63 protein-coding genes (2 of these 63 running past the window's edge) are annotated in these 53,104 nt (G+C 66.1%); 33 read left to right on the plus strand and 30 right to left on the minus strand.

Annotated elements, in window-relative coordinates; all coding sequences use genetic code 11:
• Both HS053_RS12585 and HS053_RS12590 read left to right on the plus strand, forming a co-directional pair.
• Positions 1 to 637, plus strand: partial view of a chromosome segregation SMC family protein gene (locus tag HS053_RS12585; RefSeq protein WP_174211602.1) — the end only. 2,819 nt of this gene lie to the left of the window's left edge; only the last 637 of its 3,456 coding nucleotides appear in the window; its start codon lies beyond the left edge, outside the window; it ends in the stop codon at positions 635 to 637.
• Entirely contained in the window at positions 634 to 993 is a 360-nt protein-coding gene (locus HS053_RS12590) for a hypothetical protein (protein WP_174211603.1), read from the plus strand. Before HS053_RS12585 ends, HS053_RS12590 begins: the two co-directional genes overlap by 4 nt.
• 66 nt (positions 994 to 1,059) lie before the next feature.
• Here HS053_RS12590 and HS053_RS12595 read toward each other — a convergent pair whose 3' ends face one another.
• The 8 genes from HS053_RS12595 to HS053_RS12630 form a co-directional block, all read right to left on the minus strand.
• Positions 1,060 to 2,085: a hypothetical protein gene (locus HS053_RS12595; protein ID WP_174211604.1), complete on the minus strand. Its 1,026-nt coding sequence runs from the start codon at positions 2,083 to 2,085 to the stop codon at positions 1,060 to 1,062.
• 70 nt (positions 2,086 to 2,155) lie between these two features.
• The gene (locus tag HS053_RS12600) at positions 2,156 to 2,722 is read right to left on the minus strand and encodes an MOSC domain-containing protein (protein WP_174211605.1); all 567 of its coding nucleotides are present in this window, start codon (positions 2,720 to 2,722) and stop codon (positions 2,156 to 2,158) included.
• Positions 2,712 to 3,869 (minus strand): lytic murein transglycosylase, encoded by a 1,158-nt coding sequence (locus tag HS053_RS12605; protein WP_174211606.1) that lies wholly within the window; start codon positions 3,867 to 3,869, stop codon positions 2,712 to 2,714. The genes HS053_RS12600 and HS053_RS12605 overlap by 11 nt, the downstream gene beginning before the upstream one ends.
• A gap of 81 nt (positions 3,870 to 3,950) precedes the next feature.
• The gene (locus HS053_RS12610) at positions 3,951 to 6,107 is read right to left on the minus strand and encodes a caspase family protein (protein ID WP_174211607.1); all 2,157 of its coding nucleotides are present in this window, start codon (positions 6,105 to 6,107) and stop codon (positions 3,951 to 3,953) included.
• 86 nt (positions 6,108 to 6,193) lie between these two features.
• Positions 6,194 to 7,147, minus strand: a complete 954-nt coding sequence (gene ispH / locus HS053_RS12615) for a 4-hydroxy-3-methylbut-2-enyl diphosphate reductase (RefSeq protein ID WP_174211608.1) — start codon at positions 7,145 to 7,147, stop codon at positions 6,194 to 6,196.
• Positions 7,148 to 7,240: 93 nt separating this feature from the next.
• Positions 7,241 to 7,684, minus strand: a complete 444-nt coding sequence (locus tag HS053_RS12620) for a YqaA family protein (protein WP_174211609.1) — start codon at positions 7,682 to 7,684, stop codon at positions 7,241 to 7,243.
• Positions 7,684 to 8,244 (minus strand): hypothetical protein, encoded by a 561-nt coding sequence (locus tag HS053_RS12625; RefSeq protein ID WP_174211610.1) that lies wholly within the window; start codon positions 8,242 to 8,244, stop codon positions 7,684 to 7,686. The genes HS053_RS12620 and HS053_RS12625 overlap by 1 nt, the downstream gene beginning before the upstream one ends.
• The gene (locus HS053_RS12630; protein WP_174211611.1) at positions 8,241 to 8,825 is read right to left on the minus strand and encodes a LabA-like NYN domain-containing protein; all 585 of its coding nucleotides are present in this window, start codon (positions 8,823 to 8,825) and stop codon (positions 8,241 to 8,243) included. Before HS053_RS12630 ends, HS053_RS12625 begins: the two co-directional genes overlap by 4 nt.
• Before the next feature lie 163 nt (positions 8,826 to 8,988).
• Between HS053_RS12630 and folK the strand changes: the two genes are divergently transcribed.
• The 10 genes from folK to era all read left to right on the plus strand — a co-directional run bounded on the left by folK (position 8,989) and on the right by era (position 17,503).
• Positions 8,989 to 9,594 (plus strand): 2-amino-4-hydroxy-6-hydroxymethyldihydropteridine diphosphokinase, encoded by a 606-nt coding sequence (folK, locus tag HS053_RS12635; protein WP_174211612.1) that lies wholly within the window; start codon positions 8,989 to 8,991, stop codon positions 9,592 to 9,594.
• A gap of 73 nt (positions 9,595 to 9,667) precedes the next feature.
• Entirely contained in the window at positions 9,668 to 10,021 is a 354-nt protein-coding gene (rpoZ, locus tag HS053_RS12640) for a DNA-directed RNA polymerase subunit omega (RefSeq protein WP_174211613.1), read from the plus strand.
• A gap of 27 nt (positions 10,022 to 10,048) precedes the next feature.
• The gene (locus HS053_RS12645; RefSeq protein WP_174211614.1) at positions 10,049 to 12,166 is read left to right on the plus strand and encodes a RelA/SpoT family protein; all 2,118 of its coding nucleotides are present in this window, start codon (positions 10,049 to 10,051) and stop codon (positions 12,164 to 12,166) included.
• 34 nt (positions 12,167 to 12,200) lie between these two features.
• Positions 12,201 to 12,848: a DUF2062 domain-containing protein gene (locus HS053_RS12650; protein ID WP_174211615.1), complete on the plus strand. Its 648-nt coding sequence runs from the start codon at positions 12,201 to 12,203 to the stop codon at positions 12,846 to 12,848.
• A 67-nt stretch (positions 12,849 to 12,915) separates the two neighbouring features.
• The gene (locus HS053_RS12655) at positions 12,916 to 13,617 is read left to right on the plus strand and encodes a DUF2062 domain-containing protein (protein ID WP_174211616.1); all 702 of its coding nucleotides are present in this window, start codon (positions 12,916 to 12,918) and stop codon (positions 13,615 to 13,617) included.
• 34 nt (positions 13,618 to 13,651) lie between these two features.
• The gene (locus tag HS053_RS12660; RefSeq protein WP_174211791.1) at positions 13,652 to 14,407 is read left to right on the plus strand and encodes a pyridoxine 5'-phosphate synthase; all 756 of its coding nucleotides are present in this window, start codon (positions 13,652 to 13,654) and stop codon (positions 14,405 to 14,407) included.
• A 76-nt stretch (positions 14,408 to 14,483) separates the two neighbouring features.
• Positions 14,484 to 14,906, plus strand: coding sequence for a holo-ACP synthase (acpS, locus tag HS053_RS12665; RefSeq protein ID WP_174211617.1), 423 nt, complete (start codon positions 14,484 to 14,486; stop codon positions 14,904 to 14,906).
• Positions 14,907 to 14,962: 56 nt separating this feature from the next.
• Complete coding sequence (gene lepB, locus HS053_RS12670) at positions 14,963 to 15,742, plus strand: signal peptidase I (protein ID WP_174211618.1); 780 nt, start codon at positions 14,963 to 14,965, stop codon at positions 15,740 to 15,742.
• Positions 15,743 to 15,828: 86 nt separating this feature from the next.
• Positions 15,829 to 16,515: a ribonuclease III gene (gene rnc / locus HS053_RS12675; protein ID WP_174211619.1), complete on the plus strand. Its 687-nt coding sequence runs from the start codon at positions 15,829 to 15,831 to the stop codon at positions 16,513 to 16,515.
• 70 nt (positions 16,516 to 16,585) lie between these two features.
• Positions 16,586 to 17,503, plus strand: coding sequence for a GTPase Era (gene era / locus HS053_RS12680; protein ID WP_174211620.1), 918 nt, complete (start codon positions 16,586 to 16,588; stop codon positions 17,501 to 17,503).
• 12 nt (positions 17,504 to 17,515) lie between these two features.
• Here the strand turns inward: era and HS053_RS12685 are convergent, their stop codons facing one another.
• Entirely contained in the window at positions 17,516 to 17,701 is a 186-nt protein-coding gene (locus HS053_RS12685) for a hypothetical protein (protein WP_174211621.1), read from the minus strand.
• A 90-nt stretch (positions 17,702 to 17,791) separates the two neighbouring features.
• Here HS053_RS12685 and HS053_RS12690 point away from each other — a divergent pair, with 90 nt between their 5' ends.
• Positions 17,792 to 18,121 (plus strand): DUF1491 family protein, encoded by a 330-nt coding sequence (locus HS053_RS12690; RefSeq protein ID WP_174211622.1) that lies wholly within the window; start codon positions 17,792 to 17,794, stop codon positions 18,119 to 18,121.
• Between the two features lie 3 nt (positions 18,122 to 18,124).
• On the opposite strand, the gene HS053_RS12695 is transcribed toward HS053_RS12690, so the two are convergent.
• From HS053_RS12695 to HS053_RS12725, 7 genes are read right to left on the minus strand one after another with little or no spacing between them, the layout of a single operon-like run.
• The gene (locus HS053_RS12695) at positions 18,125 to 19,000 is read right to left on the minus strand and encodes a lysophospholipid acyltransferase family protein (RefSeq protein WP_174211623.1); all 876 of its coding nucleotides are present in this window, start codon (positions 18,998 to 19,000) and stop codon (positions 18,125 to 18,127) included.
• A 41-nt stretch (positions 19,001 to 19,041) separates the two neighbouring features.
• On the minus strand, positions 19,042 to 19,311 hold the full coding sequence (locus HS053_RS12700; protein ID WP_174211624.1) for an HPr family phosphocarrier protein: 270 nt from the start codon (positions 19,309 to 19,311) through the stop codon (positions 19,042 to 19,044).
• A 1-nt stretch (position 19,312) separates the two neighbouring features.
• Positions 19,313 to 19,708, minus strand: a complete 396-nt coding sequence (locus tag HS053_RS12705; RefSeq protein WP_174211625.1) for a PTS sugar transporter subunit IIA domain-containing protein — start codon at positions 19,706 to 19,708, stop codon at positions 19,313 to 19,315.
• 7 nt (positions 19,709 to 19,715) lie between these two features.
• On the minus strand, positions 19,716 to 20,639 hold the full coding sequence (rapZ, locus tag HS053_RS12710) for an RNase adapter RapZ (protein WP_174211626.1): 924 nt from the start codon (positions 20,637 to 20,639) through the stop codon (positions 19,716 to 19,718).
• The gene (locus HS053_RS12715) at positions 20,636 to 21,028 is read right to left on the minus strand and encodes an HPr kinase/phosphorylase (RefSeq protein WP_347233325.1); all 393 of its coding nucleotides are present in this window, start codon (positions 21,026 to 21,028) and stop codon (positions 20,636 to 20,638) included. The genes rapZ and HS053_RS12715 overlap by 4 nt, the downstream gene beginning before the upstream one ends.
• Positions 21,029 to 21,057: 29 nt before the next feature.
• On the minus strand, positions 21,058 to 22,737 hold the full coding sequence (locus HS053_RS12720; protein ID WP_174211627.1) for a sensor histidine kinase: 1,680 nt from the start codon (positions 22,735 to 22,737) through the stop codon (positions 21,058 to 21,060).
• Complete coding sequence (locus HS053_RS12725) at positions 22,734 to 23,435, minus strand: response regulator transcription factor (RefSeq protein ID WP_174211628.1); 702 nt, start codon at positions 23,433 to 23,435, stop codon at positions 22,734 to 22,736. The genes HS053_RS12720 and HS053_RS12725 overlap by 4 nt, the downstream gene beginning before the upstream one ends.
• 357 nt (positions 23,436 to 23,792) lie before the next feature.
• Here HS053_RS12725 and HS053_RS12730 point away from each other — a divergent pair, with 357 nt between their 5' ends.
• On the plus strand, positions 23,793 to 25,388 hold the full coding sequence (locus tag HS053_RS12730) for a phosphoenolpyruvate carboxykinase (protein WP_174211629.1): 1,596 nt from the start codon (positions 23,793 to 23,795) through the stop codon (positions 25,386 to 25,388).
• A gap of 132 nt (positions 25,389 to 25,520) precedes the next feature.
• Here the strand turns inward: HS053_RS12730 and HS053_RS12735 are convergent, their stop codons facing one another.
• Positions 25,521 to 26,291 carry a sulfite exporter TauE/SafE family protein gene (locus HS053_RS12735; protein ID WP_174211630.1) on the minus strand — a complete coding sequence of 257 codons (771 nt, stop codon included), beginning with the start codon at positions 26,289 to 26,291 and terminating at the stop codon, positions 25,521 to 25,523.
• Between the two features lie 203 nt (positions 26,292 to 26,494).
• Here HS053_RS12735 and HS053_RS12740 point away from each other — a divergent pair, with 203 nt between their 5' ends.
• The 3 genes from HS053_RS12740 to HS053_RS12750 are packed head-to-tail and all read left to right on the plus strand — an operon-like array spanning position 26,495 to position 29,562.
• Entirely contained in the window at positions 26,495 to 28,123 is a 1,629-nt protein-coding gene (locus HS053_RS12740) for an acyl-CoA dehydrogenase family protein (protein WP_458358896.1), read from the plus strand.
• Between the two features lie 57 nt (positions 28,124 to 28,180).
• Positions 28,181 to 28,561: an META domain-containing protein gene (locus HS053_RS12745; RefSeq protein ID WP_174211632.1), complete on the plus strand. Its 381-nt coding sequence runs from the start codon at positions 28,181 to 28,183 to the stop codon at positions 28,559 to 28,561.
• Entirely contained in the window at positions 28,558 to 29,562 is a 1,005-nt protein-coding gene (locus HS053_RS12750) for an SDR family oxidoreductase (RefSeq protein ID WP_174211633.1), read from the plus strand. The genes HS053_RS12745 and HS053_RS12750 overlap by 4 nt, the downstream gene beginning before the upstream one ends.
• On the opposite strand, the gene HS053_RS12755 is transcribed toward HS053_RS12750, so the two are convergent.
• Positions 29,547 to 30,779 (minus strand): MFS transporter, encoded by a 1,233-nt coding sequence (locus HS053_RS12755; RefSeq protein WP_174211634.1) that lies wholly within the window; start codon positions 30,777 to 30,779, stop codon positions 29,547 to 29,549. The two genes, HS053_RS12750 and HS053_RS12755, sit on opposite strands and share 16 nt — an antisense overlap.
• A gap of 76 nt (positions 30,780 to 30,855) precedes the next feature.
• Positions 30,856 to 31,569: a DNA repair protein RecO gene (recO, locus tag HS053_RS12760; RefSeq protein WP_174211635.1), complete on the minus strand. Its 714-nt coding sequence runs from the start codon at positions 31,567 to 31,569 to the stop codon at positions 30,856 to 30,858.
• A gap of 75 nt (positions 31,570 to 31,644) precedes the next feature.
• Here recO and HS053_RS12765 point away from each other — a divergent pair, with 75 nt between their 5' ends.
• Positions 31,645 to 32,286 (plus strand): Pr6Pr family membrane protein, encoded by a 642-nt coding sequence (locus tag HS053_RS12765; protein ID WP_174211636.1) that lies wholly within the window; start codon positions 31,645 to 31,647, stop codon positions 32,284 to 32,286.
• Here HS053_RS12765 and HS053_RS12770 read toward each other — a convergent pair.
• Positions 32,253 to 33,128, minus strand: a complete 876-nt coding sequence (locus HS053_RS12770) for a 3-hydroxybutyryl-CoA dehydrogenase (protein WP_174211637.1) — start codon at positions 33,126 to 33,128, stop codon at positions 32,253 to 32,255. The genes HS053_RS12765 and HS053_RS12770 overlap by 34 nt on opposite strands.
• Before the next feature lie 159 nt (positions 33,129 to 33,287).
• Here HS053_RS12770 and HS053_RS12775 point away from each other — a divergent pair, with 159 nt between their 5' ends.
• The 6 genes from HS053_RS12775 (at position 33,288) to HS053_RS12800 (ending at position 38,931) form a co-directional block, all read left to right on the plus strand.
• Positions 33,288 to 34,142 (plus strand): DUF6473 family protein, encoded by an 855-nt coding sequence (locus HS053_RS12775; RefSeq protein WP_174211638.1) that lies wholly within the window; start codon positions 33,288 to 33,290, stop codon positions 34,140 to 34,142.
• 66 nt (positions 34,143 to 34,208) lie between these two features.
• Positions 34,209 to 35,030 (plus strand): phosphonate ABC transporter ATP-binding protein, encoded by an 822-nt coding sequence (phnC, locus tag HS053_RS12780; protein ID WP_174211793.1) that lies wholly within the window; start codon positions 34,209 to 34,211, stop codon positions 35,028 to 35,030.
• A gap of 52 nt (positions 35,031 to 35,082) precedes the next feature.
• Positions 35,083 to 35,979, plus strand: coding sequence for a phosphonate ABC transporter substrate-binding protein (phnD, locus tag HS053_RS12785; protein ID WP_174211639.1), 897 nt, complete (start codon positions 35,083 to 35,085; stop codon positions 35,977 to 35,979).
• A 157-nt stretch (positions 35,980 to 36,136) separates the two neighbouring features.
• Positions 36,137 to 36,937: a phosphonate ABC transporter, permease protein PhnE gene (gene phnE, locus HS053_RS12790; RefSeq protein ID WP_174211794.1), complete on the plus strand. Its 801-nt coding sequence runs from the start codon at positions 36,137 to 36,139 to the stop codon at positions 36,935 to 36,937.
• Position 36,938: 1 nt separating this feature from the next.
• Positions 36,939 to 38,264: a phosphonate ABC transporter, permease protein PhnE gene (gene phnE / locus HS053_RS12795; protein WP_206677603.1), complete on the plus strand. Its 1,326-nt coding sequence runs from the start codon at positions 36,939 to 36,941 to the stop codon at positions 38,262 to 38,264.
• A 49-nt stretch (positions 38,265 to 38,313) separates the two neighbouring features.
• Positions 38,314 to 38,931: an LbetaH domain-containing protein gene (locus HS053_RS12800; RefSeq protein WP_174211640.1), complete on the plus strand. Its 618-nt coding sequence runs from the start codon at positions 38,314 to 38,316 to the stop codon at positions 38,929 to 38,931.
• A gap of 3 nt (positions 38,932 to 38,934) precedes the next feature.
• Here HS053_RS12800 and HS053_RS12805 read toward each other — a convergent pair whose 3' ends face one another.
• Complete coding sequence (locus tag HS053_RS12805; RefSeq protein ID WP_174211641.1) at positions 38,935 to 40,104, minus strand: alpha-D-ribose 1-methylphosphonate 5-triphosphate diphosphatase; 1,170 nt, start codon at positions 40,102 to 40,104, stop codon at positions 38,935 to 38,937.
• 65 nt (positions 40,105 to 40,169) lie between these two features.
• Positions 40,170 to 40,892 carry a phosphonate metabolism transcriptional regulator PhnF gene (gene phnF / locus HS053_RS12810; RefSeq protein ID WP_194245562.1) on the minus strand — a complete coding sequence of 241 codons (723 nt, stop codon included), beginning with the start codon at positions 40,890 to 40,892 and terminating at the stop codon, positions 40,170 to 40,172.
• A 94-nt stretch (positions 40,893 to 40,986) separates the two neighbouring features.
• Between phnF and phnG the strand changes: the two genes are divergently transcribed.
• From phnG to phnN, 8 genes are all read left to right on the plus strand, one after another.
• The gene (gene phnG, locus HS053_RS12815; RefSeq protein WP_174211642.1) at positions 40,987 to 41,442 is read left to right on the plus strand and encodes a phosphonate C-P lyase system protein PhnG; all 456 of its coding nucleotides are present in this window, start codon (positions 40,987 to 40,989) and stop codon (positions 41,440 to 41,442) included.
• Positions 41,439 to 42,008 (plus strand): phosphonate C-P lyase system protein PhnH, encoded by a 570-nt coding sequence (gene phnH, locus HS053_RS12820; protein ID WP_174211643.1) that lies wholly within the window; start codon positions 41,439 to 41,441, stop codon positions 42,006 to 42,008. The genes phnG and phnH overlap by 4 nt, the downstream gene beginning before the upstream one ends.
• Positions 42,008 to 43,072 carry a carbon-phosphorus lyase complex subunit PhnI gene (locus HS053_RS12825; protein WP_174211644.1) on the plus strand — a complete coding sequence of 355 codons (1,065 nt, stop codon included), beginning with the start codon at positions 42,008 to 42,010 and terminating at the stop codon, positions 43,070 to 43,072. The genes phnH and HS053_RS12825 overlap by 1 nt, the downstream gene beginning before the upstream one ends.
• A gap of 181 nt (positions 43,073 to 43,253) precedes the next feature.
• On the plus strand, positions 43,254 to 44,132 hold the full coding sequence (locus HS053_RS12830) for an alpha-D-ribose 1-methylphosphonate 5-phosphate C-P-lyase PhnJ (protein ID WP_174211645.1): 879 nt from the start codon (positions 43,254 to 43,256) through the stop codon (positions 44,130 to 44,132).
• Complete coding sequence (gene phnK, locus HS053_RS12835) at positions 44,129 to 44,899, plus strand: phosphonate C-P lyase system protein PhnK (RefSeq protein ID WP_174211646.1); 771 nt, start codon at positions 44,129 to 44,131, stop codon at positions 44,897 to 44,899. Before HS053_RS12830 ends, phnK begins: the two co-directional genes overlap by 4 nt.
• Before the next feature lie 2 nt (positions 44,900 to 44,901).
• Entirely contained in the window at positions 44,902 to 45,840 is a 939-nt protein-coding gene (locus HS053_RS12840) for a magnesium transporter CorA family protein (RefSeq protein WP_174211647.1), read from the plus strand.
• A complete protein-coding gene (gene phnL, locus HS053_RS12845) occupies positions 45,837 to 46,520 on the plus strand; it encodes a phosphonate C-P lyase system protein PhnL (RefSeq protein WP_174211797.1) in 684 nt (227 codons plus the stop codon). Before HS053_RS12840 ends, phnL begins: the two co-directional genes overlap by 4 nt.
• Entirely contained in the window at positions 46,517 to 47,059 is a 543-nt protein-coding gene (gene phnN / locus HS053_RS12850) for a phosphonate metabolism protein/1,5-bisphosphokinase (PRPP-forming) PhnN (RefSeq protein ID WP_174211648.1), read from the plus strand. The genes phnL and phnN overlap by 4 nt, the downstream gene beginning before the upstream one ends.
• On the opposite strand, the gene HS053_RS12855 is transcribed toward phnN, so the two are convergent.
• On the minus strand, positions 47,041 to 47,730 hold the full coding sequence (locus HS053_RS12855; protein ID WP_174211649.1) for a DUF1045 domain-containing protein: 690 nt from the start codon (positions 47,728 to 47,730) through the stop codon (positions 47,041 to 47,043). The genes phnN and HS053_RS12855 overlap by 19 nt on opposite strands.
• Before the next feature lie 86 nt (positions 47,731 to 47,816).
• On the opposite strand from HS053_RS12855, the gene HS053_RS12860 reads away from it, so the two are divergent.
• Positions 47,817 to 48,959 (plus strand): alpha-D-ribose 1-methylphosphonate 5-triphosphate diphosphatase, encoded by a 1,143-nt coding sequence (locus tag HS053_RS12860; RefSeq protein ID WP_174211650.1) that lies wholly within the window; start codon positions 47,817 to 47,819, stop codon positions 48,957 to 48,959.
• A gap of 89 nt (positions 48,960 to 49,048) precedes the next feature.
• Here HS053_RS12860 and HS053_RS12865 read toward each other — a convergent pair whose 3' ends face one another.
• The 7 genes from HS053_RS12865 to rsfS all read right to left on the minus strand — a co-directional run.
• A complete protein-coding gene (locus tag HS053_RS12865; RefSeq protein ID WP_174211651.1) occupies positions 49,049 to 49,975 on the minus strand; it encodes an electron transfer flavoprotein subunit alpha/FixB family protein in 927 nt (308 codons plus the stop codon).
• Positions 49,975 to 50,736: an electron transfer flavoprotein subunit beta/FixA family protein gene (locus tag HS053_RS12870; RefSeq protein ID WP_174211652.1), complete on the minus strand. Its 762-nt coding sequence runs from the start codon at positions 50,734 to 50,736 to the stop codon at positions 49,975 to 49,977. The genes HS053_RS12865 and HS053_RS12870 overlap by 1 nt, the downstream gene beginning before the upstream one ends.
• A 141-nt stretch (positions 50,737 to 50,877) precedes the next feature.
• Positions 50,878 to 51,597: a hypothetical protein gene (locus HS053_RS12875; RefSeq protein WP_174211653.1), complete on the minus strand. Its 720-nt coding sequence runs from the start codon at positions 51,595 to 51,597 to the stop codon at positions 50,878 to 50,880.
• Positions 51,573 to 52,145 carry a cob(I)yrinic acid a,c-diamide adenosyltransferase gene (locus tag HS053_RS12880; protein ID WP_174211654.1) on the minus strand — a complete coding sequence of 191 codons (573 nt, stop codon included), beginning with the start codon at positions 52,143 to 52,145 and terminating at the stop codon, positions 51,573 to 51,575. The genes HS053_RS12875 and HS053_RS12880 overlap by 25 nt, the downstream gene beginning before the upstream one ends.
• Positions 52,145 to 52,354, minus strand: a complete 210-nt coding sequence (locus HS053_RS12885) for a twin transmembrane helix small protein (protein WP_174211655.1) — start codon at positions 52,352 to 52,354, stop codon at positions 52,145 to 52,147. The genes HS053_RS12880 and HS053_RS12885 overlap by 1 nt, the downstream gene beginning before the upstream one ends.
• 63 nt (positions 52,355 to 52,417) lie before the next feature.
• A complete protein-coding gene (gene rlmH, locus HS053_RS12890; RefSeq protein ID WP_174211656.1) occupies positions 52,418 to 52,888 on the minus strand; it encodes a 23S rRNA (pseudouridine(1915)-N(3))-methyltransferase RlmH in 471 nt (156 codons plus the stop codon).
• A protein-coding gene (rsfS, locus tag HS053_RS12895) for a ribosome silencing factor (protein ID WP_174211657.1) crosses the window boundary here: on the minus strand, positions 52,888 to 53,104 show its final stretch. It continues 221 nt past the right edge of the window; the window shows 217 of its 438 coding nt (coding positions 222–438); the start codon falls outside the window, past its right edge; the stop codon is at positions 52,888 to 52,890. Before rsfS ends, rlmH begins: the two co-directional genes overlap by 1 nt.

Genomic DNA, 53,104 nt, shown 5'->3' on the forward strand with positions numbered 1-53,104 from the left:
ACGCCAGCGCGAGGCACTGGGTGCGGTGAACCTGCGGGCCGAAGAGGATGCCAAGGCCGTCAGCGAAGAATATGACACGCTGGTCAAGGAAAAGGTCGATCTGGAAGAGGCGATCAAGAAACTCCGCTCGGGCATTGCGGGCCTGAACCGCGAGGGGCGCGAGCGGCTGTTGACCGCCTTTGAACAGGTGAATGCCAATTTCGGCCAGTTGTTCACCCATCTGTTCGGCGGTGGCGAGGCGCGGCTGGTGCTGGTGGAATCGGATGATCCGCTGGAGGCGGGGCTGGAGATCATGGCGCAGCCGCCGGGCAAGCGGCTGTCCACGTTGTCCCTGCTCTCGGGCGGGGAACAGACGCTGACGGCGCTGGCGCTGATCTTTGGGGTGTTTCTGGCCAATCCGGCACCGATCTGCGTGCTGGACGAGGTGGATGCGCCCCTGGACGATGCCAATGTGACCCGCTTCTGCGACCTGCTGGACGAGATGACACGGCGCACCGAAACCCGGTTCCTGATCATCACCCACCACGCGGTGACGATGAGCCGGATGGACCGGCTGTTCGGGGTGACCATGGCGGAACAGGGGGTCAGCCAGTTGGTCTCGGTGGACCTCAAACGCGCGGCGGCGCTCGTGGCATGAGCGGTCTGGCAAAGGCGCTGCGAAGCGCGGGTTTTCCCGGTGTGGAGGAGGAAGGCGGGCGGGTCTTTGCCCGGCTGATTTCGGCAGATGTGGAGTTTTCCGGGGCCGAGGGGCCGGAAGGCTGGGATCTGGCCATCAGCCGCCCGGTGCGGGCAACGGCGGCGCAGCGGGCCGATTGGGCCGCGCGGCATCCGGGGGCCGAACTGGACATCTGGCAGGGCGAGACGCGACTGGCGCATCGGATCGCGGCGGGGGATGTGGCGGCGCTGCTGCACTGGGCCGCGCTGGCCGAGGCGCTGGTGGTGGCCTGTCTGGACTGGCGCCGCGCCCAACGGGCGCGTGGCGAGGGGATGTAGCCGGGCCAGTTTGCGCCGGGGAGGCCCGGAGGGGTGGGGCACCCCTCCGGCGCGGGTCAGGCAAGCCTAGCGCGGGCGCATGGCGAACTGGCGGACATAGGCTTCGGAGGCCCCGGCGGGCAGGCCGAGAAAGTCGATATTGCCACGCGCGGCAGGTGGCGTGGCTGGGGCGCCGATCGCATCCACCACCCGGTTGCTGATCTGATTGCCGGTCACGTCGATCAGGGTGCCGGTGCCGACCTGCGTCCAGAAGCCAAGATTGCCCATCCGGTTGCCGACCACCCCGCCCAGCGCCTGACTTCCGGCACCGATCAGGGCCGCCGCCGCAGCCTGTTCCATGCTTTTGCCCTCGACCAGCGCCTGACCGCCCGAGGTCACCCCCTGCGCCGAAGCGCCGATCACCAGAACCGTCGCCGCTTCGGCGCTGGTCAGGGTGGCCGAGGCGCCGCCCAGACCGATCATGCCCACGGTAAAACTGCCCGCGGCATTGATCATGGCCGAGCCGACATTGCCGGTGTCCTGATAGGTGAAGGCGCCGCGCATCACCGAGCCGGTAGCGAGCATCGTCGTCGCGCCGCCCATGCCGATGCCGGAACTGGCCGCCGCTGCCGCCCCGGCGCCGACCGGCGCCACCAAGACCCCCGCCGTGACGATCAGGATGGTGGCCGAAGCATCGCGCACCACCCGGGTTGCCGTCAGCGCGGTTTCCCAATTGTCCACCACCCGCCCGATATTCGCCGAAGAGCGGCGCATACAATCCTGCGAGGTGTTGCGATGCCAGTTGTTGTCATTGATTGCATCATTCACCAGCCCGATCAGCGAGCCGAAAAAGGTGTCGGGCGCCCGGCGCAACTGCAATTGCGCATTCTGCCAATAACGCGCCGCCTCTGCCTCCATCTCGGGGCGGTAGCCCTGCCAGTTGGTGTCGAGGTAATAGGTGGTGGGCAAATACCAGGCCGGATTTTCGGTCACCACGCGCGAGCGGTTGCGCATGATGCGGGCGCGCACGGCGGCGCGGACAATGGCATAGACCACATCGGGATCGTAGATCCAACTGCGGCCATGGACATCGTTGGAACTCTGAACGGTCATGGGAAAACTCCGCGGACAGGCAATGGGGCAGGCTCAATGGCCCCAGTCCAGCCTTCCTCTGACCGTTGTGTCAAGCGCCGCGGCGCAGGATTTGCAATCTGTCGGAAAGCCTTACCTCGCCATCACGTTCAACCGCGCAATAGATGCCGCGCAGACGCAGTTCAGGGTGGCCCGGCAGGGTGATCCAGTCCTTGGCATCGCGGCCATAGCGCGCCTTCCACTTGACGCAGCCGTCGTTGAACTCGTCTGACACCCGCAGCACGGCGGTTCCGGCGGCGATCAGGCTGCCGGCCGGCAGGTTGGCAAGGCTGCAATCGAGGTCGGCCACGATGTTGTCGCCCGGATGCACCGTGCCCGCGCGGTCGCGCCAGATCAGGTCCAGCACGCGGGAGGGCAGGATGGAAACCTGGATCGACGGATCGGGGCTGCCATCGGGCAGTTTCAGCCAGGGCAGCGTCAGCCAGCGTTCACCCGGCACGCCTTCGGCGCGGGTCATAGCAAGGGTTTCAGGAAATTCGCGCAGGCCAAAGCCGGGGCGGCGGCAGAGGCCGGTGATGGGTGCCGCGTCGCGCGGGGCGGCCAGAACCTGCGGCAGGGCGGCGGCGAGTTCGGCGGCGGTGACGAAATCAGAGGGCATTCAGCAACTCCACCGTAGGCCAGCCATCGGCGGGCAGGCCAAGGCGGGATTGTTCAGCCTGCACCGCGGCCCGGGTGGCGGCGCCAAGGATACCGTCGATCTTGCCCACATCATGGCCGCGCGCCGCCAGCGCCTGTTGCAGGGCAGTCATTTCTTCGGGCGAGAGCGCCGGGTCGGGGTTTCCGGCGGCATAGGGCGCCGCCCCCTGCAACCGCGTGGCGAAATAGGCGGCGGTGGTGACATAGACGAAGCTCTTGTTCCACTCGAACAGCACCTTGAAATTGGGATAGGCGAGAAAGGCCGGCCCCTTGCGCCCCTGCGGCAGAAGAAGCGAGGCGGGAAGGTCCGCGAAAGTCCCTTCACGCGGGGCAACGCCCAGCGCGGCCCAATCGGCGGCGGGGCGTTCGGTTTGCAGCCCGGTCAGCGACCAGTCGAGCGTTTCGGGCAGCGTGACCTCTTGCAGCCACGGCTCTCCGGCGCGCCAGCCGTGATGGCGCAGCAGATTGGCCCCCGACAAAAGCGCATCGGGGGCCGAGGTCTTGAGCGTAATCAGACCGTCGCCGTCGCCATCAACGCCCTTTTCCAGAATGTCCTTGGGCAGCATCTGCACCATGCCAATCTCGCCCGCCCAGGCGCCGGTGGTGGTGGCCGGGTCGAAATCATGCTTTTCGGTCAAGAGGATGGCCGCCAGAACCTGCGGCTGAAACATCTCGGGGCGGCGGCAATCATGGGCCAGCGTCAGCAGGGCGTTGCGGGTGTTGAAATCGCCCTGCACGGCGCCGAAATCGGTCTCGAACGCCCAAAAGGCCAGAAGGATGCCGCGCGAGACGCCGAATTCACTCTCGGCCCGGGCAAAGATGGCGTCCCATTCCGCGGATTTGGCGGCGCCGGTCTGCAACCGGCTTTTCGAGATCAGGCTTTTGGAAAAGTCGAGAAAGGTCTTACGGAACACCCCCTGCCCACGGTCGGCCTTCAGCACCTTGGAATCGGCGCGGGCCCCGTCGAAAAAGGCGGCGATGGCGGCGTCGGAGGCGCCTGCCGCGCGCGCCTCGTCCGTCATGGCCCGCAGGAAGCCGCCCCAGTCGCCACCGCAGGGCGCGGCAAGGGCGGGCTGGGCAAGGAACAGGGCAAGAAGGGCGGCACGCATGGCAGTCTCCGGCTTGGGTCGGGCGAGGCTAGGGCGGCAAGGCGGCGGGGGGAAGGGCCTGATGCGCCCTCCCCCGGGGCGTCAGGGGGCGAGCGGGGTGAAGACGAAATCGCCGCCTTCATGGCCGGATTTGGCGATGGGGCGGTATTGCGGTTCCTGTTCGGCGCGGCCGATCACGATGGGAAAGACGAAATCGTCGAACAGCTCTTGCGCGGCGATCGGGCCGGTCGCCTCGGACAACCCGGTGAGCAGGGCGCGGGCGAAGATCGAATGGCCATCGCCGCCGCCATCGGCCACAGGTTCATTCGCGCCCGAGGTGATCAGCACACGCGACCGTTTGTCCGAAAGCCGGTCCAGCACCCGGGCGCGGTCCACCGCGTCCAGCGCAGCAAAATCCTGCGACGGCGCCCCCCGCATCAGCGCCCCGGAATAGCAACTGTCGGAAATCACCACCACCGACCCCGCCTGCAACCGCAACAACGCCTCTGAGATACCCGAAGCCGACAGATAGCTGGGCGGAACCCCGGCGACGGCATCGGCGGGCAACCAGAAGGCGGTGCCGGTCACCTCTTCAAACACGCCATGGCCGCCGTAATAGATCAGCACCTGATCCTCGGCCCCGGCGATCTGCGACAGGTGAAAAAGCGTGGCCTCGATCGTGGCGCGGTTGGCATCCTTGAGCAAAAGCGGCAGCGGGCTGCCATCGGGCAGGGTCGCTTCGGTGACAAAGCCATAGCGGCGGGTCAGAACTGCGGCCAGCGCATCGGCATCGGCAAAGGGCGTGGCGAGGGCGGGCATTCCGGTGGTGCCGCCATAGGTCTGATTGGCGATCAGCAGGGCATAGCGTTTGCCGGTTCCGGCGCGGGCCACCTCACCGCCGGAATAGGTCACCTCGATCACCTTGGAATGCTGGCGATTGTCGCGGGTCATCGCCATGATCTCGATCCGGTTCAGGCCGGGTTGCAGCGCCACCTCATGCTGAAAGCTGCCATCGGCGCGCGACAGGGCCTGTTCCTTGCCGACCAGCACGATCAGCGTGTCTTCGGGCCAGTGGACCGCACCTTTTAGCGTCAGCACCGGATCGTCCAGCGCGGCGGCGGTGCGGCTGGGTTCGGGGGCGGTGATGCGGATGACATCCGGCCCATCGGCCGGAACGGCGGGCGGCACCGGGGCGGCAGCGGCAAGTTCGGCAAGGATCGGCAGGCTGGCGTCGGTCGTCTCGATCACATGGTTCTGGTAGTGCTGATACTGCGGCGCAAGCGAGATGGCCGCGATGGCGCGGCCCAGCGACGGCACGGTCAGGGCGGCATCGGCCTGAATCGCGGCGGCCAGCTTGAAGCCGAAAAGGTTGTAGACCGGCGATTGCGGGCTGTCGTCGGGAAGGCGCATTTCGGCAGACATCGAGGTGCGGTCGGCGCTGTAAAGAAGCGACAGCGCCCCGGCGCGTGCCGACAGGGCAGTGGGCAGCGGGGCTTCGCCCCCGGCGGTTTGGCTACCGCGGCTTTCGCGCCAGAGCAGGCGCGGGTCCACCCGCATCTGGCGCGCCGCGATGTCGAACCCGGCGGCATAGGTGGTATCGAGGATCAGTGTCACATGCGCGGCGCGGTTGCGCAGCCGGGTGACCAGTTCCGAAAGTGCTGCGGCGGAGAGGATTTCCTGCTCGGTCGCGGTCGAGGGATTGCCCAGCAGGAACGGCGCCGACGAAACGATGCCGCGCATCAGGGGGTCGGTTTCCGCCGAGGCGGAAATCCAGTCATCCTTGGACCAGCCGCCGGTCATCCATTCCGCGATGCTCTTGGTGCTGGCGGAAACCCCGGTGATGTAAAGAACGACATGATCGGTGCAGCCAAGCCGCCAGAGCAGCCCCTCGGCACCCTGCGCCAGCGCGGCGCGGGTGGCATTGGCGCCGTCGAGGCGCAGGATATTGTCGGCGGGCAGGCCACGGCGGGTCAGCGCCTCGGCCATCAGGGCGATGGAATTGGCAGCCCCGGCCAGCACCGCGCCGGAACCGGGGCCGAAACTGTCGGCCCCGAACAGGATGGCATGGCTTTGGCCGGGGCGCGTCAGATCGCAGGGCGCGGCCAGCGCCGGTTCGGTCAGGGGCAGGAATTGGGTCAGCGAGGCGAAGGGCCCTTCGGCCAGCGCGCGCATTTGATCATAGGTCACCTCCTCCTGCGCCAAGGCGGCAGAGGGGGCGGCAAGCAGCAGCAGGACAAGGGCGAGAAAGCGGCGCAGCATGACGGGTCCAGAGGAGTGCCGCCAGCCTAGCGCCCGCACGGCGGGCTGTCAGCCCCCCGCCCGCGCACGCCGTCGGGCAAGTTCGGTCAGGCAGGTTCGCGCAGGATGCGGGGCACCTTGAATTCGATGTCTTCCTGCGCGGTCTCTACCCGTTCGACATTGGTGGCGAAACGGGCGCGGAAGGCGTCGATCACCTCGTTCACCAACACCTCGGGGGCCGAGGCGCCGGCGGTGACGCCCACGGCGCGGATACCCTCCAGCGCGCGCCAGTCGATGTCGGCGGCGCGCTGAATCAGTTGGGAATAGGCGCAACCGGCGGCGCGGCCCACTTCGACCAGACGTTTGGAGTTGGAGGAATTGGGGGCGCCGATCACCAGAAGCGCGTCGATCCGGCCCGCAATGGCCTTGACCGCCGCCTGCCGGTTGGTGGTGGCATAGCAGATGTCTTCCTTATGCGGGCCGATGATGGCCGGGAAACGATCCTTCAGCGCGGCCACGATGCCAGCGGTATCGTCCACCGACAGCGTGGTCTGGGTGATGAAGGCAAGGCGCGCCTCGTCGCGGACCTGAAGGCCCGCAACATCGGCAGCGGTTTCCACCAGCAGCACCTCACCTTCGGGCAGTTGGCCCATGGTGCCGATGGTTTCGGGATGCCCGGCATGGCCGATCATCACCATTTGTAGCCCCATCTCATGGTGGCGATGCGCCTCGGAATGCACTTTGGTCACGAGGGGACAGGTGGCATCAACGGCAATCATGTTGCGGGCGGCAGCGGCGGCGGGCACCGATTTCGGCACGCCATGGGCCGAGAAGATCACCGGGCGGTCGGTGGGTGCATCGTCGAGTTCCTCGACAAAAACCGCGCCCTTGGCCCGCAGTTCATCGACCACGAATTTGTTATGAACGATCTCGTGCCGGACATAGACCGGGGCGCCCCATTTCTCGATCGCCATTTCGACGATCTTGATGGCGCGGTCCACGCCGGCGCAAAACCCCCGCGGCGCGGCGAGGAGGAGGGTCAGGGGCGGCAGGTCGGACATGGGGCGGCCTCGGGCAGCGGGGAATCTGGATATTTGGGCCAAGATGAAGGCAGCCGGTTCCGATGTAGGGCCTGCGGGGCACAAGGTCCAGCCTCAGCCGGTTACAAGACGGGCAAGGCCCGCAAGCGCGGCATAACGGGCGGTCTTGGCGAACGCGACAAGGGCAAGGGTCTGCAGCACCGGCAGGCGGGCAAGACCGGAAAGCGCCACAAGGATATCACCGCCCGGCGCCCAACTGAGCAACAGCGACCAGCGGCCCCAGCGGGCGAACCACGCCTCGGCCCGGGCGCGGCGGCGGTCGGAAAGGGGGAGCCAGCGGCTGCCCCCCGCGCCGGCCGCGCGCCCGATGGCATGGGTGACCATGGAGCCTGCGGTATTGGCGAGGCTGGCGGTGATCAGCAGCGGCCAGAGCGGCACAGTATCGGTGGCGAGAAGGCCAAGGAAGACCGGCTCGGACTGAAAGGGCAGCGGGCTGGCGGCGGCAAAGGCCGAAAGCGCCATGCCGCCAAGGCCCGCCCAGACCGTGGCCGCCACCATCAGGGCTGCGCCTGTTGCGAGAGGCTGTCCCAATGGGCGGCAAAGGCGGCCATGTCTTCGGCACCGGCAAAGGCGGCGCCCGGCAGGATCAGCAGGCTGGAGGCTGCGTCAAGAAACAGCCTGTCGGGCGTAAGGACCACCTGACGGATGGTTTCGGGGGCAAGGATAAGCGCGGCCTGCGGCTGCCCCACGGCATGGGCAGAGAGGTGATCGCCCCAAACCTCGCAGATCATGTCCACGGGGGCGGGGATGCGGGCAAGCGCGCGGCGCTGCCGGCCCCGCGCCATCAGCACTTGCGACAGCGCCCAGACCGCAAGCGCCGGGGCGCTGGCCAGTGCGGCATGTTGCCAGAACGGCAGGTCGTGGCCGTCGATTGCGCCCCAGCCCAGCCCCAGCATGATCCAGGGCGCGAAGAGGGCCAGTTTGACCCAGCCACGCGCCTCGGTCGGCAGCATCTCCCAGGCGAGGGCGTCGGCGGGGGTCAGCCGGTAGTGCAGCAGCGCAAGCGGCAAGACCGGAACAGTCCCCTGCCCCGGTCCTTCGGCTTCAACGCTGCTCACTTGCCTTCGATGTCGGCGTCTTCGGGACGCTCGGCCAGCAGGGGGCGCGGTTCACGCGGCGGGCGGCCGATGACTTCGCGCAACTCGTCCAGCTCGATGAAATTGTCGGCCTGACGGCGCAGTTCATCGGCGATCATCGGCGGTTGCGACCGGATGGTCGAGACGACAGAGACGCGAACACCCTGACGTTGCAGGCTTTCCACCAGCGGGCGGAAATCGCCGTCGCCCGAGAACAGCACGGCATGGTCCATCCGCGGTGCAAGTTCCATGGCATCGACCGTCAGTTCGATGTCCATGTTGCCCTTGACCTTCCGGCGGCCCTGACTGTCGGTATATTCCTTGGCCGGTTTGGTGACCATGGTGAAGCCGTTGTAATGAAGCCAGTCCACCAGCGGGCGGATCGGCGAGTAATCGTCATTCTCAAGCAATGCGGTGTAATAGAATGCGCGCAGCAGTTTGCCCCGTCGCATGAATTCCTGTCGCAGAAGCTTGTAGTCGATGTCGAAACCCAGCGCCTTGGCGGCCGCATACAGGTTCGAACCATCGATGAACAGCGCGAGCCGTTCGTCCTTGTAAAACATTCCGTCTTCCCCTCGAAAAAATATTCACCAATCGCGCTTCCGTGAGTGACCAACGTATTGTAGCGAAATCGACGGTGAACCCGTCACATATGGCAAACGGCATCTGTGCCCACAACCCCGCCAAAAGGGTAGTCCCCTGCGGCACGAGTCAAGGTTAGCATCGGTGAGCCCCCACGAAAAGCACGTCCTGGTTGCATTTGGCGCAAACCTGCCCTTCGGCGGAATGCAGCCGGAATCAACGATCTTGGCTGCCGCTGCCGCGCTGAACGGCGGGGCTTTGGGCGACCTGCGCCTGAGCAGGCTTTACCGGACGCCCTGTTTTCCGGCCGGGGCCGGTCCCGACTATGTGAATGCGGCGGCGGTTCTGACGCTGCGTCATCAAATTGTCACTTCGGAAATTCTGGCACGCCTGCATGAAATCGAGGCCCGATTCGGGCGCGAGCGGCTGCGGCGCTGGGGCGGGCGGACGCTGGACATCGACCTTCTGGCGGTGGGCGATACGGTGGCGCCCGATCTGGCGGGGTTCCGCCACTGGCACGACCTGCCCCCCGAGGCGCAGGCGCAAGAGACGCCCGACCGGCTGATCCTGCCGCATCCGCGGATGCAGGACCGGGCTTTTGTGCTGGTGCCATTGGCCGATGTGGCGCCGGACTGGCAGCATCCGGTGCTGGGCCGCAGCGTGGCCGAGATGCTGGCCGACCTGCCGCAAGCGGCCCGGGCAGAGGTGGTCGCGCTTGATGCCAGCCTTGACTCTGGCGCAAACCTCTGATTATCCGCTTGTCAAGCCCAAGTTTCGCGCCTAAACAGGCGCTTCCCGATCCCCTGCCCGAGTGGAGTTTCCAATGGCCCGCGTGACGGTTGAAGATTGCGTTGACAAGGTTCCGAACCGATTCGAGCTGGTGATGCTGGCCGCCCATCGTGCGCGCGAAATCCAGTCCGGCTCGGTCCCTTCGGTGGACCGTGACAATGACAAGAACCCGGTGGTCGCGCTGCGCGAGATCGCGGAAGAGACCCAGATCGCCTCGGTTCTGCGCGAGCGGATGATCGAAAGCTATCAGACCCAGATCGAGGTTGACGAGCCGGAAGACGATCAGATGGCGCTTCTGATGTCGGGTGAGATTGACCGCCCGATGCAGGACGACATGTCGGAAGAAAAACTCCTCCGCGCGCTGATGGAAGCGCAGGGCGAGCTGTAAGACCCGAAAGGGCGCCAAGGGGCGGTGATGATCGACGTTGAAGACCTCATCGCCCTTGTTCGCAACTACAATCCGCGTTGCAATGCCGAGCTGATCCGCACGGCCTATGCGTATGGCACCAAGATGCACGAGGGGCAGTTCCGCAAATCGGGCGAGCCCTATTTCACGCATCCCGTCGCGGTGGCGGCCATCCTGACCGAGCAGCATCTGGATGATGCCACGATCATCACCGCGCTGCTGCATGACACGATCGAAGACACCAAATCGACCTATGCCGAGGTGGAACGCCTGTTCGGCAACGAGGTGGCCGAACTGGTCGATGGCGTGACCAAGCTGACCAACCTGCAACTGTCCTCGACCCACAGCCAGCAGGCGGAGAACTTCCGCAAGCTGTTCATGGCGATGTCCAAGGATCTGCGGGTCATTCTGGTCAAGCTGGCCGACCGCCTGCACAACATGCGCACCATAAAGTCGATGAAAGTCGAAAAGCAGGCCCAGAAGGCCCGCGAGACGATGGAGATCTTTGCCCCCCTTGCCGGTCGCATGGGGATGCAATGGATGCGCGAAGAGCTGGAAGACCTTGGCTTCAAGGTGCTGAACCCCGAGGCGCGCAACTCGATCATCCGCCGCTTTCTGACGTTGCAGCGCGAGGCGGGCGATGTGGTTCACAAGATCACCGCCGATATCCGCAGCGAGCTGGAAAAGGTGCAGATCGAGGCTTCGGTCTATGGAAGGGCGAAAAAGCCCTATTCGATCTGGCGCAAGATGCAGGAAAAGGACCTGGCCTTCAGCCGGCTTTCCGACATCTATGGCTTCCGCGTGATCTGCGATTCGGTGGCGGACTGCTACCGCATCCTTGGCGTGATCCACCAACGCTGGCGTGCGGTGCCGGGCCGGTTCAAGGATTACATCAGCCAACCGAAATCGAACGGCTACCGCTCGATCCACACAACTGTGTCCGGCCGTGATGGCAAGCGGGTCGAGGTGCAGATCCGCACCCGCGAAATGCATGAAGTGGCCGAGGCGGGGGTGGCCGCGCATTGGTCCTACCGCGAGGGCGTGCGCGCCAAGAACCCCTTTGCCGTCGATCCGGCCAAGTGGATTTCGACCCTGACCGAAAAGCTGGACGAGGGCGACCACGACGAGTTTCTGGAAAACGTCAAGCTTGAGATGTATTCCGATCAGGTCTTCTGCTTCACGCCCAAGGGCGATGTGGTGCAGTTGCCGCGCGGGGCGACGCCCTTGGATTATGCCTATGCGATTCACACGCGGATCGGCAATTCCTGCGTTTCGGCCAAGGTGGACGGCATCCGCGTGCCGCTCTGGACCCGGCTGAAGAACGGCCAGTCGGTGGAAATCATCACCGCCGAGGGGCAGCGCCCGCAGGCAAGCTGGGTGGATATCGTCACGACGGGCCGCGCCAAGGCGGCCATCCGGCGCTCCTTGCGCGAAGAGGATCGCGGGCGTTTCGTGCGGCTTGGGCAGGAGCTTGCCCGCGCCGCGTTCGAGCATGTCGGCAAGAAGGCCACCGACAAGGCCCTGCGCACCGCCGCCAAGATGCTGGGCATTCCCGACGAGGCCGAATTGCTGGCCCGGCTGGGCAGCGCCGAACTGACCGCGCGCAAGGTGGTGGAAACGCTCTATCCCGAACTGTCGCTGGCCGCGGGGGAAGAGGTGGACAATGCCCGCCCGGTTCTGGGCCTGCCCGATGACCAGTCGGTGCGCCGCGCGCCCTGCTGCCAGCCCCTTCCGGGCGAGCGGATCGTCGGCATCACCTATCGCGGTCAGGGCGTGGTGATGCACGCCATCGACTGCCCCGCGCTGGTCGAATTTGAAGAACAGCCCAACCGCTGGGTGGACCTGCACTGGCACGCCGGGCGTCACAAGGCCGTGAACACGGTTGGCCTTGAGCTTACAATCTCGAATGATGCGGGGGTGTTGGGACGCATCTGCACCTTGATCGGGGAACAGAAGGCCAATATCTCGGACCTGCGGTTCACCGAGCGCAAGCCGGATTTCTTCCGGCTGTTGGTGGATGTGGACCTGCGCGATGTCGAGCATCTGCATATGGTGATGACGGCGCTCGAAGCGGAAACCGATGTCGCACAGGTGTCGCGTCACCGCGATAAGACTCGCAAACCCTGAGGGGTTGGCCCCAGCGGGCAGAAAGGACGGTCGCGTGGTTTTCAGACGCCGAACCCGGTTGACCCTGCCCGAACGGTTGCAGGCTTTGGTCTACCCAAGGGGCGGATGGCGTCGGGCTGCGCGTTATGTCTGGGTGCGCCTGACGCGGCTGCCCGATCCGCCGCAGCGCATCGCGCGTGGCATCTGGGCCGGGATATTTGTGTCATTCACGCCGTTCTTCGGCGTGCATCTGGGGCTGGGGGCGGCCTTGGCCGTGGCGATGCGGGGCAATGTCGTTGCGGCCCTGCTGGCAACGCTGGTGGGCAATCCGCTGACCTTTCCGTTCATCGCCGTGCTGTCGATGGAGCTGGGTCATCTGATGCTGGGCAACATGGCCAGCGCGCCGCCCGCCGCCCATATTCTGCAAGCTTTCGCCGGGGCGGGAGCCGAGGTCTGGCACAATCTGCTGGCCATTTTCACCCCGGCCGAAACCGATTGGGGGCGGCTGGCCAGCTTTTGGGACGGGTTCTTCCTGCCCTATCTGGTGGGCGGGCTTGTGCCGGGGGTGATTGCTGCCACGGCGGGCTATATGGCCTCGTTGCCGCTGATCGCGGCCTATCAGGCGATGCGGCTGCGGCGGCGTCAGGAGCGGCTGACACGTCTGCGCGACGCTGCGGCAAAGTCACCTGCCATCGGCAGGTGACGCGATGAAGGAAGTCCTGTAAGGGCAAAAAGGTGGCCCCTGCGGGCCACACCGGAAGGGGAACGGCGTGGTCTTCAAAAGACGAGAACCGCTGGGCTGGGGCGCCTGGCTGCGCGAGATGGTCTATCCGCGGGGCGGGTTCCGCCGGGCGACGCGCTATGTCATCCACCGGATGCGCCGCGTGCCCGACACGCCGCACCGCGTGGCGCGCGGCATCTTTGCCGGCAGCCTGATCGGCTTTCTGCCGCTGCCGGGGCTGCAATTCGTCGGCGCCTGGGCCTTGGCGCGGCTGATGCGGGGCAATATCCTTGCCGCGCTGCTGGGGACGTTCAACACCAACCCGCTGACCACGCCCTTCTTTGCCGTGCTGGCAATGTCGCTTGGCCATTGGATGATGGGGGTCAAGACTGCGCTGTCGGCCGGGGCGATTGCCCGCGCCTTTGAAAACGCCGGGCGCGACATCTGGTTCAACCTGCGCGCCGTCTTCACCGATGAGGTGACGCGCTGGGACGGGCTGCTGCAATTCTGGCACGACATCTATGTGCCCTATTTCATCGGCGCCCTTGTGCCGGGCATCGTGATCTCGCTGATCGCCTATTACATCACCATCCCGCTGGTGCAGGCCTATCAGAACGCCCGCGCCGCCAAGGCGAAAGAACGGGGCGAGCGGCGGCGGCATATCAAGGAGGCGCTGCTTGAGGCGGCGCAGCGGCTGAAACCGCACCGCAACGAGGCGGCGGGGGATGACGATGGCCCCGGCACGCCCTAAACTGGAACGGCACGGGTTGGGAGAGGCGTTGGCGATGACGGATGGCAGGCTGCGGCTGGGTGTGAACATCGACCATGTGGCGACGGTGCGCAATGCGCGCGGCTCGGCTTGGCCCGATCCGCTGCGGGCGGCGCTGCTGGCCGAAGCAGCGGGGGCCGATGGCATCACCGCCCATCTGCGCGAAGACCGCCGCCACATCCGCGACGCCGACATGGAGGCGCTGCGCGCCGGGATCGGCATTCCGCTGAACTTCGAATGCGCCGCGACCGAAGAGATGGCCGCCATCGTGCTGCGGCTGCGGCCCCATGCGGTCTGCCTCGTGCCGGAAAAGCGCGAAGAGCGCACGACCGAGGGCGGACTTGACGTGGCGGGCGACGAAAACCGGCTGGCGCATTACATCGCGCCGCTGCGCGATGCCGGGTGCCGGGTGTCGATGTTCATCGGCCATGATGCGCGCCAGATCGAAGCATCGGCCCGGATCGGCGCGGCGGTGGTGGAACTGCACACCGGCCATTATTCCGACCTGCACGCCGAAGGCCGTCTGGCCGAGGCCGAGGCGGAGCTGGCCGCGCTGGTGAAAGGGGCGGCGCTGGCGCATTCGCTGGGGCTTGAGGTTCACGCCGGTCATGGGCTGACCTATGACAATGTGGCGCCCATTGCCGCCATTCCCGAGCTGCGCGAGCTGAACATCGGGCATTTCCTGATCGGCGAGGCGATCTTCATGGGGCTGGAAGATGCCATCGGCGAAATGCGCCGCCGCATGGATGAGGCGCGGGGAACCGGGGCGTGACCCCGGAATTTTCCAAAGTTCCGGGCAAAATTCTTCGAAGAGTTTTGCAAATTCCTTGCAAGGAATTTGGCGCCCCATGATCCTCGGCATCGGCAGCGACCTGTGCAATATCGAGCGGATCGAGGCCACGCTGGCCCGGCACGGCGACCGTTTCCGCAACCGCGTCTTCACCGAGCGCGAGCAGCGCAAGGCCGAAAGCCGCCCGATGGCCGTTGCTGCCACCTATGCCAAGCGCTGGGCGGCCAAGGAAGCCTGCTCCAAGGCGTTGGGCACCGGACTGCGGATGGGAATTTCGTGGAGGGACATGGCGGTTTCCAACCTGCGCACCGGCCAGCCGGTGATGCATCTGACCGGCTGGGCCGCCGAGCGGCTGGCGGCGATGACCCCACCCGGGCATGAGGCGGTGGTGCATGTCACCCTGACCGACGATCACCCTTGGGCCCAGGCCTTTGTCGTGATCGAGGCGCGGCCCCGCCGAAGTGAAGGCCGCGAAACTTGACTCCCCGCGGCGCGGCGCGCATGTAGCCCCGGCAGAAGCGAAAAGGCGGACCAGACATGGCGAAATCCGAAGGCGGCATCCTCGAGACGGTCAAGACACTGTTCTGGGCGCTGGTCATCGCGGGCGTGTTCCGCACGCTGTTGTTCCAGCCGTTCTGGATCCCGTCGGAGTCGATGAAGGACACGCTGCTGATCGGCGATTTCATCTTCGTCAACAAGATGGCTTACGGCTATTCCAAATATTCCTGCCCCTTCGCCGCCTGCCCGATCCCGGGCCGGATTCTGGCGAGCGAGCCGGAGCGGGGCGATGTCGTGGTCTTCCGCCATCCGGTCAACGGCTCGGACATGATCAAGCGGCTGATCGGGCTGCCGGGCGACAAGATTCAGGTCAAGGACGGGCTGCTTTACATCAACGGCGCCGTGGCACCGCAGGAACCCGCCGGCACCTTTGAGGAAATCAAAGAGCCGCAGGGTCCGATGGGCAACATGCCGCGCTGCGCCAATGATCCGGTGGGTCAGGGCGGCGTCTGCACCCGCCCCCGCTTCCGCGAGACGCTGCCGGGCGGCCATGTGCATGACGTGCTGAACATCGAGGACAACGGCTTTGCCGACAACACCGATGTCTTCACTGTGCCCGAAGGCAATTACTTCTTCATGGGCGACAACCGCGACAACAGCCAGGACAGCCGCTTTTCGCAGGCGGTCGGCGGCGTGGGCTTTGTCCCGGCGGAATATCTGATCGGCCGGGCTGACCGGGTGATCTTCTCGTCTGCCGGGCGTTCGATGCTGTTTTTCTGGACCTGGCGGATGGACCGTTTCTTTGAGGCTATCGAGTAAGCTGCCATGACGCTGCTGCCGCTGCGATCCCCCTGCACTGCCCCGCGACCCTGCGGGACGGCGGCGGGCGCGCGGGGGGTGGCGGCATGAGGCTCTCTGCCGATCTGAAGGCGTTCGAGGGGCGCATCGGCCATGCCTTCGGCAAGCCGGCGTTGCTGGTGCAGGCGGTCACCCATGCCTCCATCTCCTCGCCCACCCGGGCCGACAATCAGCGGCTTGAGTTTCTGGGCGACCGCGTTCTGGGCCTGTCGATGGCCGAGGCGCTGCTGGCCGCCGATTCCGGCGCGAGCGAGGGGCAGCTTGCCCCCCGCTTCAACGCGCTGGTGCGCAAGGAGACCTGCGCCGAGGTCGCCCGCGAAATCGGGCTGGGCGAGGTGCTGAAACTGGGCCGGTCCGAGATGATGTCGGGCGGGCGGCGGAAAGAGGCGCTGCTGGGCGACGCGATGGAGGCACTGATTGCCGCCGTCTATCTGGATGCGGGATTCGAGGCGGCGCGGGCGCTGGTGCTGCGGCTTTGGGGGCCGCGGATCGGCGCGGTGGCCCCCGATGCCCGCGACCCAAAGACCAGCTTGCAGGAATGGGCGCAGGCCCGCGCCATGCCGCCGCCGGTCTATGCTGAGGCGGGCCGCAGCGGCCCCGACCACCAGCCGGTCTTCACGGTTGCGGTGACGCTGGCCAACGGCGCCACCGAACGCGCCAGCGCCGGCTCCAAGCGCGTGGCCGAACAGATGGCCGCCCGCGCCCTGCTGTCGCGGATGGAGCAGGGCAGCTAGGGCGGCCCTTTAGACTCGCCAAAGCGGGGCAATTGGACTATGCGGCTGCGATATGCAGATTGAGGCCCCCATGACTGAACCCACCCGCGCCGGCTTTGTCGCGCTGATCGGCGAGCCGAATGCCGGCAAGTCCACCCTTCTCAACCGGATGGTGGGGGCCAAGGTCTCGATCGTGACGCATAAGGTGCAGACCACGCGGGCGCGCATTCGCGGCGTCTGCATGGAGGGGCGGGCGCAGATCGTCTTTGTCGATACGCCCGGCATTTTCCGCCCGCGCCGCAGGCTTGACCGTTCGATGGTCAAGGCGGCCTGGGGCGGCGCAGCGGATGCCGATGTGGTGGTGCTGCTGATCGAGGCGCATCGCGGCCTGACCGAGGGCACGCAAGCCATCATCGACCGGATGCGCGACGAGATGCCCCGGGGCAAGCCGGTGGCGCTGGCCATCAACAAGATCGACCGGGTCAAGGCCGAAGTGCTGCTGGCGCTGGCGCAGAAGATGAACGAGGCGTTCCCCTTTGCCGAAACCTTTATGATTTCGGCGGAAAAGGGTTACGGCGTGGACAAGCTGCGGCAATGGCTGGCCGGGCAATTGCCCGAGGGGGAATGGTATTACCCCGAAGACCAGATCGCCGACCTGCCGATGCGGATGATCGCCGCCGAAATGACGCGCGAAAAGCTGACCCTGCGCCTGCATGAGGAACTGCCTTACCAGCTCACGGTGGAAACCGAGAAATGGGAGGACAAGCCCGACGGTTCGACCCGGATCGACCAGATCGTCTATGTCGCCCGTGATGGGCACAAGGGCATCGTGCTGGGCAATGGCGGTGAGACGATCAAGGCCATCGGCACCGCTGCCCGGGCCGAGATTTCCACCTTCCTTGACCGCAAGGTGCATCTGTTTCTGCAGGTGAAGGTGCGGGAAAACTGGCTGGAAGAGGCCGAGCGCTACACCGAGATGGGGCTCGACTTCAAGGACGGCGACGCCTGAGCGCAGGCCGCCCTAGCGCCGCCGGAACATCAGGAAGAACCAGACCAGCCCGGCCAGCGCCACCAGACCGCCGCCGATTTGCAGCATCGCCTGGGTTGCGGGGGCCGTCTTGAGGAAATTGGCCGCAAAAAGCGTGAGCCCTCCGGCAAGGATCACAAGGCGCGGCGCAAGCGGCGGACGTTTGGCGGGGGTGGACATCGGGCGGTATCTCCTTGACCTTGCCCGCAGAGTTTCGCAGCCCGGCCATCGGCTGTCGAATGAAAAGACCTGTCATCCGGGGGTTCCCCTTTGATCCGCCTTGCCACGCATGTCTGGGTTTCCGCCTATCTGGCGCGGCTGCGGATGGCCGATATTCCGGCCTATGTCACGGCCAAGGGTGATCCGGTTTCGGGGGCGGTGGTGGTCAAGGTCGCCACGCTGGACGGCCGCGCCCGCGCCTGGCAACGCGGCTATGACCTGATGGCGGATGCGCGGGTCTGGATGGTGCTGGCCGAGGGCGATGAGCCGGATGTCGATGCCGGCCTGCGGCGGCAGAAACTGCGCGACCCGGACCTCTGGCTGATTGAGCTTGAGGACCGGACGGGCCGCACCCTTTTGGGCAAAGACGGGCTGGACTGAGGGTCAGCCGCCCTTGCCAAGGTTCAGCGTGTGCTGCCGCAGCCATGCGAGGAAGCCGCGCGGGTTGCCCTCCCATTGCTGCAACACAGTTGGCGGGATCGGTTCGCCGATGAAGGGGCGCTGCGGCTTGAACAGGCTGCGCTTGATCTCGTAAAGCAACAGGCCCTGCCGCAGCGTGTCGGAAATCTTGTTGGCGATCAGGAACATGCGGCTGTTCTGGCCGGGAAAATAGATCGGCACGATCATCGCGCCGGACCGCTGGATCATCTTGTGGGTGAAGACGTTCCATTCCGCCTCGACCGCGGGGCCGAACCATGTTTCCGACATCGCCACCTTGCCCGCCGGGAACAGGATGATCACCCCGCCGCGTTTCAGATGCGCCATGGTCTGGTTGCGCATTTCCAGCCCCGCCTCGCGCGCATTTTCCTCATGCGGGAAGGGGACGGGGATCATGAATTCCTCGACCTCGGGGATGCCGGTGAGGAGCGAGCGTGTCAGGATGCGGAAATCCGAGCGCACGCGGTTGACCATCTCGGCCATGATCATGCCATCGACCAGCCCGCTGGGATGGTTGGCCACCACCACAACCGGCCCGGTCTTCGGAATGCGGGCAATCTCGGCCTCGGGCGTGTCGATGCGGATGCCCATGTGGCGGATCGCCTTGGGCCAGAACGGCGCGCCAAAGGGGGCGCCGGATTTCTCGAAACTGCGGATCAGCGACAGCAGTTGCACCTTCGCCGTCAACCATTCCAGCGCGCGGATCGTGCCGGATTTGAACGGGTTGGTGAAAGTTCCCGCATAGGACAGCCGACGCATGTCATATTTGCGCGCGACGCGCGGGGCGGTTTCGCCTGCCTGCGCACCCTCGTCCTGAGGCATATCGGTGCCCAACTCGTCTGCCTTCCTTCCGCGCCCCGGCGCTAGCGATCTTCGCCGAAGCGGTTCGCCACCAGCGCAGCCAGCGCTTCGGCCAGCACGGCCGCCTGCGGGCCGCTGGTCCGAACCTCAATAGAGGTTCCGCGCGAGGCTGCCAACATCAAAAGCCCCATGATGCTGTCGCCCGAAACGGTCATGCCGTCCTTCGTCACCTCGGCAGCGGCGTCATGCGCCTCGACCACCTCGACGAATTTCGCGCTGGCCCGGGCGTGAAGCCCCTTTTCGTTGACGATCTTCAGCACCTGACCCGACACGCTACGCCCCTCCACCCAGATCGAGGCTGTTGATATATTTCCGCCCCGCCTCGAGGGCTGCGGCCACCGCCTCGGCCACCGGCAGATCGCGCGATTTGGCCAGCTTGATCAGCATCGGCAGATTGGCGCCGTAAACGATTCGCCGTTCAGCCCCGGCGCAGGCCATCAGCGACAGGTTCGACGGCGAGCCGCCGAACATATCGGTGACAATCACCACGCCGCCGCCGCCATCGACCGCATCGGCGGCCTGACAGATTTCGGCCTGCTTGGCCGCGCGGTCATGCGCATCCTCAATGGTAATAGCCCGCATACCCGCCTGCGGGCCCACCACATGCTCGACCGCCGAGAGATACTCGCGCGCCAATCCACCATGTGCGACGATCACGATACCGATCACGCGCCTGTCACCCCGCCTGCGTGGGGGGCGTTACCGCCGCCCTGCGTTCCAGTTCCCGGTGCCGTTTTGACACCGGCCATCCCGCTTCGGCAAGCAGTTTGCCCAGTTTTTCTGCAACTGCAACAGAGCGGTGTTGCCCGCCGCTGCAGCCGAAGCCGATCGACAGATGTGCCTTGCCCTCGGCCAGATGCGCGGGCAGGAGAAACAGCACAAACTCTTGCAACCTAAGGAAGAACTCAGCAAAGCGCGGGTCCGCCTCGACATGGGCCGCCACCGCCGGATCGCGCCCGTCAAGCGCGCGCAACTCGGCCACCCAATGCGGATTTTGCAGGAAACGGCAGTCGAAAACCATGTCCACGCCGCGCGGAATACCGCGTTTATAGCTGAAGGACTGCACCGAGACGGCCATCCGCGCCGCGACCGCCTTGTCGAACCAGCGCGCCAGTTCCGCCTTGAGGTCATGCGGCGACATCTCGGAAGTGTCGATCAGGTGATCGGCGCGGGCCTGGATCGGCACCAGCAATTCGATTTCCCGTTCCACCCCCTCCTCCGGGTCTTGCCCGGGGGTCAGCGGATGGCTGCGGCGGGTCTGGTTGAAGCGGCGAATCAATTCGGCAGCGCTGCAATCGAGATAGAGAAGCTCAAGCGTGACATGGGGTTCGCGCGTCAGCGTGTCGATCAGCTCGATCATCGCGGCAACGGTAAACTCGCGGTTGCGGACATCGACACCCAGCGCGATGGGCCGGCCAAGGGGCGGGCCGTCGATCAGACGCGGCACCAGCGACAGCGGCAGATTGTCGATCGCCTCAAACCCCAGATCTTCAAGCGCACGGATCGCCGTGGTGCGTCCAGCACCCGACGGGCCGGTGACCAGCACCAGCCGATGTTCCAGCCCCTGTTCCGCCCCATCCAGCACGCCCGGACCCTTCATGCACCGCGTCCATGCAGCAGATAGCACAGAAGCGCAGATGGCAAATGGCTGCTCGCCGACCCATGCACAAGATCAAGCGGCGTTGTTGTGATTGTCACGCTGCGTCGCGGCGGCAGGCGTTCGGTTTCGGTCTGGCCAAGGTCGATGGCCAGAATCAGCCGCGCCTGCGGCAACGCCGGGGCGTTCAGGATGCCGATGCCCCGTGCCTCGATCCGGCCACGCAGCGCAGCCGGACAGGTGGCGACCAGCGCGCCACCCTCTTCGCGGACCTGCGTCCGGTCATCGGCCACCAGTTGCGCCCCCAGCGCCATGAGCTGCAACGCCAGCCCCGACTTCCCGCTGCCCGACGGCCCCAGAATCAGAAGCCCCCGGTCTGCGCCGAGGGCCACGGTCGTTGCGTGAAGGATCAGCCCGCCGCTCACACCGGCAGGCCCACCACGAACCGCGCGCCCAGCGGGTCCGATGTGGGGTCGGCGTTGGTCGGGCGGATGTTTTCCGCCCAGATCACCCCGCCATGCGCCTCGACGATCTGTTTCGAGATCGCCAGCCCAAGGCCGGAATGATTGCCGAACTGCTTTTCCGGGCGTTCGGAATAGAAGCGTTTGAACACCTTGGTCAGCGCCTGTTCGGGAATGCCGGGGCCGGTATCCTCGACCACGATCAGCACGCGGTTTTCCCGCTGGCGCGCCCAGACGCGCACGGCATCGCCGTCTTCGCAGAAGGAAATCGCATTGGTGATCAGGTTGACGAACACCTGCGCCAGACGCGCCTCAAGCCCGGAAATACGGATCGGGTCGGCGGGGAAATCGGTGATGAAATCCACGCCTTTTTCCCGCGCGCTTTGCGCCAGATATTCGGTCAGATTGGTCAGGGTCTTGAGAAGGTTGAACTCTTCCTCCTCCTCCTTGACCAGTTCGCTGTCGAGCCGCGAGGCATTGGAAATGTCGCTGACCAGCCGGTCAAGACGGCGCACGTCATGGTCGATCACATCCAGAAGCTTGTCGCGCTGCTCTTCCTTCTTGACGAAACGCAGGCTGCCCACGGCCGAGCGCAGGCTGGCCAGCGGGTTCTTGATTTCATGCGCCACATCGGCGGCGAATTGTTCGTTGGCGTCGATCCGGTCGTAAAGCGCGGCCACCATGCCGCGCATCGCAACCGACAGCCGCCCGATTTCATCGGGACGCGCCGCAAGGTCGGGAATGCGCACGCGGCCCGGCGCCATCTTGCGCGCGTCGCGGTCGCGGCCGAGTTCCGCCGCCGCCGCCAGATCGGAGAGCGGATTGGCGATGGTCGAAGCCAGCACGAGCGACAGGCCGATGGAGACCAGAAGCGCGATCACGAACATCTGCAGGATCTGCTCGCGCTCATACCGCACCAGACGGTCAATCTCGCCTTCGGCACTGGTCAGGGCGATCACGCCCGCCACCTGCCCGCCGATCATCACCGGGGTTGCCACGGTGAATTGCGCCCCGCCTTCGCTGCCCTGCGCGGTCTTGACCGCGGTTTCGCCGGCAAGCGCCCGTGGCAGCATCTCCCGCGCCAAAGTCTCTGCCGTGGCGGGGGTGTTGCCCTTGCCGCTGCGCACCAGCAGGCCCGACACACCTTCCCAGATCGAGTTCAGGAAATCGGTGATGATGGTGGAGCGGCCATCGGGGGCCAGCGCGCTGCCGTCGCGCGACTGACCAAGACCCCGCGCCGCGATATTTCCGGCGGGATCGAACAGGAACACCTCAAGCCCCGGGCTGATCGCCATGCTGTCGAGCGTGCCGGGCAGGCCAGCGCCCCCCGCCTCGATCACATCGGCCAGAAGCTGTGCCTCGGTCACCAGTCCCTGTTCGCGCTGGATCACCAGACTGTCGCGGAACGGGTTCAGGAACAGCACCCCCGCCACCAGCACCACAAGCGCCATCAGGTTGAAGATGATGATCTTGCGCGCCAGCGGCGAGCGGTTCAGCGACACCAGACCCCGCCGCACCCGGCCTTCGCGCAGCGCCGGATCGGCCACCGCATCGGGCGAGACCCAGTCTTCGCCGAGAAGCAGTTCACCGGGTTTCGCGGGGCGCGCCTTTTCCATCTCGATCCGGGCGGCTGCGGTCATTCTTCGTTATAACGATAGCCGATGCCATACAGCGTCTCGATCGCCGAGAACTCTTCGTCAACCGAGCGCATCTTCTTGCGCAACCGCTTGATATGGCTGTCGATCGTGCGGTCATCGACATAGACCTGATCGTCATAGGCCACATCCATGAGCTGATCGCGCGACTTCACGAAGCCCGGCCGCTGCGCGAGCGCCTGTAGCAGCATGAACTCGGTCACGGTCAGCGACACGTCGCGGCCCTTCCAACTGACCGAATGGCGCAGCGGGTCCATCCGCAGATGGCCGCGCTCCATGATCTTGGTCTCTTCGGTGACGGCGACTTCGCCCGTCGCCATCACATCCTGACGGCGCAGAAGGGCGCGGATGCGTTCCACCAGAAGCCGCTGCGAGAAGGGCTTTTTCACATAATCATCGGCGCCCATCCGCAGGCCGAGAACCTCGTCGATCTCATCATCCTTGGAGGTGAGGAAGATCACCGGCATGGTGGTTTTCTGCCGCAGGCGCTGCAACAGGTCCATGCCGTCCATCCGGGGCATCTTGATGTCGAGAACGGCCATGTCGGGAAGGCGCCTGTTGAAGGCGTCCAGTGCCGATTGGCCGTCGTTGTAGGTTTCCACCTCGAAACCCTCTGCTTCCAGAGTCATCGAGACGGACGTCAGGATATTCCTGTCGTCGTCCACAAGGGCGATCCTTGCCATGTCGGGCTTCCCTATTCTGCTCGGCTTGCCTGATTTTTCCCACATGATCAGTTTTCTGCCCCCCAGAATCAACAGGAATGTGCGAATCACCCCTTCCGGCGACTCCATGAGGGGACAAATTTCCCAAGAATTGACTAATTTGCCGCAGTTCCGGGTCCGCCGAAAATTTGGTTGCGCTAAACCCAAGGTGGTTGCGCTAACTGCGCCAATGCGTCCTATTCCAATGCCCCACCACATGTTATAGCGGCCCCACAGACCCGGCCCCCCGCGACCGGGCTTGTGGCAACCCATTGGCCCGGGTGCCTAATTTCTGGAACTTATCCGCCCAATCGGGTGGCAACGGGAGCTTGCAGGACAATGACCGGACGTGTGAACCCGAGCGCGACGCTTGAACATCAAGGCATCACGGGACTTGGGAACGTCTATTACAACTTCATCGAGCCCGCCCTTGTGGAAGAGGCTGTGAAGCGCGGCGAAGGTCGTCTCGGCAAGGGGGGCGCGTTCCTCTGCACCACGGGGCAATTCACCGGACGTTCCCCGAAGGATAAATTCGTTGTCCGCACCCCTGCGGTGGAAGACAGCATCTGGTGGGAAAACAACGCCCCGATGGCGCCCGAGGCTTTTGACCGCCTCTATGACGACATGCTGGCCCATATGAAGGGCCGCGATTACTTCGTGCAGGATCTGTTCGCTGGCGCCGACCCGGAACATCGGCTGGATGTGCGCGTGGTGACGGAACTGGCATGGCATGGCCTGTTCATCCGCCACATGCTGCGCCGCCCCGAGCGGGCAGAGCTGGACAGCTTTGCACCCGAGTTCACCATCATCAACGTGCCTTCGTTCAAGGCCGATCCGGCCCGCCACGGCTGCCGCACGGAAACGGTGATCGCGCTGAACTTCGACAAGAAGGTGATCCTGATCGCCAACACCGAATATGCGGGCGAGAACAAGAAGTCGGTCTTCACGCTGCTGAATTACCTTCTGCCGGCCAAGGGCGTGATGGCGATGCATTGCTCGGCCAACCATGCCATCGGCAACCCCGATGACGCGGCGGTGTTCTTTGGCCTGTCGGGCACCGGCAAGACCACGCTTTCCGCCGATCCCAGCCGCATCCTGATCGGCGACGATGAACATGGCTGGTCGGAAAAGGGCACCTTCAACTTTGAAGGCGGCTGCTATGCCAAGACCATCAGCCTGAGCGCCGAGGCGGAGCCGGAGATTTACGGCACCACCTCGAAATTCGGCACCGTGGTTGAAAACATGGTGTTCGACCCCGAGACGCTGGAACTGGATTTCGAAGATGCCAGCCTGACGCAGAACATGCGCTGCGCCTATCCGCTGGACTATATCTCGAACGCTTCGGCAACGGGGATGGGCGGGCAGCCGAAGAATGTGATCATGCTGACCTGCGATGCCTATGGCGTGCTGCCGCCCATCGCGCGGCTGACCCCGGCGCAGGCGATGTATCACTTCCTGTCGGGCTTCACCTCGAAGACCCCGGGGACCGAACGTGGCGTGACCGAACCGACGCCGACCTTCTCCACCTGTTTCGGCGCCCCCTTCATGCCGCGCCGCCCCGAGGTTTACGGCAAGCTCTTGCAGGAAAAGATCGCGCAGACGGGGGCCACCTGCTGGCTGGTCAACACCGGCTGGTCGGGCGGCGCCTTTGGCACCGGGCGGCGGATGCCGATCAAGGCCACCCGGGCGCTGCTGTCTGCCGCGCTGGACGGCAGCCTGAACAAGGTGACCTTCCGCAAGGATCCGAACTTTGGCTTTGAGGTGCCGGTGGAAGTGCCCGGAGTTGACGCCACGCTGCTGGACCCGCGGGCGACCTGGGCGGACAAGGCCGCCTATGACGCGCAGGCGGCCAAGCTGGTGAAGATGTTCTCGGACAACTTCGGCCAATATGTGCCCTATATCGACGCCGATGTGAAAGCCGCGGCGATCGGCTGATACGGTCTGCGGGACCGGGGGCCAGCCCCCCAGCCCATTGGTTTCTTGAACCAATGGCGAAACCATGGGCTACCCCCGGAGTATTTCAAAAGGTGCAAATGCAAGGGGCGGCGCTGCGGTGCCGCCCTTTTGCTATGCGAGGAGGGCCTGACGGACAAGGTTCAGCCCGGTCAGCACCAGCAGCACCTGCGTCCAGCGGCGGAACCGCACCTGATCCAGCCGGTCCTGCAACGCCTGCCCCAGCGTTTGCCCAGCCAGTGCGGGCAGCACCAGAAGCGCCGAAAAGATCAGGTTCGGGCCATCCAGCACCCCGGTTCCCAGATGCGCGCCCAGAAGGGTGATCGCGCCGAGCAGGAAGATGACGCCCTGCACCCGGACCGTTTCAGCCTTGTCGGTGCCGACCGACAGCAGATAGACCAGCAAGGGCGGCCCCCAGACGCCGGAAACCCCGCCATAAAGGCCGCCGATGGCGCCCAGAACCCATTCCGCCCGGTGCCGGTGTTCCAGCCGCAGCGCCAGTTTCCGCCCTGCAAGCTGCAGCGCAGCGAAAACGGTGATCGGCAGGCCCAGAAGGACAAGGAACAGCGTCTGCGGGATCAGTTCGACGAATTGCGCCGAGACCAGCAGCAGAACCAGCGTGGCGATCACGAAGCGGTGGAAATGGCGCGCGGTGGCCACGGCCACGGGCAGGCCATCCCGCAGCGCCTGTGTCAGGTTTGTCACCAGCGTCGGCAGGATCAGCCCCGCCAGCGCCTGATGCGGGGTCAGAAAGCCGGAAAAGGCCGAGATCATGATCATCGGCATGGCAAAACCGACCGCGCCTTTGACAAAGCCGGCAAAGCCGGTAACGGCGAGGGCCGCGGTCAGGGCCAGCGGCGAAAGCTCGGGAAGAGTCCAGTCCATGGCCCCCTATAGTCCGCGCCGGGCCGCTTGGCACGGGCCAATCGACCGCGACATTTTAAGTCTGACATCGGCAATCATACGAAATCTTATTGCGCTGCGAGTGCAAACAAGCTAGCCATCTCGCAACTGCAGAATCTCTCGGGGGAAGCATGATGGCCCATGATGGACAGGCTCTGGACGCCACGCCGCTGATCGGGGGGCTGATGTCCCTGACCGCCGAGGCGCTGCCCGAGGTCGAGGCGATCTTTGCCCGTGCGCGCGAGGCGTTGCGCGCTTTGGTCACCCGCGACGGCAAGATCAGCGGCGGCGCGCTGGAGACGCATCAGTTCGCCGCGCACAGCCTGTCGTGGCTGGCCACCTATACCGAGGCGCTGCGCCAGATGCAGGCATGGGCGCTGCGGCTTGAGGCCGATGGCAAGTTCGGCGAGATGGAAGCGCTCTTGTTGCAGATCGCCTTCGGCGAATACCTCAACCAGATCCGTGGCGGCATTCCGATGAGCCAGGGCGAGATTGCACGCTTGCAGGATCTCGGCCTTGACCCGGCCAGTGCTGATCTGGCGCCGGGTGCGGCGGTGTCGGCCCTGATGGCCCGGGGCAACACCGCCGCCGCCCGCGCCCGGCTTGTGGCGCTGATGCGCGACAATCACGGGCGGGCAACCTTTGGCGCCACCGGGCTGGATGAAGAGCTGGAGATGATCCGCGACCAGTTCCGCCGCTATGCCGACGAAAAGGTCATCCCCTTTGCCCATGGCTGGCACCTGAAGGACGAACTGATCCCGATGGAGATTATCGGTGAGCTGGCCGAGATGGGTGTGTTCGGCCTGACCATTCCCGAGGAATACGGCGGCTTTGGCCTGTCGAAGGCCAGCATGGTGGTGGTGAGCGAGGAACTTTCGCGCGGCTATATCGGCGTCGGCTCGCTCGGCACGCGGTCCGAGATCGCGGCGGAACTGATCCTGTGCGGCGGGACCGAGGCCCAAAAGGCGCAATGGCTGCCCCGGTTGGCCAGTGGCGCGACCCTGCCGACGGCGGTTTTCACGGAGCCGAATACCGGATCGGACCTTGGTTCTCTGCGCACCCGGGCGGTGAAGACGGGCGACGATTGGGAGGTCACCGGCAACAAGACATGGATCACCCATGCCGCCCGGACCCATGTGATGACGCTGCTGGCGCGCACTGACCCCGACACCAGCGATTACCGCGGCCTGTCGATGTTCCTTGCCGAAAAGACCCCCGGCACCGAGGCCGAGCCCTTCCCCACCCCCGGCATGACCGGCGGCGAGATTGAAGTGCTGGGCTATCGCGGCATGAAGGAATACGAGCTGGGCTTTGACGGGTTCAAGGTGAAGGGCGAAAACCTTCTGGGCGGCGTGCCGGGTCAGGGCTTCAAGCAGTTGATGCAGACCTTTGAATCCGCCCGCATCCAGACCGGCGCCCGGGCCATCGGCGTGGCGCAATCGGCGCTGGAAACCGGGATGAAATACGCCGAGGACCGCAAACAGTTCGGCAAGCCGCTGATCGAGTTTCCGCGGATTGCCGGCAAGCTGGCGATGATGGCGGTGGAAATCATGGTGGCCCGGCAGTTGACCTATTTCAGCGCCTGGCAGAAGGACCATGACAAGCGTTGCGATCTTGAGGCGGGGATGGCCAAGCTTCTGGGTGCGCGGGTGGCATGGGCCAGCGCGGACAATGCGCTGCAAATCCACGGTGGCAACGGCTTTGCGCTGGAATATCAGATCAGCCGGATTCTCTGCGATGCCCGTATCCTGAATATCTTTGAAGGGGCTGCCGAAATTCAGGCGCAGGTCATCGCGCGGCGGTTGCTGGACTAAGCCGCTTGTGACGGGCCGGAGTGGCGTGCCATGCTGGGCACACACCAAGGAGGCCCCATGCGCCGCGCCCTGATCCTGCCCCTGCTGCTGGCGGCCTGCGTGGCCGCCCCGGAAGAGAAACCCTATTACTGGCGCCTTGTCTCGATCGACGGGGTGCCCTTTCCCGCCAATGCCACGTTGGCGATCGACGGCGACAAGGCGCGCGCCTTTGGGCAGGCGCCCTGCAACGCTTGGTCGGGTGAAATCGTCAGCACACCCTTCCCCGCTTGGGCCATCCGCAATGTGGTGGCCACCGAAATGGCCTGCGACGATCTGGCCGCCGAAGCCGCCTTCTTTGCCGCCATGGCCGCGATGACGCATTCGGCGGTGGGCATCGGCCATCTGGAACTGGTGGACCAGAAGGGGCGCGAGATGAAATTCGTGCCGGTGGCGCCATGATCCTGCTTACCGGGGCCTCGGGCTTTATCGCCAAGCATGTCGCGCTGAAACTGCTGGCGGCGGGGCATGAGTTGCGCGGCACGCTCCGGCGGCTGGACCGGGCCGAAGGCGTGCGCCGCGCCCTTGCCCCGCATCTGCCGGCCGGGGCACTGGCCCGGCTGAGTTTCGTGCAGGCCGATCTTGAGGTCGAGGCGGGATGGGCGGCGGCGATGGAGGGCGTTTCGGCTCTGGTCCACACCGCCTCGCCCTTCCCGATGGGCCAGCCCAAGGACGAGATGGACCTGATCCGCCCGGCCCGCGATGGCACCCTGCGGGTGCTGCGGGCCGCGCTGGCAGCTGGGGTGCGGCGGGTGGTGCTGACCTCTTCGGTGGCGGCGATCCTGTCGGATGACCGCAATGGCGTCGCCGACGAGGGCGACTGGTGCAACACCGATCTGCCCACCACCTCGGCCTATGCCAAATCCAAGACGCTGGCCGAACAGGCGGCCTGGGCGTTTTGCCGGGACAAGGCGGTGGCACTGACCACGATCAACCCCGGCTTCGTTCTGGGGGCGCCGCTGGACGGAGATTATGGCAGTTCGATTTCGGTCGTCCGTCGCATCCTGAAAGGGCGCGACCCGATGCTGCCGCTGATCGGGTTTCCGGTGGTGGATGTGCAGGATGTGGCCGAGATGCATCTGCGCGCGCTCGAACGGGATGAGACGGCGGGCAAGCGCTTTATCGCGGCCAATGGCAGCCTGTCGATGGTGCAGATGGGGCGGCTGTTGAAGGCTGCCTATCCCACCCGCCGCATTCCCACCCGTCAGGCGCCTGCCCTGCTGTTGCGGGCGATGGCGCTGGTCGATCCGGCGGTGCGGGGCATCCTGCCGTCGCTGGGCCGGATTGGTCAGGTGTCGAACCAGCGGGCGGTGGCCGAGATGGGCATGGCCTTCACCGCACCCGAGGCCGCGTTGCGGGCCAGCGCCGACTGGCTGGTGAAGAACGGTCAGGTCTGGGCCTGAGCCGCCCCCCCGCGCGAGGGGCGCGCGCTGCCCAGACGGGGGTGCAGCCAGCCCGCCACCACAAAGGCCGCCCCAAGGCCAAGGCCCGCAGCGGCAAAGATCCCCGGCAGCGGCGCCACCAGCAGCACGGCCCATGCGGCCCCGGGGGTAAGGATGCCCGAGACATCGCGGAAGCTGGAATAGACCGCCGACATCTCGGTGCGTTCGGACGGTTTGACGGCCATCAGGAAGGGCAGGCCGCCCACAACATCCAGCATCACCAGAAAGACCGAAGCCGCCATCACACAGCCGACCGTGATCCACGGGAGAGGCGAAAAGAGCGAGGCGGCAAAGAACCCCGCCGAGCAAAGCCCGAAGGCCATGCGCACCGAAATCCGCACCGAACTGCGCCGCGCCAGCCGCAGCATGAAGGGCGCCGCGAAGAGCAGGGCATTGGTGATCGACAGCGCGGTGCCGCCCACCTTGTCGCCCAGCCCCGCCTCGATGCAGAAGATCGGCAGGTAGACGACATAGACCCACCAGCCGCAGGACCGCATCACGGCGAAAAGCCAGCCCGCCACCAGCCGCGGCTGCGCGAAGAACCGCCCCAGATAGGCCAGCGGGTTCAGCGCGGGCCCACGCGCCCGGGCGATCTGCTTGCCATTGCCCAGCCGCAGCACCCAGAACACCGTCAGCAGCGTCAGCGCAAAAGCCCCCGCCACCAGAAATGGCGCGGGTGCCCAGAGATGGTGCAGCCAGACCCCGGTCATCGGCCCCACCGCCCAGGGCGTGGCGGCAAAGACCATCTGCATCGACTGGCTGCGGCCCAGATCCTCACGCGCGATGTAATCCAGCACATACGCGTTGAAACAGACAAAGGTGGTGGCCGTCGCCATGCCGTTGCAGATCACCGCCAGCACGGTCAGTTGCGGCACGCCGGAAATCGCCAGCGCCATGCCGATCAGGTAGAGGCAGCAGCCCGTGGAATACATCCAGCGGCGCGGCACCTTGCGCGTGGCCCAGGGCACCATCAGCCCCCAGACCAGCGCCACGATCCCGGCCACGAAATAGGCGGCCGAGGTCGCTTCGGCGCTGCCCAGCGCGGTATAGACCGTCAGCGGCATGGACGAGATCAGCACGCCGCGCACCGCCGCCTCAAGTCCGGCCAGAAGGGCGAAATGCTGCACTTTGGGCGCGCGTGCGGGCACCAGCGGCAGAGAGTGATGTGTCAAAGCCATGGCGGCAACCTGCCCGATACTGCGCCGCCTTGCTGCGCCGTCCGCGACGAAGCCATGCCTGCCTGCGACGAAGGTTTCAGTGCCCGTCGCGGGTGAAAAGGTCGGCCAGCCGGTTGCGCGCCTCGGGCAGGGGGCGACCGTGCAGGATCGGCCCCAGCCCCCGCGTCAAAAAAAACCCGGTCAGCGCCAGCGCCGCGGCATGACCGCCCGCGCCGCCCAGCAGAACCGGCGGCAGCGGCAAGAGCCGGTCGGCCCAATCGCCCGCCCCGGCGCGGCTGACTGCGCGCCCCGACCGGGGGGAGACATAGACCAGATCGTCCCCTGTGCCGGTCACGGCGCAAGCGGTCAGGTCAAGGCCAAAGCCCAGCGCGTCGAGCAGCGCGAGTTCCCAGCGCAGATACAGCGGCTCCCAGCCCCGCCCGGCGGCAAGGGCATCGGTCAGTGCCACGGTTTGCGCGAAAAATTCCGGCAGCGGCTCGCGTTCCGGCAGGGCAAGGCAGAGGAGGGCACAGAGCGCATTCAGTCCGGTCAGCGCCCGGCGGTCTGCCAGGATGGCCGCACGGGACCGCAGGGGTTCGGCGGTGAAATGGCCCAGATGCTCGCCCAGCCGGGCCCGCCATGTCAGGTCAAGCTGATGGCCGGGTTGCAGGAATGGCGCCATCCGGCGCGAGGCGCCGCCGCGCACCACACCGCCATGGCGGCCATGGGCCGCCGTGAAAACCTCGATGATCGCGGCTGTTTCGCCATGCGGCCTGACCGCCAGCAACAGCCCCTCGTCCCGCCATTCCATGGCGCGACTATCGCGCCAAAGACCAGCGCACGCCAGAGCCTTGCCCCGCGCAGAAGGCGCGGGCATGGTGGCGGCATGGAGCCGCGCCGCAAGACCCCTCCCCTGCAACGACTGGCCGCCCTTGGCGTGGCCACCTTGGCCATGGCCGCCCTGCGCGCGCAGTATGATACGTTGCAGGATGCGCCCGGGCTTGGCGCGTTTCAGGACCGGCTGTGGCGGATGGCGGGGTTTTTCACCATCCTGACCAATGCGCTGGTGGCGGTGCATATGCTGGCCGTGGCGCTGCATTGGCGGATCGGGGCATCGCGGGCGGCGGGGCTTTTATTGTCGATTGCCGCTGTGGGGATCGTCTATCACCTGCTGCTTGCGCGGCTGTGGAACCCGCAGGGGTTGGCATGGTGGGCCGATCTGGGGCTGCATACCGGGGTGCCTTTGGCCTATGGCCTGTGGTGGCTGGCGCTGGCACCCAAAGAGGTGGCAGCGCGCGATCTGCCGGGCTGGCTGATCTGGCCGGCGGTCTATTGCGCCTATGCCCTGATACGCGGGGCGCTCACCGGGTTCTGGCCCTATCCGTTTCTGGATGCGGGCGCCCTTGGCTGGCCGCGGGTCACGCTGAACATCGCGGGGCGGCTTGCGGCCTTTGCGCTGGGCGGATGGGCGATCCTGACGCTCGCCCGCAGATTTCAGCGGGTGGGAACCGGCACCTCGCCGCGATAGTCGTAAAAGCCGCGACCGGCCTTGCGGCCCAGCCAACCCGCCTCGACATATTTCGAAAGCAGTGGACAGGGCCGGTATTTCGTATCCCCCAGCCCTTCGTGCAGCACGTTCATGATGGCAAGGCAGGTGTCCAGCCCGATGAAATCGGCCAGTTCCAGCGGCCCCATCGGGTGATTGGCGCCCAGCTTCATTGCCTCGTCGATCGAGCGGACGTTGCCTACCCCTTCATAGAGCGTATAGACCGCCTCATTGATCATCGGCACCAGAATGCGGTTCACGATGAAGGCCGGGAAATCCTCGGCGCTGGCGGCGGTCTTGCCCAGCCGCTTCACCACGGCCAGCAGCGTGTCATAGGTGTCGGCATCGGTGGCGATGCCGCGGATCAGTTCCACAAGCTGCATCACCGGCACCGGGTTCATGAAATGGAAACCCATGAACTTTTCCGGCCGATCGGTGCGGCTGGCCAGCCGGGTGATCGAGATGGACGAGGTGTTCGAGGTCAGGATTGTATTCGGCCCCAGATGCGGCAGCAGTGCCTCGAAGATCTTGTTCTTGACCTCTTCGCGCTCGGTCGCCGCCTCGATCACCAGATCGGTGGCGCCCAGATCGGCAAGGGTCAGCGTGGTGCGTATGCGGGCCTGTGCGGCGGCCTTCTCTTCGGCGGTGATCTTGCCGCGTGCGACCTGCCGCGCCATGTTCTTTTCGATGGTCTCCAGCGCCTTGGCCAGACCCTCGGCGCTGATGTCGTTCAGCACAACCTCATAGCCCGCGAGGGAAAAGACATGGGCGATGCCATTGCCCATCTGCCCTGCCCCAACGATGCCGACCGACCGAATGTCCATGCTGTCCCCGCCTGAAATGTCGGGCGCAGCTTAGGCACAAGCCACCGGGGGGGCAAGGCCGCCGCGATGCGGCGGATTTGCTGAAAATGCCGCAGTTAGCATTTCGGCAAGACGAATCGGCCAACCTGACCCCGGGTGTGAAGACTGTGGGTGGGTGTGATGGTCTATGCTTTTCCGGGCGCGGGGGCGCTCGACTATTTTGCGTGCCATTATGGCACGTCGCGGCTGTTGTTCCGCGGGCCGCAGCGCCCGACGGATGGTGATTTCATCGCCTGCCTTGGCGGGTCGGAAACCTATGGGAAATACATTCCCCAACCCTTCGCCGATCTGGTCGAAGGGATGCTTGACATGCCTGTCGTCAATCTGGGCTGCGCCAATGCCGGGCCGGATGTCTATCTTGCCGAAGAGGGGGTGACGGCGCTTGCCGCCCGCGCCCGCGCCGTGGTGGTGCAAATCTGCGGGGCACAGAACCTGACCAACCGCTATTACGCGGTGCATCCGCGCCGCAATGACCGCTTTCTGGGGGCGACCGCCCTGCTGCGGTCTCTGTTCCGCGACATCGACTTTACCGAGTTCAGCTTTACCCGGCACATGCTGACCAGCCTGCAAGCCGCCTCACCCGACAGGTTCGAGGTGGTGGCAGAAGAGTTGCGGGCAGCCTGGGTGGCGCGGATGCGGCTTTTGCTGTCACGGCTGCCCGGGCCGGTGGTGCTGCTGTGGATGGCGGATGTGCCGCCGCCCTCTCCCGCCCGCCGCGCCGATCTGACCCATGCGCCGCTGCTGGTCGATGCCGAGATGGTGGCAGCCCTGAAACCGCAGGCCGCCACCCTGCTTGAGGTGCTGCCCAGCGCCGAGGCCCGCGCCGCAGGCACCGAGGGTATGGCCTTTGGCCCTCTGGAAGGCCCCGCCGCCGCCAATCTGCCCGGGCCCCGTCACCACGCCGAAGTGGCGGCGCGGCTGGCCGCCGTGCTGGCGCCGCTGGTCGGCGGCGTAACAAAACCATCATCCGGCTGACGCCGGAACGTCACAGCCCCCGCCTAGGGTCCGCCCCGACGCCATGAGCCGAGGGGGCCGGGGATGCTGCTGGAGATCAGGAACGCAAGCCGCTTCTTCGGCCAGAAGGCTGCGGTGGACCGCGTGTCTTTCGGCATCGAACGGCCCGGCTTCATCGGCATCATCGGCCGCTCTGGTGCCGGAAAATCAACGCTGTTGCGGATGATCAACCGGCTGACCGAGACATCCGAAGGCGAAATTCGCTTTGAAGGGCAGAATGTGCTGACGCTCCGCGGCGCAGCGATGCGCGCCTGGCAAAGCCGCTGCGCGATGATCTTTCAGCAATTCAATCTGGTGCCGCGGCTGGATGTGGCGGCGAATGTGCTGCATGGCACGCTGAACCGCCGCTCGACCCTTGCCACGATGTTCAACCTCTGGCCCGAGGCGGATGTGCTGAAGGCGCTGGCCATTCTCGACCGGCTGGGCGTGGCTGAACAGGCGGTCAAACGGGCCGAGGCGCTTTCGGGCGGCCAGCAACAGCGGGTGGCGATTGCCCGGGCGCTGATGCAGGAACCCAAGGTCATCCTTGCTGATGAACCCATCGCCAGCCTTGACCCGATGAATGCGCAGATCGTGATGGACACGCTGCGCCGCATCCATGACGAGGATGGCATCACCGTCATTGCCAACCTGCACACGCTGGACACCGCGCGGCGCTATTGCGACCGGGTGATCGGAATGCGCGACGGGCGGGTGGTGTTCGACGGTCTGCCCTCGGAACTGTCGCGCGGCGTGGCCCGTGACATCTATGGCGCCGATGCCTCTTTCTCGGAGGAGGCGACCTCGACCAGCCTCGAACATCTGGGCACCGAACGCGATGCCGCCTTTGCCGCGAAGATGCTGGCCTGACCCTTTCAACCCCGGGGGCAGGCGTGGCCGCCCCCTTCCCTTGGAGACGACCATGAAAAAGCTGCTGGCCCTTGCTGCCACGACCCTTGCCCTGACGGGCGCTGCCCAAGCGCAGGAGATCAAAGAGTTCAACCTCGGCATCCTTGGCGGCGAAAACGCCCAGGACCGCCTGACCTCGAACGAATGCTACCGCGCCGCGATCGAAAAGGCTTTGGGCGTGCCGGTCAAGGTCTTTACCCCGGCCGATTACGACGGCGTGGTGCAGGGCCTGCTGGGCGGCACCATCGACCTCGCCTGGCTGGGGGCTTCGGCCTATGCCAAGACCTATCTGACCGACCCGGCTGCGGTCGAGGTCAAGCTGACGAAAGAGAACCTGAACGGTTCGACCGGCTATTACTCGATCGGCTTTGCCCGCAAGGATGCCGGCATCGCTTCGATGGACGATGCCAAGGGCAAGAGCTTTGCCTTTGCCGAGCCGAACTCGACCTCGGGCTATCTGGTTCCGGCGGCGGAACTGCTGGCGAAATACGGCAAGCTTGAGGAATATTTCTCGGAAGTGAAATTCTCAGGCGGGCATGAGCAGACCATCGTCGGCGTCGCCAACGGCGACTTCGCGGCGGGGGTTTCCTGGGCCGATGGTGTCGGCAACTGGGAAGACGGCTATGCTTCGGGCGCATTCCGCAAGGCTTCGGATGCCGGTCTGGTGGACATGAACGACATCGTGGAAATCTGGCGCTCGACCCTGATCCCCGAAGGCCCGATGGTGGTGCGCGCCGCCCTGCCCGCCGATGTGAAGGACAAGGTTACCCAACTGACCGCCGACCTGTGGGAAACCAACCCGGAATGCGCCTACGGCGTTGCGGCGGGCGAGGCCAAGGATTTCGTCCCGGTGACGCATGACGCCTATGACGGCATCCTTGCCGCCCGCAAGCTGCAGGACGCGCAGTAAATTTCCTGAAACCAGCGCCGGGCCGACCCTTTCAAGGGTCGGCCCGGCGCCCTTTTGCCCTTGCGGAGATTTGCCCGTGGTCGATGTCTCGTTCGGACCCTCGCCCGATCCGCGCCCCTCGGGGCTGCCCGGAGGAAATCATGCCTATCTGGCGCTGATGCGCCGCCGCCGGGTTTACGGCGGCATCCTGATGATGCTGTTCGTTCTGGTGATGGCCGCCGGCTGGCGGCTGGCCGAAGAGCGCAACGCCGGCGATTTTCTGACCGGGCTGCACCGGCTGGATGATTTCCCGGGTGAGGTTCTGGCCGAAGCCTGGGCCAAGCGGGCGAACCTGCCGGGGCTGATGTGGGACCACGTCCCCTCGCTGATCGAGACGCTGAACATTGCCGCCGTCTCCACCCTCTTGGGCGCGCTGGTGGCGGGGGCGCTGGCGCTGTTGTCCACCCGGGGGCTGGCGCGCTGGCCGCGGCTGACGGTGCTGTTCCGCCGGGCGCAGGATGCGGCCCGCGCGATACCGGAAATCGTGGTGGCGCTGGTCTTGATCTACATTCTGGGCGGCGGGCCGGTGCCTGCGGTGCTGGCCATTGCGCTGCACACGGCGGGTGCTCTGGGCAAGCTCTTTTCCGAAGCGGCGGAGAATGCCGATCTTCGCCCGGTCGAGGGGCTGGCCTCGGTCGGGGCCGGGTGGGTGCAGCGGATGTGGCTGGCCGTGCTGCCGCAAGTGGCGCCGAACTGGTCCTCCTATGCGCTTTTGCGCTTTGAAATCAACGTGCGGGCCTCGGCCATTCTGGGTTTCGTGGGGTCCGGCGGGATCGGCTATGACCTGAAGCTGGCCATGCAATGGGGTGGCGGCAAATACGATCAGGTGGTGGCGATCTTCCTGCTGCTGTTTGCCGCGATCGTGCTGATCGACCGGCTGTCGGATGCCGCACGGCGCCGTCTGGTGAAAGGGGCCTGAGATGACTGCGATGCCGATGACCCCGACGCTGGCCGAAACCGTCAGCCGCCGTTTCCGCAAGCGCCGGCTCTGGTCCATGGCGATCCCGCTGGGGGTGCTGGCCTATCTGGCCTATGCCGCCGTGGCCTTTGACCTTACCGGGCTGGCAAGCCGGGCGCGGCTGGACAATGCCGCGATCCTTCTGGGCGACTTCTGGAGCTACAAGGTCCATGTCGGGCAGGACAACCGCAGCGGCGCCCTGACGGTCGCGGTCGAGGGCGAGGCGAAGGGCACCTATCCCGCCGGCACCCGGCCCGATTGGATGACCGCCGCGGCAGGCGAGACGCGGATCGACCTTGGCGGCGGCCATCTGGTGACCTATGGCGACAAGCGGGCCAGCTATGACGTGCCGGGCTATGGCACGATCCATGTCGCGCTTGAGGCGGGCAAGGTCACGCTGGACGCCCCGCAGCCATTGCCCGACTGGATCAACGCCTCGGACGCACGGATTTCGGTAACGACCGACCATGGCCGCTTTGCCTTTACCCGGTCAAAGATCGAGACCTTCCGTTACTTTCCCGGCTGGGAGCTGTTCTTCTTCACGCTGGACAGCCCGTTCAGCGGCAAGTCACCGGGCGATCTGGTGGCATTGGCGCTCTGGGAGGAGCGGGTGGACCCCGCGCGCAGCAATATCGCCGGGATGATCCATGATATCTGGACCAACAAGATGTGGCGGCACGGCGATGTGGTCTGGGCGCTGTTCGAGACGCTGCTGATGGCGTTTCTGGGCACTTTTGCCGCCGCGCTGATCTCTCTGCCGCTGGCCTTTCTTGCCGCTGCGAATGTGATGCCGCTGCGGGGCCTGCGCTTTGCCGCGCGGCGGGTGTTCGACTTTCTGCGCGGGATCGACGCGCTGATCTGGACCATCGTTCTGGCCCGCGCCTTTGGCCCGGGGCCGATGACCGGGGCGCTGGCCATCCTGATTTCCGACACCGGCACCTTCGGCAAGACCTTTTCCGAAGCGGTGGAGAATGTGGACGAAAAGCAGATGGAAGGCGTGCGCGCGACCGGCGCCAACGCTGCCCAGCGCGCCCGTTTCGGCATCCTGCCGCAGATTGCGCCGGTGCTGCTCAGTCAGGTTCTCTACATGCTGGAAAGCAACACCCGCAGCGCCACGGTGATCGGCGCCATCGTCGGTGGCGGCATCGGGCTGATGCTGACGCAGGCGATCAGCACCCAGAAGGATTGGGAGGAGGTGGCCTATTACCTTGTCCTGATCGTGGGGATGGTGATGGCGATGGACAGCCTGTCGGGCTGGCTGCGGCGCAAACTGATCAAGGGGGAATGACCCCCGCCCGCCTCTTCCCATGGCGGGAGGGGGTCATTTTGGAGAACCCATGCCCAGACTGTCCGCGACCGAACCCTTCCTGCATCCCGAGGCGGAGATCCACGCCTCAACCTTTGGCGCCTATGTCGAGATCGGGCGCGGCGCCCGGATCGTGCAGTCCGATTTTGGCGATTACGCCTATTGCGACCGGGGCGCCGATATCGCCAATACCAGCGTCGGTCGTTTTGCCAATATTGCCGCTATGACGCGGATCGGTCCGACCGACCATCCGTGGCGCAATGCGGCGCAGCATCATTTCCTTTATCGGTCCAGCTATTACTGGGATGATGTCGCGGATGATGCGGAGTTTTTTGCCGCCCGCGCCGCGCGGCGCACCCTTCTGGGCCCCGATTGCTGGATCGGCCATGGCGCGGTGATCCGGCCCGCGGTGACGCTGGGCGCCGGGGCGATCGTCGCCTCGGGGGCGGTGGTGACCAAGGATGTGGCCCCGTTCCAGATGGTCGCCGGGGTGCCGGCGCAACCGCTGAAACCGCGCTTCGCGGCGCCGGTGGCCGAGCGTCTGCTGGCGCTGGCGTGGTGGGACTGGAGCCATGACCGGCTGCGCAGCGCCCTGCCGGACTTCCGCGCCCTGCCCGCCGAAGCCTTTCTGGAAAAATACGGCGGCTGACCGTTATTCTGCGGCCAGCCTGCCCGGCGCCTGGCGGGCGGCAATGCGCCCCCCGGCCTCGCCCGTGGACCAGACAAGGCGGCCCGCCGATATTACCGCCTCGATCCGGCGGCTGGCTTCGTGGATGATCACCAGATCGGCACGCTTGCCCGGGTCAAGCTGGCCGCGGTCCACCAGCCGCAGGATCGCCGCGGGATGGGCCGAAATCAGCGCCCAGGCCCGGGGCAAGGGCAACAACCCGCGGTCCACCAGCGCCCATGCGGCACGGGCCAGCGCGGGGGCGTCGCCGTCCGACACCAGCGCGTCGCAGAGCCCTTGCCGGATCAGATCTTCGGCGCTGACATTGCCCGCGCGCGACCCGCCGCGCATGAGGTTGGGCGCCCCCATCAGAACCGGGCACATCATTTCATGCGCGGCAGAGGCGGCCTTGCGGGTCAACGGGAACTCGGCCACCCGGGCACCCAGCGCGGTGTAATATTCGCGGGTTTCGCCGTCGGGGTCGTCATGGCTGCCATAGGTGACGCCCAGCGTGTCGAATGCCTCGGCCAGACGGCACAGGCTGCGCGGCACCTCGCGGGCGCGGGCGCAGGCGGCTTCGATCCCTGCCGTCATGGCGGCCAGCGTGGTGCCGGCGCGCCGCGCCCGCCGCGCCAGATCCTGCGGGCTGCGGCGGGCGCCTGACAGGGCCTGCCCCAGATGGTTGTTGAAGATCACATAGCGCAGCCGGTGCTGGCGCACGATCTGCAACAGCCGCTCTGCCTGATCGGTCAGATGGGTTTCGGCGCGCAGTTGCACCTGCAGATCGACCAGCGCCGACGGTCGGTAATCGTCCAGCGCGGCAAGCATGGCTTCGGCCTGATCGGGGCTGCGCAGCCCGCCTTCCCAGCTCCAGCCCTGCGCGAGAAAGGCGGTGGTGATGCCCTGCGCCGCAAACCGGCGGTCGGCGGTGGCCAGCGCCGAAGGCCAGTTGACCCGCGCCCCAAGGCGCGGCGCAAAGCCGTCGCTGTGCAGGTCGATGATGCCCGGGAGCAGAAGATAGCCGGGCAGCGCCACCTCGGGCAGCGGCCCGGTCGTCAGCCGCCCCTCGTCCAGCGCAAGCGACCGGCGCTGCATCTCGCCGTCACGCAAGACGGTGGCGCCAGTCAGACGAAGCGGGGGCAGGATTTGCGGCATGGGCGAGGTCCGGCTGGAGGTTTCGGCACGCTAGCCCTTTGATGCAACGCCGATATGACAGGATGTCAGGGTGCTACGGTCAGAGCCACGCGGTCACCTGCGAACCAGGTGGTGCCATATTCCACCGGCTGCCCAGTACCATCGACATTCACCGCCCGCGTGCGCAGGACCGGCGCCCCCTCGGCCAGCATCAGCCGGGCGGCCAGCGCCGCCCCTGCCACCTTGGCCACGATGCGGGTCTGGGCGCGGGTGTAATCGGTCAGCCCCTCGGCCTGCAGCGCAAGGGTGATCGAGCCGGTCTCTCCAAGCCGCGCCGGCAGGCCCGGAAACCGCCCCGCCGGAAAGACCGAGCGGAAGGCGGCCAGCGGTGTGGTATCGGCCAGCGAGACCCCCTCGACCACATGAACCGGGGTGCCGGGCGGCAGGGCCAGATTCTGCGCCTCTTCGGCATCGGCGCCGCGCGTCTCGATCCGTGAAAAGCGGCGCGTGGCGGTCTGTCCCGCGGCACTGACCGCCTGCGAAAAGCGCACCCGGCGGCCCAGCGGATAATCCGTCATCGCGTGGTCGGCGACGAAGACCCCGGCCCCCCGGCGGGGAAACAGCTTGCCCTCGGCGGTCAGCCGCGCCAGCGCCCGGCGCAGGGTGTGGCGATTGACGCCAAAGCGGCGGGCAAGCTCGGCCTCGCTCGGCAGCCGTTCCCCCGGGCGATAGGCGCCGCGCGCCAGATCGGCGGCCAGCGTGTCGGCAATCTCGGACCAGAGGGCTTGCTTGGGGATGGGGGCGCTCATTGGGCTGTCACTGAAGTTTCATGGAAGTTTCGCACTTCGTCGCGCAGGTCTGCGCTAGAAATTGTATAGTTGTATAGAGGATCAGGCAAGCCCGATGCAGACCCCAAGGTCAGACGAAACCGCCGCGCGCCAAGGCTGGATGGGGCTTCTGGCCCGAGCCGATGCCGAAACGCTGAACCGGCTGATGCCTGCGCCGCTGGCGGCCCACAGCCTGCTGCGCGGCCCCGAGATTGGCGCGGTGATGGTGCAGGGCCGGACCGGCGGCACCGGAGATGCCTTCAACATCGGGGAGATGACGGTGACGCGTTGCAGCCTGCAACTGCCGGGGGGCGAGGTCGGTCATGCCGTGGTGCAGGGCCGCAGCGCCGACCATGCCCGCCGGGCCGCGCTGGTGGATGCGCTGATGCAGACGGAAGCTGCCGCAGGGCTGCGGCTGCATGTGCTTGACCCGCTGGCCCATGCCGAAGCCGCCAGGGCGCGGCGCCGGGCCGCCAAGGCCGCCGCGACCCAAGTGGAGTTCTTTACCCTTTTGCGCGGAGAAGACGCATGATTGCCGCAACGCTTGGCGGCGGTTTCGCCGACCCCGCATCGCAATCGGCCCGCGCCTTTCGGCAGGTGTTGCAGGCGCTGGCCCGTCCGGGCCGCATCGAAAGGCTGGAGGGGGTCGCCCCTCCGGCGCCGCTGTCGGTCGCGGCGGGGGCGGTGGCGCTGGTGCTGGTCGATGGCACGGTGCCGGTGCATCTGGCGGGTGCGCTTGACTGTGCGGCGGTGCGCGACTGGATGGCGTTTCATTGTGGCGCACGCTTCGTCGCGGCAGAAGAGGCCAGCTTTGCCTTCGGCACGGCCGAGGCACTGCGCCCCCTGAACCGCTTTGCCATCGGCAGCGCCGAATATCCCGACCGCGCCGCAACGCTGGTGATCGAGGTGCCGCATCTGCGGTGCGAAGGCGCGCTGCTGCGCGGGCCGGGGATCGACGGCACGGCACGGCTTTCGCTGCCCATGCCCGCCTATCTTGCGGCCAATGCGGCGCTGTTTCCGCTGGGTTTTGACAGCCTTCTGACCTGTGGCGCGGCGCTGGCCGGTCTGCCGCGATCAACCCGCGTGGAGGGGTTCTGATGTATGTCGCGGTGAAAGGTGGCGAACGCGCCATCGACAACGCCCACGCCTTTCTGGCCGAAGAGCGCCGGGGCGACCCTGCGATGCCGGACCTATCGGTCGGCCAGATTGCCGGGCAGTTGAAACTGGCCGTGAACCGGGTGATGGCCGAAGGCTCGCTTTACGACCCCGGCCTTGCCGCGCTGGCGATCAAGCAGGCGCGTGGCGATATGGTGGAGGCGGTGTTCCTCATCCGCGCCTATCGCACCACGCTGCCGCGCTTTGGCAGCACGGTGCCGGTGGAGACCGGGCAGATGGCCTGCATCCGCCGCATCTCGGCCACGTTCAAGGATCTGCCGGGCGGGCAGATTCTGGGGCCGACTTTTGACTACACCCACCGGCTGCTGGACTTCAAACTTGCCGCCGAAGGCGGGATGCCTGCGGCCCCCGAAGCCCCGTCGCGCCCCGGCCCGGTGCCGCATGTCACCGCCCTGCTGGACCGCGACGGGCTGATCCAGCGCGAAACCGACAGCGGCACCCCGGCACCCGACCTAACGCGCGACCCCTTGCACCTGCCCGCAAGCCGCGCCCTGCGGCTGCAGGCGCTGGCCCGCGCCGATGAAGGCTTTACGCTGGCCTTGGCCTATTCGACGCAGCGTGGCTATGGCCGCACCCATGCCTTTGTCGGCGAGTTGCGCATCGGCATGGTCCGGGTCAGCCTTGATCTGCCCGAGCTTGGCTTTGCCGTCGAGATTGCCGAGATCGAGTTGAGCGAATGCGAGACGGTGAATCAGTTCACCGGATCAAAGACCGAACCGCCGCAATTCACCCGCGGCTATGGCCTTGCCTTCGGCCAGAACGAGCGGAAATCGCTGGCGATGAGCCTTGTGGACCGCGCGCTGCGCTGGCGCGAACTGGGCGAAGAAAATATCGGCGCCCCGGCGCAGGACGAAGAATTCGTGCTGATGCACAGCGACAATGTGCAGGCGACCGGGTTTCTGGAACATATCAAACTGCCGCATTACGTCGATTTCCAGAGCGAGCTGGAGCTGATCCGGCGCCTGCGGGCCGAGGCCGCCAAATGATGCTGCCCGCAACTCCCACCACATTCTGCCGCACCGGCCTGCGCCACCCGGCGCGGTGCGTGTTGCGACGCCCCGGCGCCCGCCCCGGCCAGAAACCGCAATGTCGGGCAGAGAACACCCGAAAGACGGGTCAGGGCGACCTTCGATCCAAGCGAGATGCCCTTGTTGTGCGAGCAGAGCCATGACCGATCACGCCTATAACTTTGCCTATCTGGACGAAGAAACCAAGCGGATGATCCGCCGCGCCATCCTCAAGGCCATCGCCGTGCCAGGCTATCAGGTGCCCTTTGCCAGCCGTGAAATGCCGATGCCTTATGGCTGGGGCACCGGCGGGGTGCAGGTGACCGCCGCCTGCCTGACGCCCGGGGATGTGCTGAAGGTGATTGATCAGGGCGCGGATGACACCACCAATGCCGTCTCGATCCGCCGGTTCTTTCAGCGCACGGCGGGGGTTGCCACCACCGAGGCGACCACCGAGGCCACGCTGATCCAGACCCGCCACCGCATTCCCGAAACGCCGCTGACGGCCGATCAGATCCTTGTCTATCAGGTGCCGATCCCCGAACCGCTGCGTTTTCTCGAACCGCGCGAGACCGAGACGCGCAAGATGCACGCGCTGGAGGAATACGGGCTGATGCATGTGAAGCTGTATGAGGATATCGCCCGCCATGGCGAGATTGCCACCTCTTACGCCTATCCGGTCAAGGTCGGCGATCGCTATGTGATGGACCCTTCGCCCATTCCGAAATTCGACAATCCGAAACTGTCGGACAGCCCGGCGATCCAGTTGTTCGGCGCCGGGCGCGAAAGCCGGATCTATGCGCTGCCGCCCCATACGCGGGTCGTCAGTCTGGATTTCGACGATCACCCCTTTACCCCGTCCAAGGCCGATCATGCCTGCGACCTTTGCGGCGCCGCCGAGAGCTATCTGGACGAGGTGATCACCGACGATCTGGGCAGCCGGATGTTCGTCTGCTCGGACACCGATTTCTGCCGCACCCGGCGCGAGGCGGGGCAGGTCGGGCGGCTGGGCGGGACGCTGGAAGGAGAGGCAGCATGAGCGGCCCCCTGTTGCAGGTCCGCAACCTGACCAAGACCTATGGCGCGCGGATCGGTTGCGCCGATGTCGGGTTCGACCTTTGGCCGGGCGAGGTGCTGGGGATTGTCGGCGAAAGCGGCTCGGGCAAGTCCACGCTGTTGTCCTGCCTTGCCGGGCATCAGGCGCCGGATGCGGGCGAGGTGATCTTTGCCACCGCCGAAGGCCCGCGCGATGTGCTGCGCATGACCGAATCCGAACGGCGGCGGCTGTCGCGCACCGACTGGGCCTATGTCCACCAGAACCCGCGCGACGGGCTGCGGATGGGCGTCACCGCCGGCGGCAATGTGGGGGAACGGCTGATGGCCGTGGGCGCGCGCAATTACGGCAGCATCCGCGAAACCGCGACCGACTGGCTGGGCCGGGTGGAAATCGCCGCCGACCGGATCGACGACCGGCCCCGCGCCTTTTCCGGCGGGATGCAGCAACGGTTGCAGATCGCGCGCAATCTGGTGACCGGGCCGCGGCTTGTCTTCATGGATGAACCCACGGGGGGCCTAGATGTCAGCGTGCAGGCCCGGTTGCTGGACCTGTTGCGCGGGCTCGTGCGGCAGATGGGCCTGTCGGTGATCATCGTGACGCATGACCTTGCCGTGGTGCGGCTGCTGGCCGACCGGCTGATGGTGATGAAATCGGGCCGGGTAGTGGAACAGGGGCTCACCGATCAGGTGCTGGACGATCCGCAGCACGCCTATACGCAGTTGCTGGTCTCTTCGATCCTGCAGGTCTGACGATGCTGTTTGCCTATGCCCCCGATGGCGCAAGGCTGCGCCAATTGCCCCTTGCCGCCGATCTGGCCGATGCGATCTGGGTCGATCTTTATCACCCGTTGCCCGAACAGGCAGCGCGGACGGCGGCACTTGGGGTTGAGCCGCCCACGCTGGCCGATATGGAAGAGATCGAGCTTTCAAACCGGCTCTACCGTGAAAATGGCGCCGACTATCTGACGGTGGTGCTGCCGGGCCTGTCGGAAAGCAAGGCACCGATTTCCGGCCCGGTCTGCTTTATCCTGACGCCCTCCCGGCTGGTCACGGTGCGCCACCATGCGCCCCGCCCGTTCGAGACCTATCCGCAGCGGGCCGACAAGGTGGGACCGGGCTGCACCGATCCGCGCCGGCTGTTCCTGTCGCTGATCGAGGAAATCATCGGGCGGCTGGCCGACCTGCTGGAAGGCGCGGGCAAGACGCTGGACGCCATCACCCGCAGGGTGATCCACGATGCCGCCAATGATGACCTGTCGGACGCGCTGCGCGAGGTGTCGCGCGAATCCGATCTGGTCAGCCGGGTGCGGCTGTCGCTGCTGACCATCGAGCGCGCCATCAGCTATTTCGGCCAGTCGGTTGAAGATGCGGCGCTGCGCCCGGTGATCAAGGGGCTGATGCGCGACATTCAGGCGCTGGAGGTGCATGGCGATTTCCTGACCAACCGCATCGCCATGGCCTCGGACCTGACGCTGGGCATGATTTCGGTCGAGCAGAACAAGACGGTCAAGATCGTCTCGGTCGTGGCGGTGATCTTCCTGCCGCCCACGGTGATTGCCAGCGCCTATGGCATGAACTTTGCCAACATGCCCGAGCTTGACTGGCGCTGGGGTTATCCGATGGCGTTGGGGCTGATGCTGGCTTCGGCGGTGGGCACCTATCTTTTCTTCAAATGGAAGCGCTGGCTATGATCGAGATTTCCAATCTTTCCAAAACCTTCACCCTGCACACCCAAGGCGGAGCGGTCCTTTCCGTGATGGAAGGCGCCAATCTTGCCGTGCGGCCGGGCGAATGCGTGGGGCTGATCGGCGCCTCGGGGTCGGGCAAATCGACGCTTATGCGGATGATCTGGGGCAATTACCTTGCCGCCTCGGGCCGCATCCTTGTCGGCGGGCTGGATGTGGCACAAGCCGCCCCGCGTGAGATTCTGGCGCTGCGGCGGGGCACGCTGGGCTATGTCAGCCAGTTCCTGCGCGTGGTGCCGCGGGTGCCGACAGTGCAGGTGGTGGCAGAGCCGCTGCTGTCGCTGGGCGTGCCGCCTGATCAGGCGCAGGCCCGGGCGGAACTGCTGCTGGCACGGCTGAACATTCCGGCGCGGCTCTGGTCGCTGTCGCCCACCACCTTTTCGGGTGGCGAACAACAGCGGGTGAACATCGCACGCGGGTTTGCCCATGGCTATCCGGCGCTGTTGCTGGATGAGCCGACCGCCAGCTTGGATGCCGCCAACCGCGAGGTGGTGCTGACCCTGATCGAAGAGGCCAAGGCGCGCGGGGCGGCCATTCTGGGCATCTTCCACGATGAGGGCGCCCGCGAACGGGTGTGCGACCGGCTGGTCGATGTCACCGGCTTCACCCCACGGGCCGCAGCATGAAGGGCAGGCTCTTCGCCATTGTCGGCCCTTCGGGGGCGGGCAAGGACACGCTGATCGACGCCGCCCGTGCAGCGCGGCCCGATCTGGTGGTGGTGCGCCGCGCCATCACCCGCCCGCAATCGGCCGGAGGCGAAGACTTTGACGGCGTGAGCGACGCCGATTTCGACGCCCGCCTGCAATCGGGGGCCTTTGCGCTGTGGTGGAAGGCCAATGGCCTGCGTTATGGCATCCCGGCCAGCGCGATTGCGCTGCGCGACACCGGGCGCGATGTGTTGTTCAACGGATCGCGCGCGGCGCTGGATCAGGCGGCTGTCCGCTTTCCCGATCTGGTGGTGATCCGCGTCACCGCCCCCTCGCAGGTGCTGATGGAGCGGCTTCTGGCCCGGGGCCGCGAAACGCGGGAAGAGATTACCGCCCGCATCGCCCGCTCGGGCCTTGATCTGCCCGCCGGGCTGCGGGTGGTCGATGTGATCAACGACGGCCCCCTGCCGCAGGCCACCGCCGCCTTTCTGGCAGCCCTTCAGCCGGTCAGCGCGTGACGGGACAACAGATGAAACCGCCCCGCCGCATCTTCGCCCACCAGACAGATATCCTCGATCACGAACGGCTCGGGCAGGATCGGCACCAGCCAGTCCCACAGCACCTGCGCCACCTGCGCGCGCATATCGGGGGCAAGGTCGCCGGTCAGGGTCAGGTGAAAACGGAACGCCTCCATCACATGCGGATAGCCCCATGTGTCGAGAAGGTCGCGCTGGCGCGGGTTGAGCCGCTCGGGGTTGCGGCGGGCGATCTCGGCCACGGTCAGGGGCGCGCGAAAGGCGTCAAGACGGCTGACCACCTCGGCGCCCAGGGCCAGAAGGGCCGTCTCGTCCCCTTCGGGGATCAGGGCCAGAAACCCGCCCGGTTCCGCCAGCCGCAGCCGCGGCAGGGTCACCGGCGCCAGCCCCTCGGCCAGCCGGGCGGCGGCAAGGTTCAGCGCCCGCGCGCTTTGCCCTGTGGCCAGCCGGAACGGGGCCTTGATCGTGCCGTGAAAGCCATAGGGCCGGGCGGCGGCGGTCAGATCCTCCAGCGGCGCGGGCAGACCGGCCAGTGCGGGCGGCGGCACCCTGCGCCCCCGCGCCAGATCCCAGCCCAGCCAGGCCGCCGTGGCCTCGGCCATCACGCCCGGGCGCGGGGCGTAGTAAATTGCATAGCGGCGAAAATCTTCCATGCCCCGGCCCATAGCGCCCCTTCGTCACAAGGCTGTGACGCTTTGCCGTCATGCCGATGACCACCACCTTCCACCGGAAAGCCCAGATGAGCGACCAGATTCTCGCCAATGCCCGCATCGTTCTTGCCGATACCGTCCTGCAGGGCAGCCTGCTGCTCCGCGACGGGCAGATTGCCGCGATCGACAGCGGAACCACCGTGCCGAAGGGCGCCGAGGATATGGCGGGCGACCTTTTGCTGCCCGGGCTGATCGAGCTGCACACCGACAATCTGGAACGCCATATCGAGCCGCGCCCCAAGGTGGATTGGCCCCATGCCGCCGCGATCATCGCCCATGATGCCGAACTGGCCTCGGTCGGGATCACCACGGTGTTCGATGCGCTGCGGGTCGGCTCGCTGGTGTCGAACGGCAAGCCGAATTACGGCGAATATGCCCGCGCACTGGCCGATGAGATTCTGGGGCTGCGGGAAGAGGGCGCGCTTCGGATCAGCCATTTCCTGCATCTGCGCGCCGAGGTGTGTTCGGAGACCCTCATCGCCGAATTGGCCAAGTTCGGCGCCGAAGATGGTGTCGGCATCGTGAGCCTGATGGACCATACCCCGGGCCAGCGGCAGTTCCGCGACACGTCCCAGTATCGCAATTACCTGCGCGGCAAGCGCGGCATGAGCGATGCCGAGTTCGAGGCCCATGTCGCCAGCCAGCAGGCCCTGTCCGCATTGGTCGGTGCCGCGCATGAGGCAGCCGCGGTGCGCGAGGCCGCCCGCTTTGGCGCCGTGCTGGCCAGCCATGACGACACCACGGCGTGCCATGTGGCGCAGTCGGCCCGCCACGGCGCCCGCGTCGCCGAATTTCCTACCACACATGAGGCGGCTTTGGCCTGCCGGGACAAAGGCATAGCCGTGATGATGGGGGGGCCGAACCTGATCCGGGGCGGTTCGCATTCCGGCAATGTCGCGGCGCAGGCGCTGGCCGAGGCGGAATTGCTGGATATCGTTTCGTCCGACTATGTGCCCTCGTCGCTGCTCGCGGCGGCGCTGATGCTGGGCGATTTGTGGGGCGATGTGGCGCGCGGCGTGGCAACGGTTACCCGCGCCCCGGCGCAGGCGGTGGGGCTGACCGACCGCGGACAGATCGCCCCGGGGCTGCGGGCCGATCTGATCCGTGTGGCACGTTTCGGCGCGGCGGGCAGCCTGCGCGGCACATGGGTTGCCGGGCGCCGGGTGGCCTGAGCGCCAAAGGAAAAAGGGCGCCGCGGGGCGCCCTTTTCGTATTCGCGTTTCAAACCCGCCGCAGGGGGCGTGCTTCGCACGCACCATTCTTACAGCTTGGCCGTCAGTTCCGGCACAGCGGCGAAGAGGTCGGCGACCAGACCGTAATCGGCAACCTGGAAGATCGGCGCTTCTTCGTCCTTATTGATGGCGACGATGATCTTGGAATCCTTCATCCCCGCCAGATGCTGGATCGCGCCCGAGATGCCGACCGCGACATAAAGCTGCGGTGCCACGACCTTGCCGGTCTGGCCCACCTGCCAGTCGTTCGGGGCATAGCCACTGTCCACCGCAGCGCGGCTCGCGCCGACCGCAGCGCCCAGCTTGTCGGCCAGCGCCTCGATCAGATCGAAGCTTTCCTTCGAGCCCACGCCGCGCCCACCCGAGACCACAATCCCGGCCGAGGTCAGTTCGGGACGGTCGCTGGTCGCAACCCGGTCCTCGACCCACGAAGACAGGCCGGCATCGCCCGGGCCGCCCACCGCTTCCACCGCGGCGGCACCACCCGCCGCCGCCGCCGCAAAGCTTGCGGTGCGGACGGTGAAGACCTTTTTGGCATCCGAGGATTTCACGGTTTGAATCGCATTGCCCGCATAGATCGGGCGTTCGAACGTGTCGGCATCGACCACAGCCGTCACATCCGACAGCACCATCACGTCCAGCAAGGCCGCCACGCGGGGCAGCACGTTCTTGTTGAACGCAGTCGCAGCCCCCGCAATGTGGCCATAGCCACCCGCAAGGCTGACCACCAGCGCCGCCGTCGATTCGGCCAGCCCGTGGTTATAGGCATCGCCCGCCGCGAACAGCACCTTGGACACGCCCGTCAGCGCCGCAGCCTGCGCCGCAGCCGCCTCGCCGCCGGTGCCAGCCACCAGAACATGCACTTCGCCCAAGGGGGCAAGCGCCGTCAGCGTCTTGGCAACCTGATCGGTGGCAAGCTGCCCGTCATTCACATCTGCAATCAGGAGAACGGCCATCAGATCACCCCCGCTTCATCTTTCAGTTTCGCAATCAGCTCTTCGACCGAGGCCACCTTGACGCCCGCCTTGCGGCCCGCCGGTTCCACCGTCTTCAGAACCGTCAGACGCGGCGCGACATCCACGCCGTAATCGGCGGGGGTCTTGGCCGCCAGCGGCTTGGCCTTGGCCTTCATGATGTTCGGCAGCGAGGCATAGCGCGGCTCGTTCAGGCGCAGGTCCACGGTGATGATGGCGGGCATCTTCACCTTGATCACCTGCAAGCCGCCATCGACTTCGCGGGTCAGGGTGGTGTGGTCGCCTTCCACCTTGATTTCCGAAGCAAAGGTGCCCTGCGACCAGCCCAGAAGTGCCGCCAGCATCTGGCCGGTCGCGTTCATGTCATTGTCGATCGCCTGCTTGCCCGCCAGAACCAGACCCGGGGCCTCGTCCTTGACGACAGCCGCCAGAAGCTTGGCCACGGCCAGCGGCTCAATATCGGTCTGAACGTCGGTCGTTGCTTCGATCAGGATGGCCCGGTCCGCCCCCATGGCCAGCGCAGTCCGCAGGGTTTCCTGCGCCTGCTTCACGCCGATGGAGACCACGACAACCTCGGTCGCCACGCCCTTTTCCTTCAGACGGATCGCCTCTTCCACCGCGATCTCGTCAAACGGGTTCATCGACATCTTCACATTGGCAAGATCAACGCCGCTGCCGTCCGCCTTCACGCGAACCTTCACGTTGTAGTCGATCACACGTTTGACAGGCACCAATACCTTCATCAGACGAAATCTCCCGTTCTGCAGCCCTGAAAGGGCAATCCACGCTCTCGGGCCGGGTGATACCTTTTCCGCACCCCGGATAACAGAGCAAATGCGACAGATTCCCGCCGCAGGACGCCGCGTTTTGAACGGTTGCCCCGATCAGACCGGCGGCGGCAGACCCTCATGCGACTGCACCATTTCGGCCAGCGCCAGCAGGCGAAGGTCGGTTTCGGCACCCGCAAGGAACAGACGCAAGGCCAGTTCCGGCGCGGTATACCAGGCCCAGACGTCGGCGCGGGCGGGCACATCCGCCCAGAAGGGTGTAAAGGCGATGCGGCCTGCGCCCCCCGATGCGATCCAGTCGGCATGGAGAAGGGCCACAAGACTGGCGTCCGGCAGCTCCCAAAGCCGCCCGAGAAACGGGCGGATGTCCAGCCCGGATCGGGCGATCATGCAGAGCCATGGGTCAATTGCGGCCCGCCCGGCCAGTTTCCGGTCGAACAGGGCCAGACAGAACCCATGCACGGCATCGACTTCCGCTTGCGGCCAGCGGTCGGGAAAACCCGTCGCGGGCAGGCGGGCCAAGGTCACTTCGGGGCCAAGGGGACTGATCTCCCGCCCTTCGGCCAGAAGATCGAACATCCGCGGCAGGAGCCAGAGCAGCGCTTCGCGCCCCGCCCCGCCGTCAAAGGCCGCTGCCAGCCATTCCCGCAGGTGATGCTGGGTGAGCGACCGGGCCGGGGTGGCGCGGATTTCATCGGCCAGCGCGGGGTCCATGCAACAGGCGGTGCAGACCGCCAGATCGGCGGGGGCGGGCCGGTCGAACACCCGCCACGCCGCGGCAAGCGCGGCTGTCAGCGGGTCAGGCCCGGCACCCACAGCACATCATCCTTGCCATCGTCATTGGCGATCCGCCCGGCGACGAAGAACCAGTCGGACAGCCGGTTCAGATATTTCACCGCAGGCGCATTCACCGATTCGACCGAGGCGAGTTCCACCACCAGCCGCTCTGCCCGGCGGCAGACCGTGCGGCAAAGATGCAGTTGCGCGGCAAGCGCGCTGCCCCCCGGCAGGATGAAGCTGCGCAGGGGCGTCAGCCGTGCATTCATCGCGTCAATTTCCCGCTCAAGCCGGTCCACCTGCGGCTCGATCATCCGCAGCGGGGTATAGGACAGAGTGGCATCCAGATGCATGTCCGGCGTGCAGAGGTCGGCCCCCAGATCGAAGAGGTCGTTCGAGATGCGGGCAAGGGCCGCGTCCATCTCGCCCACGGCGTGCTGGCGGGCAAGGCCGACGGTGGCATTCGTCTCGTCCACCGTGCCATAGGCCGACACGCGCAGCGAATGCTTGGCCACCCGCGCACCGTTGCCCAGCGCGGTTTCGCCACCGTCGCCGGTGCGGGTGTAAATCTTTGACAGGACGACCATCAGTTCCCCCCCCGGGCGCGCAGCCAGGCAAATCCCACGATCAGCAGCACCGCCACCGCCTGCGCCGCCAGGCGATAGCGCATCAGCCGGTTGGAATTCTTGCGGTGGAATTCCCCGCCTTTGGCAAAGCTGCCGATGCCCAGCATCAGGATAACCACCACCACAAGGCAGGCGACGGCGGCAAGCAGGAACAGCGGATCATGGATCATGGGGCACCTCTCGGAGTTTCACCTAGCGCGCCACGCGGAAAAAGCGAAGCCTTTCGGCGCGGATCAGGCGCGATGATAGGGCGCACCGGCGAGAATCGAGGCGGCGCGGTAAAGCTGTTCGGCCAGCATGACCCGCACCAGCATATGCGGCCAGACCATCGCCCCGAAGCTGAGAGAGAAGTCCGCCCGCGCCCGCAGCCCGGGATCGATGCCATCGGCGCCCCCGATCACGAAGGCCAGATCCTGCCGCCCGCCGTCGCGCCATTTCGCCAGAAGCGCCGCAAACTCGGGTGAGGACATCAGCTTGCCCCGTTCGTCCAGCGTGACCAGAACGGCACCAGCGGGCACGGCGCGGGCCAGAAGGTCTGCCTCGGCCCCCATGCCGGCGTTCTTCTTGTCCTCGACTTCATGTTCCTGCACCGGGCCAAGGCCCAGCGCGCGACCGGAGCGATCGAAACGCAAGAGATAATCGTCCACCAGATCACGCTCGGGCCCGGCGCGCAGCCGGCCCACCGCGCACAGGTGCAGCCGCATCAGGCTTTGGCGGTGTTGGCCGCGCGGGGGGCGCCCGCCGGAAGCCACATCTTTTCAAGCTGATAGAAGTCGCGCACTTCCGGACGGAAGACGTGGACGATCACATCGCCGGTGTCGATCAGCACCCAGTCGCCGGTTTCCTTGCCTTCCATCTTGGCGGAAATGCGGAAATCCTGCTTGAGCCGGTCTGCCAGCTTTTCCGAGATGGCGGCGACC

It is taken from the genome of Tabrizicola fusiformis (assembly GCF_013328815.1).
Lineage (GTDB): Bacteria > Pseudomonadota > Alphaproteobacteria > Rhodobacterales > Rhodobacteraceae > Fuscibacter.

What these genes read in the sequence shown, in the direction of transcription:
- HS053_RS12590 (WP_174211603.1), top strand. Translation starts at nt 634, where the DNA reads ATGAGCGGTCTGGCAAAGGCGCTGCGAAGCGCGGGTTTTCCCGGTGTG.
- HS053_RS12595 (WP_174211604.1), bottom strand. Translation starts at nt 2,085, where the DNA reads ATGACCGTTCAGAGTTCCAACGATGTCCATGGCCGCAGTTGGATCTAC.
- HS053_RS12600 (WP_174211605.1), bottom strand. Translation starts at nt 2,722, where the DNA reads ATGCCCTCTGATTTCGTCACCGCCGCCGAACTCGCCGCCGCCCTGCCG.
- HS053_RS12605 (WP_174211606.1), bottom strand. Translation starts at nt 3,869, where the DNA reads ATGCGTGCCGCCCTTCTTGCCCTGTTCCTTGCCCAGCCCGCCCTTGCC.
- HS053_RS12610 (WP_174211607.1), bottom strand. Translation starts at nt 6,107, where the DNA reads ATGCTGCGCCGCTTTCTCGCCCTTGTCCTGCTGCTGCTTGCCGCCCCC.
- ispH (WP_174211608.1), bottom strand. Translation starts at nt 7,147, where the DNA reads ATGTCCGACCTGCCGCCCCTGACCCTCCTCCTCGCCGCGCCGCGGGGG.
- HS053_RS12620 (WP_174211609.1), bottom strand. Translation starts at nt 7,684, where the DNA reads ATGGTGGCGGCCACGGTCTGGGCGGGCCTTGGCGGCATGGCGCTTTCG.
- HS053_RS12630 (WP_174211611.1), bottom strand. Translation starts at nt 8,825, where the DNA reads ATGTTTTACAAGGACGAACGGCTCGCGCTGTTCATCGATGGTTCGAAC.
- rpoZ (WP_174211613.1), top strand. Translation starts at nt 9,668, where the DNA reads ATGGCCCGCGTGACGGTTGAAGATTGCGTTGACAAGGTTCCGAACCGA.
- HS053_RS12645 (WP_174211614.1), top strand. Translation starts at nt 10,049, where the DNA reads ATGATCGACGTTGAAGACCTCATCGCCCTTGTTCGCAACTACAATCCG.
- HS053_RS12660 (WP_174211791.1), top strand. Translation starts at nt 13,652, where the DNA reads ATGACGGATGGCAGGCTGCGGCTGGGTGTGAACATCGACCATGTGGCG.
- acpS (WP_174211617.1), top strand. Translation starts at nt 14,484, where the DNA reads ATGATCCTCGGCATCGGCAGCGACCTGTGCAATATCGAGCGGATCGAG.
- lepB (WP_174211618.1), top strand. Translation starts at nt 14,963, where the DNA reads ATGGCGAAATCCGAAGGCGGCATCCTCGAGACGGTCAAGACACTGTTC.
- rnc (WP_174211619.1), top strand. Translation starts at nt 15,829, where the DNA reads ATGAGGCTCTCTGCCGATCTGAAGGCGTTCGAGGGGCGCATCGGCCAT.
- era (WP_174211620.1), top strand. Translation starts at nt 16,586, where the DNA reads ATGACTGAACCCACCCGCGCCGGCTTTGTCGCGCTGATCGGCGAGCCG.
- HS053_RS12685 (WP_174211621.1), bottom strand. Translation starts at nt 17,701, where the DNA reads ATGTCCACCCCCGCCAAACGTCCGCCGCTTGCGCCGCGCCTTGTGATC.
- HS053_RS12695 (WP_174211623.1), bottom strand. Translation starts at nt 19,000, where the DNA reads ATGCCTCAGGACGAGGGTGCGCAGGCAGGCGAAACCGCCCCGCGCGTC.
- rapZ (WP_174211626.1), bottom strand. Translation starts at nt 20,639, where the DNA reads ATGAAGGGTCCGGGCGTGCTGGATGGGGCGGAACAGGGGCTGGAACAT.
- HS053_RS12720 (WP_174211627.1), bottom strand. Translation starts at nt 22,737, where the DNA reads ATGACCGCAGCCGCCCGGATCGAGATGGAAAAGGCGCGCCCCGCGAAA.
- HS053_RS12725 (WP_174211628.1), bottom strand. Translation starts at nt 23,435, where the DNA reads ATGGCAAGGATCGCCCTTGTGGACGACGACAGGAATATCCTGACGTCC.
- HS053_RS12730 (WP_174211629.1), top strand. Translation starts at nt 23,793, where the DNA reads ATGACCGGACGTGTGAACCCGAGCGCGACGCTTGAACATCAAGGCATC.
- HS053_RS12735 (WP_174211630.1), bottom strand. Translation starts at nt 26,291, where the DNA reads ATGGACTGGACTCTTCCCGAGCTTTCGCCGCTGGCCCTGACCGCGGCC.
- HS053_RS12740 (WP_458358896.1), top strand. Translation starts at nt 26,495, where the DNA reads ATGTCCCTGACCGCCGAGGCGCTGCCCGAGGTCGAGGCGATCTTTGCC.
- HS053_RS12745 (WP_174211632.1), top strand. Translation starts at nt 28,181, where the DNA reads ATGCGCCGCGCCCTGATCCTGCCCCTGCTGCTGGCGGCCTGCGTGGCC.
- HS053_RS12750 (WP_174211633.1), top strand. Translation starts at nt 28,558, where the DNA reads ATGATCCTGCTTACCGGGGCCTCGGGCTTTATCGCCAAGCATGTCGCG.
- HS053_RS12755 (WP_174211634.1), bottom strand. Translation starts at nt 30,779, where the DNA reads ATGGCTTTGACACATCACTCTCTGCCGCTGGTGCCCGCACGCGCGCCC.
- recO (WP_174211635.1), bottom strand. Translation starts at nt 31,569, where the DNA reads ATGGAATGGCGGGACGAGGGGCTGTTGCTGGCGGTCAGGCCGCATGGC.
- HS053_RS12765 (WP_174211636.1), top strand. Translation starts at nt 31,645, where the DNA reads ATGGAGCCGCGCCGCAAGACCCCTCCCCTGCAACGACTGGCCGCCCTT.
- HS053_RS12770 (WP_174211637.1), bottom strand. Translation starts at nt 33,128, where the DNA reads ATGGACATTCGGTCGGTCGGCATCGTTGGGGCAGGGCAGATGGGCAAT.
- HS053_RS12775 (WP_174211638.1), top strand. Translation starts at nt 33,288, where the DNA reads ATGGTCTATGCTTTTCCGGGCGCGGGGGCGCTCGACTATTTTGCGTGC.
- phnD (WP_174211639.1), top strand. Translation starts at nt 35,083, where the DNA reads ATGAAAAAGCTGCTGGCCCTTGCTGCCACGACCCTTGCCCTGACGGGC.
- phnE (WP_174211794.1), top strand. Translation starts at nt 36,137, where the DNA reads ATGCGCCGCCGCCGGGTTTACGGCGGCATCCTGATGATGCTGTTCGTT.
- phnE (WP_206677603.1), top strand. Translation starts at nt 36,939, where the DNA reads ATGACTGCGATGCCGATGACCCCGACGCTGGCCGAAACCGTCAGCCGC.
- HS053_RS12800 (WP_174211640.1), top strand. Translation starts at nt 38,314, where the DNA reads ATGCCCAGACTGTCCGCGACCGAACCCTTCCTGCATCCCGAGGCGGAG.
- HS053_RS12805 (WP_174211641.1), bottom strand. Translation starts at nt 40,104, where the DNA reads ATGCCGCAAATCCTGCCCCCGCTTCGTCTGACTGGCGCCACCGTCTTG.
- phnF (WP_194245562.1), bottom strand. Translation starts at nt 40,892, where the DNA reads ATGAGCGCCCCCATCCCCAAGCAAGCCCTCTGGTCCGAGATTGCCGAC.
- phnG (WP_174211642.1), top strand. Translation starts at nt 40,987, where the DNA reads ATGCAGACCCCAAGGTCAGACGAAACCGCCGCGCGCCAAGGCTGGATG.
- phnH (WP_174211643.1), top strand. Translation starts at nt 41,439, where the DNA reads ATGATTGCCGCAACGCTTGGCGGCGGTTTCGCCGACCCCGCATCGCAA.
- HS053_RS12825 (WP_174211644.1), top strand. Translation starts at nt 42,008, where the DNA reads ATGTATGTCGCGGTGAAAGGTGGCGAACGCGCCATCGACAACGCCCAC.
- HS053_RS12830 (WP_174211645.1), top strand. Translation starts at nt 43,254, where the DNA reads ATGACCGATCACGCCTATAACTTTGCCTATCTGGACGAAGAAACCAAG.
- phnK (WP_174211646.1), top strand. Translation starts at nt 44,129, where the DNA reads ATGAGCGGCCCCCTGTTGCAGGTCCGCAACCTGACCAAGACCTATGGC.
- HS053_RS12840 (WP_174211647.1), top strand. Translation starts at nt 44,902, where the DNA reads ATGCTGTTTGCCTATGCCCCCGATGGCGCAAGGCTGCGCCAATTGCCC.
- phnL (WP_174211797.1), top strand. Translation starts at nt 45,837, where the DNA reads ATGATCGAGATTTCCAATCTTTCCAAAACCTTCACCCTGCACACCCAA.
- phnN (WP_174211648.1), top strand. Translation starts at nt 46,517, where the DNA reads ATGAAGGGCAGGCTCTTCGCCATTGTCGGCCCTTCGGGGGCGGGCAAG.
- HS053_RS12855 (WP_174211649.1), bottom strand. Translation starts at nt 47,730, where the DNA reads ATGGAAGATTTTCGCCGCTATGCAATTTACTACGCCCCGCGCCCGGGC.
- HS053_RS12860 (WP_174211650.1), top strand. Translation starts at nt 47,817, where the DNA reads ATGAGCGACCAGATTCTCGCCAATGCCCGCATCGTTCTTGCCGATACC.
- HS053_RS12865 (WP_174211651.1), bottom strand. Translation starts at nt 49,975, where the DNA reads ATGGCCGTTCTCCTGATTGCAGATGTGAATGACGGGCAGCTTGCCACC.
- HS053_RS12870 (WP_174211652.1), bottom strand. Translation starts at nt 50,736, where the DNA reads ATGAAGGTATTGGTGCCTGTCAAACGTGTGATCGACTACAACGTGAAG.
- HS053_RS12880 (WP_174211654.1), bottom strand. Translation starts at nt 52,145, where the DNA reads ATGGTCGTCCTGTCAAAGATTTACACCCGCACCGGCGACGGTGGCGAA.
- HS053_RS12885 (WP_174211655.1), bottom strand. Translation starts at nt 52,354, where the DNA reads ATGATCCATGATCCGCTGTTCCTGCTTGCCGCCGTCGCCTGCCTTGTG.
- rlmH (WP_174211656.1), bottom strand. Translation starts at nt 52,888, where the DNA reads ATGCGGCTGCACCTGTGCGCGGTGGGCCGGCTGCGCGCCGGGCCCGAG.